53 protein-coding genes, 1 tRNA gene, 1 pseudogene and 2 riboswitches are annotated in these 57,671 nt (G+C 65.1%); of the genes and pseudogenes, 36 read left to right on the top strand and 19 right to left on the bottom strand.

Features of this window, described 5'->3' with window-relative positions:
• Nucleotides 1-211: 211 nt before the first annotated feature.
• From gcvH to AU175_RS06820, 3 genes are all read left to right on the top strand, one after another.
• Nucleotides 212-595 carry a glycine cleavage system protein GcvH gene (gcvH, locus tag AU175_RS06830; protein ID WP_066286938.1) on the top strand — a complete coding sequence of 128 codons (384 nt, stop codon included), beginning with the start codon at nt 212-214 and terminating at the stop codon, nt 593-595.
• A complete protein-coding gene (gene glyA, locus AU175_RS06825; RefSeq protein ID WP_066286936.1) occupies nt 592-1,920 on the top strand; it encodes a serine hydroxymethyltransferase in 1,329 nt (442 codons plus the stop codon). The genes gcvH and glyA overlap by 4 nt, the downstream gene beginning before the upstream one ends.
• Before the next feature lie 119 nt (nt 1,921-2,039).
• Complete coding sequence (locus AU175_RS06820; protein WP_066286934.1) at nt 2,040-3,437, top strand: L-serine ammonia-lyase; 1,398 nt, start codon at nt 2,040-2,042, stop codon at nt 3,435-3,437.
• A 21-nt stretch (nt 3,438-3,458) separates the two neighbouring features.
• Here AU175_RS06820 and AU175_RS06815 read toward each other — a convergent pair whose 3' ends face one another.
• On the bottom strand, nt 3,459-4,004 hold the full coding sequence (locus AU175_RS06815) for a TspO/MBR family protein (RefSeq protein WP_066286932.1): 546 nt from the start codon (nt 4,002-4,004) through the stop codon (nt 3,459-3,461).
• 96 nt (nt 4,005-4,100) lie between these two features.
• On the opposite strand from AU175_RS06815, the gene AU175_RS06810 reads away from it, so the two are divergent.
• The 3 genes from AU175_RS06810 (at nt 4,101) to AU175_RS06800 (ending at nt 8,182) form a co-directional block, all read left to right on the top strand.
• Complete coding sequence (locus AU175_RS06810) at nt 4,101-5,237, top strand: lipid II:glycine glycyltransferase FemX (protein WP_082979043.1); 1,137 nt, start codon at nt 4,101-4,103, stop codon at nt 5,235-5,237.
• An 80-nt stretch (nt 5,238-5,317) separates the two neighbouring features.
• A complete protein-coding gene (locus AU175_RS06805; RefSeq protein ID WP_066286930.1) occupies nt 5,318-6,661 on the top strand; it encodes a peptidoglycan bridge formation glycyltransferase FemA/FemB family protein in 1,344 nt (447 codons plus the stop codon).
• 33 nt (nt 6,662-6,694) lie between these two features.
• Nucleotides 6,695-8,182 carry a threonine/serine ThrE exporter family protein gene (locus AU175_RS06800; protein ID WP_066286928.1) on the top strand — a complete coding sequence of 496 codons (1,488 nt, stop codon included), beginning with the start codon at nt 6,695-6,697 and terminating at the stop codon, nt 8,180-8,182.
• A 130-nt stretch (nt 8,183-8,312) separates the two neighbouring features.
• Here the strand turns inward: AU175_RS06800 and AU175_RS06795 are convergent, their stop codons facing one another.
• Nucleotides 8,313-9,155, bottom strand: coding sequence for a siderophore-interacting protein (locus tag AU175_RS06795; protein ID WP_066286926.1), 843 nt, complete (start codon nt 9,153-9,155; stop codon nt 8,313-8,315).
• A 14-nt stretch (nt 9,156-9,169) separates the two neighbouring features.
• The gene (locus AU175_RS06790; RefSeq protein WP_066286925.1) at nt 9,170-9,940 is read right to left on the bottom strand and encodes a uracil-DNA glycosylase; all 771 of its coding nucleotides are present in this window, start codon (nt 9,938-9,940) and stop codon (nt 9,170-9,172) included.
• Nucleotides 9,941-10,064: 124 nt separating this feature from the next.
• Here AU175_RS06790 and AU175_RS06785 point away from each other — a divergent pair, with 124 nt between their 5' ends.
• The 5 genes from AU175_RS06785 to groL all read left to right on the top strand — a co-directional run bounded on the left by AU175_RS06785 (nt 10,065) and on the right by groL (nt 14,635).
• Complete coding sequence (locus AU175_RS06785; RefSeq protein ID WP_066286922.1) at nt 10,065-10,394, top strand: DUF3263 domain-containing protein; 330 nt, start codon at nt 10,065-10,067, stop codon at nt 10,392-10,394.
• 51 nt (nt 10,395-10,445) lie between these two features.
• On the top strand, nt 10,446-11,087 hold the full coding sequence (locus AU175_RS06780; protein ID WP_066286920.1) for a LytR C-terminal domain-containing protein: 642 nt from the start codon (nt 10,446-10,448) through the stop codon (nt 11,085-11,087).
• A gap of 157 nt (nt 11,088-11,244) precedes the next feature.
• Nucleotides 11,245-11,451 carry a cold-shock protein gene (locus tag AU175_RS06775; RefSeq protein ID WP_156642215.1) on the top strand — a complete coding sequence of 69 codons (207 nt, stop codon included), beginning with the start codon at nt 11,245-11,247 and terminating at the stop codon, nt 11,449-11,451.
• Nucleotides 11,452-11,456: 5 nt separating this feature from the next.
• Nucleotides 11,457-12,716 (top strand): ABC transporter substrate-binding protein, encoded by a 1,260-nt coding sequence (locus AU175_RS06770; RefSeq protein WP_156642214.1) that lies wholly within the window; start codon nt 11,457-11,459, stop codon nt 12,714-12,716.
• A gap of 290 nt (nt 12,717-13,006) precedes the next feature.
• Nucleotides 13,007-14,635, top strand: a complete 1,629-nt coding sequence (gene groL / locus AU175_RS06765) for a chaperonin GroEL (RefSeq protein ID WP_066286914.1) — start codon at nt 13,007-13,009, stop codon at nt 14,633-14,635.
• Between the two features lie 160 nt (nt 14,636-14,795).
• Here groL and AU175_RS22545 read toward each other — a convergent pair whose 3' ends face one another.
• Entirely contained in the window at nt 14,796-14,930 is a 135-nt protein-coding gene (locus tag AU175_RS22545) for a hypothetical protein (RefSeq protein WP_269449475.1), read from the bottom strand.
• 297 nt (nt 14,931-15,227) lie between these two features.
• On the opposite strand from AU175_RS22545, the gene AU175_RS06760 reads away from it, so the two are divergent.
• Nucleotides 15,228-16,244 (top strand): ribonuclease HI family protein, encoded by a 1,017-nt coding sequence (locus AU175_RS06760; protein ID WP_066286912.1) that lies wholly within the window; start codon nt 15,228-15,230, stop codon nt 16,242-16,244.
• Nucleotides 16,245-16,328: 84 nt separating this feature from the next.
• On the opposite strand, the gene AU175_RS06755 is transcribed toward AU175_RS06760, so the two are convergent.
• The 6 genes from AU175_RS06755 to AU175_RS06730 form a co-directional block, all read right to left on the bottom strand.
• Nucleotides 16,329-16,616: a WXG100 family type VII secretion target gene (locus AU175_RS06755; RefSeq protein ID WP_066286910.1), complete on the bottom strand. Its 288-nt coding sequence runs from the start codon at nt 16,614-16,616 to the stop codon at nt 16,329-16,331.
• A 107-nt stretch (nt 16,617-16,723) separates the two neighbouring features.
• Nucleotides 16,724-18,274: a sensor histidine kinase gene (locus AU175_RS06750; RefSeq protein WP_066286907.1), complete on the bottom strand. Its 1,551-nt coding sequence runs from the start codon at nt 18,272-18,274 to the stop codon at nt 16,724-16,726.
• A 2-nt stretch (nt 18,275-18,276) separates the two neighbouring features.
• Complete coding sequence (locus AU175_RS06745; RefSeq protein ID WP_066286906.1) at nt 18,277-18,987, bottom strand: response regulator transcription factor; 711 nt, start codon at nt 18,985-18,987, stop codon at nt 18,277-18,279.
• 86 nt (nt 18,988-19,073) lie between these two features.
• The gene (locus tag AU175_RS06740) at nt 19,074-20,720 is read right to left on the bottom strand and encodes a DNA repair helicase XPB (protein ID WP_066286905.1); all 1,647 of its coding nucleotides are present in this window, start codon (nt 20,718-20,720) and stop codon (nt 19,074-19,076) included.
• 13 nt (nt 20,721-20,733) lie between these two features.
• Complete coding sequence (locus AU175_RS06735) at nt 20,734-23,292, bottom strand: helicase-associated domain-containing protein (protein ID WP_066286903.1); 2,559 nt, start codon at nt 23,290-23,292, stop codon at nt 20,734-20,736.
• A gap of 10 nt (nt 23,293-23,302) precedes the next feature.
• The gene (locus AU175_RS06730; protein WP_066286901.1) at nt 23,303-23,536 is read right to left on the bottom strand and encodes a hypothetical protein; all 234 of its coding nucleotides are present in this window, start codon (nt 23,534-23,536) and stop codon (nt 23,303-23,305) included.
• Between the two features lie 195 nt (nt 23,537-23,731).
• On the opposite strand from AU175_RS06730, the gene AU175_RS06725 reads away from it, so the two are divergent.
• Nucleotides 23,732-24,115: a cold-shock protein gene (locus AU175_RS06725; protein ID WP_066286899.1), complete on the top strand. Its 384-nt coding sequence runs from the start codon at nt 23,732-23,734 to the stop codon at nt 24,113-24,115.
• An 8-nt stretch (nt 24,116-24,123) separates the two neighbouring features.
• Entirely contained in the window at nt 24,124-24,720 is a 597-nt protein-coding gene (locus AU175_RS06720) for a DUF3027 domain-containing protein (RefSeq protein ID WP_066286898.1), read from the top strand.
• Between the two features lie 152 nt (nt 24,721-24,872).
• Here the strand turns inward: AU175_RS06720 and serC are convergent, their stop codons facing one another.
• On the bottom strand, nt 24,873-26,003 hold the full coding sequence (gene serC / locus AU175_RS06715; protein ID WP_066286897.1) for a phosphoserine transaminase: 1,131 nt from the start codon (nt 26,001-26,003) through the stop codon (nt 24,873-24,875).
• Nucleotides 26,004-26,280: 277 nt separating this feature from the next.
• On the opposite strand from serC, the gene AU175_RS06710 reads away from it, so the two are divergent.
• From AU175_RS06710 to AU175_RS06665, 10 genes are all read left to right on the top strand, one after another.
• Complete coding sequence (locus tag AU175_RS06710; RefSeq protein WP_066286896.1) at nt 26,281-26,976, top strand: metal-dependent transcriptional regulator; 696 nt, start codon at nt 26,281-26,283, stop codon at nt 26,974-26,976.
• Between the two features lie 157 nt (nt 26,977-27,133).
• A riboswitch (cyclic di-AMP (ydaO/yuaA leader) is annotated at nt 27,134-27,350 on the top strand.
• 10 nt (nt 27,351-27,360) lie between these two features.
• Nucleotides 27,361-28,179 (top strand): M23 family metallopeptidase, encoded by an 819-nt coding sequence (locus tag AU175_RS06705; protein WP_082979042.1) that lies wholly within the window; start codon nt 27,361-27,363, stop codon nt 28,177-28,179.
• A gap of 136 nt (nt 28,180-28,315) precedes the next feature.
• Nucleotides 28,316-28,489, top strand: a riboswitch (cyclic di-AMP (ydaO/yuaA leader).
• Nucleotides 28,490-28,559: 70 nt separating this feature from the next.
• Nucleotides 28,560-29,222: a C40 family peptidase gene (locus tag AU175_RS06700; protein WP_066290688.1), complete on the top strand. Its 663-nt coding sequence runs from the start codon at nt 28,560-28,562 to the stop codon at nt 29,220-29,222.
• A 133-nt stretch (nt 29,223-29,355) separates the two neighbouring features.
• Nucleotides 29,356-30,111: an NlpC/P60 family protein gene (locus tag AU175_RS06695; RefSeq protein WP_066286891.1), complete on the top strand. Its 756-nt coding sequence runs from the start codon at nt 29,356-29,358 to the stop codon at nt 30,109-30,111.
• Nucleotides 30,112-30,346: 235 nt separating this feature from the next.
• Nucleotides 30,347-30,847 (top strand): HNH endonuclease, encoded by a 501-nt coding sequence (locus tag AU175_RS06690; RefSeq protein ID WP_066286886.1) that lies wholly within the window; start codon nt 30,347-30,349, stop codon nt 30,845-30,847.
• A gap of 47 nt (nt 30,848-30,894) precedes the next feature.
• Complete coding sequence (mobA, locus tag AU175_RS22320) at nt 30,895-31,500, top strand: molybdenum cofactor guanylyltransferase (RefSeq protein WP_066286885.1); 606 nt, start codon at nt 30,895-30,897, stop codon at nt 31,498-31,500.
• A 46-nt stretch (nt 31,501-31,546) separates the two neighbouring features.
• A complete protein-coding gene (locus AU175_RS22315; RefSeq protein WP_066286884.1) occupies nt 31,547-31,840 on the top strand; it encodes a DUF6457 domain-containing protein in 294 nt (97 codons plus the stop codon).
• Complete coding sequence (locus AU175_RS06675) at nt 31,837-33,219, top strand: molybdopterin molybdotransferase MoeA (RefSeq protein ID WP_066286881.1); 1,383 nt, start codon at nt 31,837-31,839, stop codon at nt 33,217-33,219. Before AU175_RS22315 ends, AU175_RS06675 begins: the two co-directional genes overlap by 4 nt.
• 126 nt (nt 33,220-33,345) lie before the next feature.
• The gene (gene fdhD / locus AU175_RS06670; protein WP_066286879.1) at nt 33,346-34,236 is read left to right on the top strand and encodes a formate dehydrogenase accessory sulfurtransferase FdhD; all 891 of its coding nucleotides are present in this window, start codon (nt 33,346-33,348) and stop codon (nt 34,234-34,236) included.
• A 112-nt stretch (nt 34,237-34,348) separates the two neighbouring features.
• The gene (locus AU175_RS06665; RefSeq protein WP_066286876.1) at nt 34,349-37,384 is read left to right on the top strand and encodes an alpha-mannosidase; all 3,036 of its coding nucleotides are present in this window, start codon (nt 34,349-34,351) and stop codon (nt 37,382-37,384) included.
• Between the two features lie 188 nt (nt 37,385-37,572).
• Here the strand turns inward: AU175_RS06665 and AU175_RS06660 are convergent, their stop codons facing one another.
• Both AU175_RS06660 and AU175_RS06655 read right to left on the bottom strand, forming a co-directional pair.
• Nucleotides 37,573-38,310 (bottom strand): hypothetical protein, encoded by a 738-nt coding sequence (locus AU175_RS06660; protein WP_066286873.1) that lies wholly within the window; start codon nt 38,308-38,310, stop codon nt 37,573-37,575.
• Nucleotides 38,307-39,041, bottom strand: coding sequence for a hypothetical protein (locus AU175_RS06655; protein ID WP_066286871.1), 735 nt, complete (start codon nt 39,039-39,041; stop codon nt 38,307-38,309). Before AU175_RS06655 ends, AU175_RS06660 begins: the two co-directional genes overlap by 4 nt.
• A 284-nt stretch (nt 39,042-39,325) precedes the next feature.
• Between AU175_RS06655 and AU175_RS06650 the strand changes: the two genes are divergently transcribed.
• On the top strand, nt 39,326-40,990 hold the full coding sequence (locus AU175_RS06650) for an ABC-F family ATP-binding cassette domain-containing protein (protein ID WP_066286869.1): 1,665 nt from the start codon (nt 39,326-39,328) through the stop codon (nt 40,988-40,990).
• Nucleotides 40,987-42,900 (top strand): ABC transporter ATP-binding protein, encoded by a 1,914-nt coding sequence (locus AU175_RS06645; protein ID WP_066286867.1) that lies wholly within the window; start codon nt 40,987-40,989, stop codon nt 42,898-42,900. Before AU175_RS06650 ends, AU175_RS06645 begins: the two co-directional genes overlap by 4 nt.
• A gap of 70 nt (nt 42,901-42,970) precedes the next feature.
• On the opposite strand, the gene AU175_RS06640 is transcribed toward AU175_RS06645, so the two are convergent.
• The 3 genes from AU175_RS06640 to AU175_RS06630 form a co-directional block, all read right to left on the bottom strand.
• Complete coding sequence (locus AU175_RS06640) at nt 42,971-43,399, bottom strand: NUDIX hydrolase (protein ID WP_066286865.1); 429 nt, start codon at nt 43,397-43,399, stop codon at nt 42,971-42,973.
• Nucleotides 43,396-43,887, bottom strand: a complete 492-nt coding sequence (locus AU175_RS06635; RefSeq protein ID WP_066286863.1) for a DUF6314 family protein — start codon at nt 43,885-43,887, stop codon at nt 43,396-43,398. Before AU175_RS06635 ends, AU175_RS06640 begins: the two co-directional genes overlap by 4 nt.
• Nucleotide 43,888: 1 nt before the next feature.
• A tRNA-Arg gene (locus tag AU175_RS06630) sits at nt 43,889-43,961 on the bottom strand.
• 84 nt (nt 43,962-44,045) lie between these two features.
• Between AU175_RS06630 and AU175_RS06625 the strand changes: the two genes are divergently transcribed.
• On the top strand, nt 44,046-44,816 hold the full coding sequence (locus AU175_RS06625) for a DUF998 domain-containing protein (protein ID WP_066286858.1): 771 nt from the start codon (nt 44,046-44,048) through the stop codon (nt 44,814-44,816).
• On the opposite strand, the gene AU175_RS06620 is transcribed toward AU175_RS06625, so the two are convergent.
• Nucleotides 44,794-45,441 carry a hypothetical protein gene (locus AU175_RS06620; RefSeq protein ID WP_066286857.1) on the bottom strand — a complete coding sequence of 216 codons (648 nt, stop codon included), beginning with the start codon at nt 45,439-45,441 and terminating at the stop codon, nt 44,794-44,796. The two genes, AU175_RS06625 and AU175_RS06620, sit on opposite strands and share 23 nt — an antisense overlap.
• 32 nt (nt 45,442-45,473) lie before the next feature.
• Between AU175_RS06620 and AU175_RS06615 the strand changes: the two genes are divergently transcribed.
• The 6 genes and pseudogenes from AU175_RS06615 (at nt 45,474) to sucD (ending at nt 53,422) form a co-directional block, all read left to right on the top strand.
• On the top strand, nt 45,474-46,304 hold the full coding sequence (locus AU175_RS06615) for an inositol monophosphatase family protein (protein WP_066286856.1): 831 nt from the start codon (nt 45,474-45,476) through the stop codon (nt 46,302-46,304).
• Between the two features lie 170 nt (nt 46,305-46,474).
• Nucleotides 46,475-48,967 carry a DNA helicase PcrA gene (gene pcrA / locus AU175_RS06610; protein ID WP_442855308.1) on the top strand — a complete coding sequence of 831 codons (2,493 nt, stop codon included), beginning with the start codon at nt 46,475-46,477 and terminating at the stop codon, nt 48,965-48,967.
• A gap of 120 nt (nt 48,968-49,087) precedes the next feature.
• Nucleotides 49,088-50,347 (top strand): annotated as a pseudogene (locus AU175_RS22605) (glycosyltransferase); the annotation flags it as partial.
• A gap of 60 nt (nt 50,348-50,407) precedes the next feature.
• Nucleotides 50,408-51,115, top strand: coding sequence for a hypothetical protein (locus AU175_RS22305; RefSeq protein WP_066290683.1), 708 nt, complete (start codon nt 50,408-50,410; stop codon nt 51,113-51,115).
• 223 nt (nt 51,116-51,338) lie between these two features.
• Complete coding sequence (sucC, locus tag AU175_RS06600; RefSeq protein WP_066286851.1) at nt 51,339-52,508, top strand: ADP-forming succinate--CoA ligase subunit beta; 1,170 nt, start codon at nt 51,339-51,341, stop codon at nt 52,506-52,508.
• Between the two features lie 11 nt (nt 52,509-52,519).
• Nucleotides 52,520-53,422, top strand: coding sequence for a succinate--CoA ligase subunit alpha (gene sucD, locus AU175_RS06595; RefSeq protein WP_066286849.1), 903 nt, complete (start codon nt 52,520-52,522; stop codon nt 53,420-53,422).
• A 142-nt stretch (nt 53,423-53,564) separates the two neighbouring features.
• Here sucD and AU175_RS06590 read toward each other — a convergent pair whose 3' ends face one another.
• Complete coding sequence (locus AU175_RS06590) at nt 53,565-54,047, bottom strand: SRPBCC family protein (protein ID WP_066286847.1); 483 nt, start codon at nt 54,045-54,047, stop codon at nt 53,565-53,567.
• Nucleotides 54,044-54,403, bottom strand: a complete 360-nt coding sequence (locus AU175_RS06585; protein WP_066286845.1) for an ArsR/SmtB family transcription factor — start codon at nt 54,401-54,403, stop codon at nt 54,044-54,046. Before AU175_RS06585 ends, AU175_RS06590 begins: the two co-directional genes overlap by 4 nt.
• A 290-nt stretch (nt 54,404-54,693) precedes the next feature.
• Here AU175_RS06585 and iolC point away from each other — a divergent pair, with 290 nt between their 5' ends.
• The 3 genes from iolC to AU175_RS06570 all read left to right on the top strand — a co-directional run.
• A complete protein-coding gene (iolC, locus tag AU175_RS06580; RefSeq protein WP_066286843.1) occupies nt 54,694-55,698 on the top strand; it encodes a 5-dehydro-2-deoxygluconokinase in 1,005 nt (334 codons plus the stop codon).
• Complete coding sequence (locus AU175_RS06575; RefSeq protein ID WP_066286841.1) at nt 55,695-56,660, top strand: Cgl0159 family (beta/alpha)8-fold protein; 966 nt, start codon at nt 55,695-55,697, stop codon at nt 56,658-56,660. The genes iolC and AU175_RS06575 overlap by 4 nt, the downstream gene beginning before the upstream one ends.
• 29 nt (nt 56,661-56,689) lie before the next feature.
• The coding region (locus AU175_RS06570) for a thiamine pyrophosphate-binding protein (RefSeq protein WP_442855307.1) at nt 56,690-57,671 on the top strand (982 nt) is incomplete at its 3' end.

Genomic DNA, 57,671 nt, shown 5'->3' with positions numbered 1-57,671 from the left:
GATTGAGCCAACGCTCTCTCACTTCCTGCAGTGATTGAGCCAACGCTCTCTCACTTCCTGCAGTGATTGAGCCAACGCTCTCTCACTTCCTGCAGTGATTGAGCCAACGCTCTCTCACTTCCTGCAGTGATTGAGCCAACGCTCTCTCACTTCCTGCAGTGATTGAGCCAACGCTCTCTCACTTTTCGCAAACAAAATTAAGGAAAAGCACATGGCAAAAGTTGCCCCTGAACTGCAGTACTCCGACGAGCACGAGTGGGTGGCCCGTGAGGATGGGAACCTTGTGTCCATCGGCATTTCCGCCGTGGCCACGGACGCCCTTGGCGACATTGTGTACGTGGACCTGCCCGAGGTCGGCTCGACCGTGACGGCCGGTGAGACCTGCGGCGAGGTGGAGTCCACCAAGTCCGTCTCCGACCTCTACTCCCCGGTGACGGGTGAAGTCACCGAGACCAACCCGGCCGTGGTCGAGGACCCAGCACTGATCAACAGCGATCCCTACGGCGCCGGCTGGCTGTTTAAGGTGGCCGCCGACTCCGATGGACCGCTGCTCTCCGCCCAGGACTACGCGTCCAAGAATGGCGGCGAGCTGTGAGCGCCGCAGCCGCAGGTACAAGCACAGCCTTCGAACAGGTCGTTTCGCACAGCCTCGACGCCCAGCTGTCCGAGCTCGATCCTGAGATCGCGGCCAGGATCGACGACGAACTGGGCCGCCAGCGCGATGGCCTGGAGATGATCGCTTCGGAGAACCACACCGCGGTGGCCGTGATGCAGGCGCAGGGCTCGGTCCTGACCAACAAATACGCCGAAGGTTACCCGGGCAAGCGCTATTACGGTGGCTGCGAGCACGTCGACGTGGTCGAGCAGCTGGCCATCGACCGTGTCAAGGCCCTGTTCGGCGCCGAGTTCGCGAACGTGCAACCGCACTCCGGTGCGCAGGCCAACGCTTCGGTGATGCACGCACTGATCAAGCCGGGCGACACCATCATGGGCCTGAACCTGGCCCACGGCGGCCACCTGACCCACGGCATGAAGATCAACTTTTCCGGCCGCCTGTACAACGTCATCCCGTACCAGGTCCGAGAAGAGGACCACCGGATCGACATGGCCGAGGTGGAACGCCTGGCAGAGGAGCACAAGCCGCAGCTGATCGTTGCCGGCTGGTCCGCGTACGCCCGGCAGCTGGACTTCGCCGAGTTCCGCCGGATCGCCGATTCCGTGGGCGCCTACCTGATGGTGGACATGGCGCACTTCGCCGGCCTGGTGGCCGCAGGGCTGCACCCGTCACCGGTGCCCCACGCCCACGTCACCACTTCCACCACGCACAAGACCCTCGCCGGTCCGCGCGGCGGCATCATCCTGACGAACGACGCCGCCATCGCCAAGAAGATCAACTCGGCTGTGTTCCCGGGCCAGCAGGGCGGGCCGCTGGAGCACGTCATCGCCGGCAAGGCTGTGGCCTTCAAGATCGCCGCGTCCGCGGAGTTCAAGGAACGCCAGGAACGCGTCCTGGCCGGTGCCCGGATCCTCGCTGACCGCCTGGTCCAGCCGGACGTCACCGCCAAGGGGATCAACGTGATTTCCGGCGGCACCGACGTGCACCTGGTCCTGGTGGACCTGCGCAATTGCGACCTGGACGGCCAGCAGGCCGAGGACCGGCTTGCGGGAATCGACATCACGGTCAACCGCAACGCCGTGCCCTTCGACCCGCGCCCGCCGATGGTCACTTCCGGGCTGCGCATCGGCACCCCGGCGCTGGCCACCCGCGGTTTCGGCGAGGCAGCCTTCCGCGAGGTCGCCGACATCATTGCCGAGGCCCTGATGGCCGACGCCGTCGCGGACCTGTCCGGCCTGCGTCACCGTGTGGAGGCCCTCGCCAAGGCCCACCCGCTTTACCCGTCAGTCGCCAACCTCGCCTGACCTCCGGAGTTTTTGTCCAGATAATGGGGGTTGGAGGACCTTTAAGTCCCTGTATCTGGACAAAAACTCCTGGGCGGGGCGTCTCTGCCGAAGCAAAATCACCTAGTTAGGAACCTTAAATGGCCGTTGGAGTCTTTGATCTTTTTTCCATCGGAATTGGACCGTCGAGCTCACATACCGTGGGGCCGATGCGGGCTGCCGCGGTGTTCGCTGAGGAGCTGAAGGCCTCCGGTGCGCTGGAGAAAGTGGCTGGCCTTCGGGTGGACCTGTATGGCTCGCTCGCGGCCACCGGGCACGGCCATGGGACCATGACCGCGATCCTGCTGGGATTGGAGGGGTTCCACCCCGAGCTGATCCTGCCTGACGAGGTGGAGGAGCGGCTCGCCGGGATCGCAGAGACGGGAACGCTGCAGCTGGCAGGTTCGATACCCCTGCCCTATGGGGTGACGGACATTATCCTGAGGCCGCTGACCATCCTCCCGCGGCACACCAACGGCCTGAAGTTCGCCGTCACCGATGCCGGCGGCGAAGTCCTTCACGAGGCCACATTCTTTTCCGTAGGCGGCGGCTTCATTGTCCGTGAGGGGGAGGAAGAGGCGGCACTCAAGGAACTGGACGAATCCAAGAAGGAACTGCCGCTGCCCTTCCGGACCGCGGCGGAACTGCTGGGGCGCTGCCAGTCCAAGGGCCTGTCCATCGGAGAGATCATGCTGGTCAACGAACGCGCATCCCGGCCGGAGGAGGAGATTCGCGAAGGCCTGCTGCATATCTACTCGGTGATGGAGAGCTGCGTGCAGGTCAGCCTCAAACGTGTTGGCCTGCTGCCCGGCGGGCTGAAGGTCCGCCGTCGTGCGCCGGACTGGCATGACCGGCTCCTGAAGGAGGACAAAGACCGGGACCCCAAGTACTGGCAGGAATGGGTGAACCTGATCGCCCTGGCCGTGAACGAGGAGAACGCGTCCGGCGGCAGGGTGGTCACTGCGCCCACCAACGGTGCGGCCGGCATCATCCCCGCGGTGTTGTACTACGCACTGCATTTCGCCCCCGGGATGGAGAACGCCACGCAGCAGGACCGCGACGACGTCGTGGTGAAGTTCCTGCTCACGGCCGGTGCCATCGGGGTGCTGTACAAGGAGCAGGCGTCCATCTCCGGTGCTGAGGTGGGCTGCCAGGGTGAGGTGGGCTCGGCGTCGTCCATGGCGGCGGCGGGCCTGGCCGAGGTGATGGGCGGGACGCCGGCACAGGTGGAGAATGCCGCGGAGATCGCGATGGAGCACAACTTGGGCCTGACGTGTGATCCTATCGGCGGGCTTGTCCAGGTGCCCTGCATCGAACGCAACGCCATCGCGGCGGCGAAGGCCATCAACGCCGCGAAGATGGCGCTGTGGGGTGACGGCTCGCACCGGGTGTCCCTGGACGAGGTGATCGTCACCATGCGTGAAACCGGCCGCGACATGAGCTCGAAATACAAGGAGACGGCGATGGGCGGCCTCGCTGTCAACGTCGTCGAATGCTGATTCCTGGGTGAACGGCGGACGTTAGTTGTTCAGCGCCGCCCAGAGGTTCAGGGATGAAGCGAACACAATCCAGGTGACGTAGGGCAGCAGGAGCAGTCCCGCTGCCTGGCTGATGGGTCCAAAACGGAGCACCGTAAACGTCACCGCCACGATCAGGGCGAGGATAATCGCGAAGGCAAGCCACAGCGCAAGTGTGCCAAGCACCGGGTAGAGGCCAAAGAACACCGGTGTCCACAGCAGGTTGAGGGCCAGCTGGATGCCGTAGGTGACCAGCGCCGGCCGTGACTCCGGGACGCGGCGTCGCCAGACGAGCCAGGCGGCGACGGCCATACTGATGTACAGCGCCGTCCAGACCGGGCCAAACACCTCATTGGACGGTGTCCATGGCGCCTTGTCAGCACTGACATACCAGCCGTTGACGTTGTTCGCCGTGGCAAACGCCCCCAGCCACGCCACCAGGGCGGAGGCTCCCAGGAAAACGGCAAATGCAACAATCTGCGCGCCGGTCCCGTAGGCCGCTGCGGCAATCCCGGACCGGTTGCTGGACTCTTCAGGGTGCGGCTCCATGCGACAACCCTTGCGAAGCGCGGACCCTGAGTCAAGGCGGCCCGGGGGATCACGCGGGAAAGCCCGGACCGGTTCAGGCTTTAGACTTGTGGCTACATGTCTGCCCGCAGCCACACCTACAAAACCGCGCACAAGACCAACAGACAGGACACGGCCCCCTTGGGAAAATTCACCGCCCGCTTTGCCACAGGCGAGGAAATTGAGAACTGGGACAAGCACGTCACTGCCAACCCGAACGGCGGCAACATGCTGCAGTCTGCGGCCTACGCCTCGGTAAAGAACGGCAACGGCTGGGACGTCCGCTTCCTGGTCCTGGAGTCCGGCGGGGCTGCCAGTTACAACCTGGTCCTGGAGAAGAAGTTCCCGGTGCTGGGCCGCCTCTGGTACCTCATCAAAGGACCCGACATCAGCGCTGCCGCGGACCTCAGGCCGGCGCTGGGAGCCTGCGCCGAATTTGTGAAGGCACGGAAGCTGAACGTCTTCGCAATCAAAGTGGAGCCGGATATCGTCAACTCCGCGGAGGCACAGGTTCAACTCACGGCCGCCGGCCTGGTGAAGGCCCCCAACATCCAGTCCAACGATTCCACGGCCCTGCTGGATATCTCCCCAACGGAGAACGAGGTGTTCCGCGCCATTTCCTCACGCGCCCGCAACGCCATCCGGCGTGCTGAGCGCGAAGGCTGTCAAGTGGTGCAGGGGGAGCCGGGCCCTGAGACGTACCGCGCCCTCTACGACCTGATGGCGGACACCGTCAAGGCCAAAGGTTCCATGCCGCTTCGCAGCTACGAGTACTACGTCCGGTTCTGGGACGAGTTCTGTAACCGCGGGCAGGGCAGCTTCTTTTTTGTCCACGAGGACGGCAAACCCAGCGTGGGGGCCTTTGTGATCAATTACGGTTCCAAAGCCACCTACAAGGACGGCGGTTCCATACAGAACCGGAAGCAGTACGGCGATTCGCACCTGGTCCAGTGGGCCGCGATCCGCAGGATGAAGGAGCTCGGCTGCACGGAGTATGACTTCTGCGGCACGCCGCCTGCGGCCAGGATCAAGGACAAGTCCCACAACCTTCACGGAATGGGCATGTTCAAAACCAGCTTCAGCAAGACGGTCACGGACTTTGTGGGCTGCTACGACTTCGTGCTGGCCCCGGTCCGGCACCGGCTCTGGGTCAGGGGCGCAGAACGTGTCTTCCGGCGCCTCGAAACCATGCGCACCGGCAACCAGTTCTACTGAGCCGCCACCACACACCCCGTCCACAACAGGTCAGCGCTGCCACCATCCGGCAGCACATCCACAGGTGAGGAACTTTTTTCGTGAATTCAACCAAGGCCGCGACCGAGCTCGAGTTCGCTGTCCTCAGCGACGCCGACTTCGAGGCCTTCTCCGTCACCCATCCGCAGAACAACTTCATCCAGTCCGCCGACTTCGCGCGCTTCCAGCGCGCCCGGGGGCAGGCAGTGGAGCTGTTCGGCGTCCGGCGCAACGGCGAACTCGTGGCCGCCGGCAAACTGAACTACACCACGAACCGCTGGGGCTACACGGTGTGCGAGTGTGCCAAGGGGCCGCTCATGGACTACACGGACGCCCCCCTGGTGCGCGACGTCGTCGAACTCCTCAAGGCAAGGGCAACGGACCGCAAGGCGGCTGAGCTGCGGATTTCCCCTAACCTTCCCTTTATTGCCCGCGACGAGGACGGCGCTGAACACCCTGAGATCACGGACAACCGCCCGCTGGTGGCCAGGCTCGCCGGGCTCGGATTCGCACACCAGGGCTCGGACATGAATTTCGCCAACGTGAACTGGATGTTCATCAAGACCCTTGAGGGCATCAACGACTCCGAAGAGCTCATCATGGGCACCAGCTACCGGACGCGGAAAGCCATCCGGAAGGCTGAGAAGAACGGCGTCTTCCTGGAACAGGCCACGCTGGAAACCCTGGACGAGTTCTATGGCGCCCTGAGCACGGCAGGCGATGAAAAGGGCTTCATCTACCGCGAACGCGAATACTACGAGCAACTGCTGCGGACCACCTCGTCCGAGTTCACCAAGCTCATGATGGCCAAGATCGACATCCCCGCATACCGCAAATCCATCACTGAACGCCTTGAGTCCGAGTCCGCGACAGCGGCCGAACTGCGCCGCGAGGTGGAAGAGACGGGCAGCAAAAAGAAAGCCAACCGCCTCAAGGTGGTTCAGGACCTCGTGGACAGCTACGAGCGCAGCCTCAAGGACATAGAACGGTTCCCCGATTCCGTGGGGGTGGCAACCGTTGCTGCCATCCATTTTGTCTGCTTCGGAGACGAGTTGGTCTGCGTCATCGGCGGCACCAAGCAGGACTACATCTACTTCAACGGTGCCACCTCCCTGTATTGGGGCATGATGCTCCACGCGCTGGAAAAGGGCTACAAACGCTATAACTTCTACGGCACCTTCGGGATCGAGGGGCAGGACGAGGAAGGCCACGGCGGTTATGCCTTCAAGAAGGGGTTCGGCGGTGAGGTGGTCCAGCTGCTGGGAGACTTCGTCATGCCCGTGCGGCCAGTGGTGTTCCAGACCAACCGTGTGGCCCGCGCAGCGGTCGCAGCCGCCCGCACCCTGCTGGGCAGGCTGCCGCTGAAACGCCAGGCTTCTGCTGGAGCAACCGATAACACTGCCTGAACACCATGATTCACCCCCGGGAGGAGGACCAGCGTGACTGATCGACCCGAGGATCCCCGGAAGAGGCCGCACACGGACGGTCTGCCCAGGACCGAGCCGCTCTCGCCTTCCCAGATCCGCCAGAACGTCGCCGCCAAAAGGATGCTGCGGCGCCTGGTCCAAAGCGAAACCCCGCCGACGGCGCCGCTGAGCATCGTGGACCGGCTGGCCGGGAGCCCCTACGCCAACCCGATGATCCAGGTGGGCGGCGTCGACACGTCCGCACGCAAAACCCTGGACTTCGCCCTGCACCTCGCGGAGACCATGTTCCGGTACGGCGCCGGTGCGCTCGAAGTGGAGACCAGCATCATCGCGGTGACGGCCGCACTGGGGCTCAAGAACATCGAAGTGGACATCACCAACCAGTCGGTGGGTATCAACTACGCACCCAAGGACCAGACCCCCATTGCCCTGCTGCGGGTGGTGCGGTCCTGGACCAACAACTACGCCGGGCTGGCCAAGGTCCACCAGCTGGTCACGGACATCGTGGCCGGGGGAGTGGGCCGGGATGAGGCCATCCGCCGCCTCGATGAGGCCATCACCAGCCCCAAGCCCTTCCCGCGTTGGATGGTGACCGTGGCCTTCGGCATTTTTGCAGCAGCCTTTGTTGGCGTCCTGGGTGGCGGTCCCGTCTCCTCAGCCATCGCCTTTGTGGTCAACATCGGCGTGAGCCTGCTGGCGCGCCAGCTGGGCCGCTGGCGCGTGCCCGACTTCTTTGCCACGGCGACATGTTCGTTTGTGGTGACCTTTGTGGCACTGCTCCTGTGGCAGTTCAACCTCACCTCGGCGCCGGCCATTGTGGTGGTGGGAGGCATCCTGCTGCTCCTGCCCACCGGTCGCCTGGTCTCCTCCGTGCAGGATGCGATCAACGGCTTCCCGGTGACAGCCGCCGGTCGGTTCCTGTCCACCCTGCTGACCTTCGGTGCCCTCGTGGCCGGCATCGCCGTCGCGTTCGTGGTGGGTTCCCGGACGGGAATGCCCGAGATCGACGTTACGGAAACTTTCAGCCCCGCCTACGACCTATGGGTGCTGGTGATCTTCATAGCCGTCGCCGTGATGGCCATCGCCGTAACGGAACAAACCACGTGGAAGTTGCTCCTCCCCACTGCCGCCGTGGGGGTGGCCGGGTACCTGGTGCTGCTGGGATCCAGCTCGCTGGGTATCGGCGACAGGTTCTCCCCGGCGCTGTCTGCCGTCGTGATCGGCCTGCTGGCGCGGGTAGTGGCCCTGAAGATGGGTGCACCGCAGCTGGTGGTCGCCGTTCCGGCAACGCTGATCCTGCTGCCGGGCCTGACCATCTTCCGCTCGATGTATGTGCTGACCATCGAGGAGTCGGAGATCCTCCTGGGCGCTGGGGGCATGCTCAACGCGGGTGCGATCGTCCTGGGCGCCGCCGGCGGGATCGTCCTGGGCGATACCATCGCGAGGCCGCTGACCCGCAGCCTGGCAAGCAACGAGCGCAGGCGCGCCCGGAGGCGGTAACCCTCCCAAGTGGGTAGCAGTAAGTGTCGTTATGATCGCCCAGAACGACACCTGCTGCTACCTGGATTTGCCCGGTCGGATTTGCCCGGTCGGATTTGCCCGGTCAGATTTGCCCGGCCAGATTTGCCGGTCAGATTTGCCCTACGGGCAGCTTCTTCTCGGCTTGGAAGTCGTCCTCGACCCTCCCCGCGGCCCAATAACCGGACAGCGACACGTTCTTGCGGTCGAGGCCCTTCTGGACAAAAAACACGTCGCGCAGGCCCTTCATGTAGCCGCGCTCGCCGTGGGCAAAGACGTCGATCTTGCCGGCGGCAGGCCAGTCGGCGTTCGCGACGGCCGACACCAGCAGATCGCCGGTGCCCGCGGGAACGCCGTTGCGCCGGAGCCAGGTGAGCTCCACGCCGGCCGGGGCTGCGACAGGCTGGATGTCGGCGTCGCTGTCCACCTCGAGGAAGGCGACGCCCTTCGCCTCCGGCGGCAGCGACTCCAGCGAGGCGGCGATGGCTGGCAGGGCTGCCTCATCGCCGGCAAAAAGGTACCAGTCGGCGTCGGGCGCGGGGTTGTAGGCGCCGCCTGGACCGGTGAAGGTCAGCGGGTCGCCGGGCTGGGCCGATGCAGCCCACGGGCCGGCCAGTCCCTCATCTCCGTGGATCACGAAATCGATGGCCAGTTCCCGTGCCACGGGGTCCACCCACCGGACGGTGTAGGTCCGTGTGAAGGGCCACTGCTCCCGGGGCATTGTCTCCCGGATGGTCCACAGGTCCAGCGGCCGGGCGTAATCGACACCGGACTGGGGAAACACGATCTTCACGTAGCGGTCAACAAAGTCATTGTTGACGTAATCGGCGAAGCCGTCGCCGCCGGCAACGATCCTGACCATGTGCGGCGACAGCTGTTCGCGGCGGATCACGGCGAGATTGACCTGTGGGCGGGTCTTCTTGGTGGCGCTGGTGGCGGCGGGAACTGTGCTCATAAGGCAAGCCTAAGCTAAGGCGTTGGGGGAAGTTCCCAGGTTACGCCAGGGCTTCCCTGCTCCTCGAGAAGCGCGTTGGCCTGACTGAAAGGCCGGGAGCCAAAGAAACCGCGCGACGCCGACAGCGGGCTTGGGTGCGCGCTGGACACCACCGCGGCGCCCGGCAAGAGGGGGCGGACGGCTTCTGCGTCCTTGCCCCACAACACGGCCACCAGCGGAAACCTGCTGCCGTCCGGCTTCCGCCGCCCGGCCACGGCGGTGACTGCCGCCGTCGTAATTTTCTCCCAGCCCTTCCCACGGTGGGAACCCGCGGCGCCCGCCCGCACGCTCATAACGCGGTTCAGGAGCAGCACCCCCTGTTCAGCCCAGGCGGTCAGGTCCCCGTGCACGCGTGCGGGGACTCCCAGGTCGGCTTCGAGTTCCTTGTAGATGTTGGCAAGGCTGCGTGGGATGGGCCGGGTCCGCGGAGCCACCGCGAAGGACAGGCCGACGGCGTGCCCCGGCGTTGGATACGGGTCCTGCCCGACAATCAGTACTTTGACGTCCGCCAGCGGCCGGCGGAACGCGCGGAGGACGTTCGACGGCGACGGCAGCACCTGGTGCCCGGCCGCGACCTCGTCGGCCAGGAACCGCAGGACGGCCCGCAGATCCTCTTCCACCCGGGCCAGTGCGGCAGCCCAGTCAGCGGCCATCAGCTGGCCGAGCGGCAGGTTGGCCATGTCGGCAAAGCCGACAGCCTCCGCCTCTTCCGGCTCCAGCTCAAACAGGGGCTCCGAATCAAACACGCACCCATTGTCCCAGCACTCGCGTTGATCCTTTGCCCGCGTAACGCGGCGTAAATGACAACACTGTTATTCGTCCGTAGCATGGGGGTGAGACTTTTACCCTTATCCAGCGAAGGAGTGTGCCGTGGCGGAACCAGCTCGGGAACACTTGCCGGAGCCCGAAGAGCGTGGCTCGCTGCTGGCTGACTTTTCGCCCCGCGACTCGCCGCTGAGCGAGCGTGAGCAGCAGATGCTCGCCCTGGAGCGGCAGTGGTGGAAGTATGCCGGGGCCAAGGAACAGGCCATCAGGGAGCTCTTCGAGCTGTCCGCTACCCACTACTACCAGCTTCTCAATGCGCTGATCGACACCGAGGATGCGCTCGCGCACGACCCGATGCTCGTTAAGCGATTGCGTAGACTACGTACGTCGCGACAGCGGGCCCGTACTGCACGCCGTCTGGGTTCGGACGCGTAACCACGCTCGTGCTGAGCCATCAGCAGCAATCAACAAGGATGTCTCTCCATCATGACCAAATATGCTCGGGATGAATTCGACAGGGTTCCGGAGACCGTTTCCCGCCAGGGTGTCCACCGTGCAGCGTCGGCGCCGTCCAGGCCCCGCCTGTGGCCCCTCCTGGCCGTGGGTGCTGTTGCCCTCGCCGTCGGCCTGGTTTCCTTCCTGATCCTTCCGCAGCTGGGATTCACCCAGGCCGGCAGCCAGGCCTCCGCCAGCCTTGAGTCGCCAGCCCAGTCGAACGCGGCCGCGGATCCTTCCCCCAGCGCTGAACCGTCCGCCAGCGCGGAGCCTTCCGTGAGTGTGGAGCCCTCCGCCAGTGCCGAACCCTCCCAGGACCTTGAAGCTGAACCGAGCGAATCACCCGCCACTGCCGCGGTGAACAAATCCCAGGGCCTGGCGGTCTACAACGCGGCAGGGACACCTGGCCTGGCGGGCAGGGTCAGTTCAATAGTCCAGGCGGACGGCTGGACGCTGGGACAGGTCGGAAACTGGGGCGGCGCACCCCAGCAGACGTCAGTGATCTTCTACGCAGGCGTGGCCCAGCAGGCCAACGCCGAGGCCCTCTCTGAACTCCTGAACATTCCGACGATGGTCAACAGCGCCGAATTCCAGGTGCCGCTGGTTGTGGTGCTGGGGCCAGGTTTCCAATAAGCATCCGGGTTACACCTGAATAACTATTGAAGGCGGATGCGGCCCTGCGCCTCGGCTCGCCCGGGGACCATTGGCTAGAGTGATTTCAGGCTTCGGTTCGTAACAAGCGGCACACAGTGGCGTGGGCCTTACGGACGCTACTGAAAGAGTGGGCATCATGGCACTGGGAACCGTTAAGTGGTTCAACGCTGAAAAGGGCTACGGGTTCATTACCGTGGACGGCTCGGGTGACGACGTCTTTGTTCATTGGTCCGCCATTCTCGGCGAGGGTTACCGCGCACTCGACGAGGGACAGCGGGTGGAGCTGGAAATCGGCGAAGGCGAGAAGGGCCCGCAGGCAGAAAGCGTCCGGCCGGCCGAGTGAAGTCCGTGAGTTTCCGCCCTGCATTTGTCCGCGTACCCGCAACGGCGGCTCTCCTGCTTGCGCTCGCCGGCTGCGGCGGGGCAGCGGGAAATGCCCGGCTGGACTCGGTTGAAGCCTCCGGCGACGGAACACTCCGCGTGGGCCTGATCCTGGACAGCACCGGAGCGCAGGAATTCCTCAGCGACTCACAACTTGCCGCGGCCCAACTTGCCGTGCGGGAAATCAACACGACCGGCGGCCACAAGGGCAAGGCCGTTGAGCTGCTGCCCCGGTCTGCCGGCGATTCCGAAGCGCAGGCCACGGCGTTGGTCGCGGCCAAGGCGGACGTTGTGATCGGACCCACGGATTCGAGCCACGCTGCCTCAGCCATCGACGTCCTCTCCGCCGCAAGGATTCCGCTCATCTCGCCGGCGAATTCTGCGGCCGGGCTGAGCAACTACAAAAGCGGTGGCTATTACTTCCGGACCGCAGCGGCCGACGTCGCACAGGCTTCTGTGCTCGTGAAACTCGCCAAAGACAAGGGCGCGAAGAACCTGGCGATCGTTCACCAGGACAGCAGCTACGGCAAGGATGTCTCCGCGGCCGTGGCTACTGCGGCCGCCGGCGCCGGCCTCGACACCACCAGTACGTCAGCTTTCGAGCCCGGCGAAGCGCAACAAGCCGCCACTTCGGCCTCGAAGGGAGCGCCGGACGCCGTGGTGCTTATTGCCAGGGAAGGCGCCCAAGGGGCCATAGCCGAGCTGAATAACGCTGGACTGTCCGGCGGCAAAATCATCCTCAGTGACGGCGCGTTTGGCCAGTTTGGTTCCGGACTGGGGTCCAAGGCCCTCGACGGCGCACGGGCAGTGGTGCCCGGCGTCTTCCCTTCCGCGGACTTCCAGGCCCGCCTGCTTGCGGTCGATTCGCAGCTGAAGGACCTCTCCTTCGCTGCCGAGACGTTCGACGCCGTGACGCTTGCTGTCCTGGCGGCCGCGGCAGCGGACGACGACGGCGGACGGTCAATAGCTGCAAACCTGATTGCCGTCTCGGGCGGCACGGCCCCAGGCTCGGAGGCTAAGCGGGCTGCCGTCCCCTGCAGCACTTATAAGGATTGTGTGTCATCCCTCAGGACCGGATCCACCGCTAATTACGACGGGCAGTCCGGTCCGATCAACTTCGACGCAAACGGTGACGTCACCTCTGCGAACTTCATGGTGTTCACCTACGGAGAAGACAACATGGCCAAGCTCAGCGGGCGTGAATCCTCGGGGCGGGCCGCGGGCTGATCGCCGGGAGCGAACTCAGGCCCGCAGCGGCGTATTCCGGGACTATTCGCTTGCACTCTCACCCATGGAGTGCTAATTATTGACTTAGCACTCTTACGTACCGACTGCTAAAGCGACGCCCGGCCCAGGCCGGTCCCGTGGCCCAGGCGCCGGTCGAGGAGCGAAAGAAATACTTGCTGGAGTGAGATCCGGAACCTTAGGCGTACAGAGGCCGAGGGTGAAGGATCGTCCGTCGCGGGCACTGCAGTGGGTTCATTCTTAACGTCTGTCCCGAAAGGACTACTGCCGTTATGGCCAAGATCATTGCATTTGATGAAGAGGCACGCCGCGGCCTTGAGCGGGGCCTGAACATCCTCGCCGACGCCGTTAAGGTCACCCTCGGCCCGCGTGGACGCAACGTCGTCCTCGAAAAGAAGTGGGGCGCCCCCACGATCACCAACGATGGTGTTTCCATCGCCAAGGAGATCGAGCTGGACGATCCTTACGAGAAGATCGGCGCCGAGCTGGTCAAGGAAGTTGCCAAGAAGACGGATGACGTCGCCGGCGACGGAACCACCACAGCCACCGTGCTGGCCCAGGCACTGGTCAAGGAAGGCCTGCGCAACGTCGCGGCCGGCGCCGACCCGCTGTCCCTCAAGCGCGGCATCGAGAAGGCTGTAGAAGCCGTCACGGTGGAGCTGCTTGCTTCGGCCAAGGAAATCGAAACCAAGGAAGAGATCGCCGCCACGGCCTCCATCTCCGCCGGCGACGACGAAATTGGCGCCCTCATTGCCGAGGCCCTGGACAAGGTTGGCAAGGAAGGTGTTATCACCGTAGAGGAGTCCAACACCTTCGGCCTGGAGCTGGAACTCACCGAAGGCATGCGCTTCGACAAGGGTTACATCTCCGCGTACTTCGTCACCGACACCGATCGCCAGGAAACGGTTCTTGAGGACCCGTACATCCTGATCGTCAACTCCAAGATCTCCAACGTCAAGGAACTGGTTGCTGTCCTGGAAAAGGTCATGCAGTCCAACAAGCCGCTGCTGATCATCGCCGAGGACATCGAGGGCGAGGCCCTGGCCACCCTGATCGTCAACAAGATCCGTGGCACCTTCAAGTCCGTCGCCGTCAAGGCTCCGGGCTTCGGAGACCGCCGCAAGGCGCAGCTGGCCGACATCGCCGTGCTGACCGGCGGCCAGGTCATCGCCGAGGAAGTGGGCCTCAAGCTGGAGACCGCTGGCCTGGAACTCCTGGGACGCGCCCGCAAGGTTGTTGTCACCAAGGACGAAACCACCATCGTTGAAGGTGCCGGCGACGCCGACCAGATCGCTGGCCGCGTTTCCCAGATCCGTGCCGAGATCGAAAACTCCGATTCCGACTACGACCGCGAGAAGCTGCAGGAACGTCTGGCCAAGCTGGCCGGCGGCGTTGCAGTCATCAAGGCCGGCGCCGCAACCGAGGTTGAGCTCAAGGAACGCAAGCACCGCATTGAGGACGCTGTCCGCAACGCAAAGGCTGCAGTTGAAGAAGGCATCGTCGCCGGTGGTGGCGTTGCGCTGATCCAGGCCGGTGCCAAGGCGTTCGCGAACCTGACCCTCACGGGTGACGAAGCAACGGGCGCCAACATCGTCCGCGTTGCCATCGACGCCCCGCTGAAGCAGATCGCCTTCAACGCAGGCCTCGAGCCGGGCGTTGTTGTCGACAAGGTCCGCGGCCTGCCCGCAGGCCATGGCCTGAACGCGGCAACCGGCGAATACGTCGACCTGCTCGCTGCCGGCATCAACGACCCCGTCAAGGTGACCCGCTCTGCACTGCAGAACGCGGCCTCCATCGCCGGTCTGTTCCTCACCACCGAGGCTGTAGTGGCCGACAAGCCGGAGAAGAACGCTCCGGCCATGGGTGGCGGCGACGACATGGGCGGTATGGGCGGCTTCTAGCCCCACCTGCCGGAACCTGTTCCGCAAACCATAATGCGGCCCCCTTCACTGGAGGGGGCCGCATTTTTGTGCGCTGGCTTTTCGGGCGAGTTTTTGTCCAGATAAGGGGACTTTCCCGGGTGGGAAGTCACCTTATCTGGACAAAAACTCAAAGGGGGGCCTATTTGCGGGCCGTTGCCAGCATTCCTTCGACTTCCTTCTTGAAGGCCTCGGCGGCTGCCTGGGGAGTCAACCGGTCGTCCAAGACCTCGTCGGTGAATCGCTTGATGACGCTCTGGACGCTGCCTGCACCCACGGGCGGAACGGGAGGGGCATCTTGATGGCAGGCGCGATGTCCTTCAGGAAGGCCACTACGGTAATGTCCGCGGGCTTAAGGCTGGACGCGATGCTCTCGACGATCTCAGAGTTGCCGGGCACTCCGCGGTCTGTCATAAGGATGGCGCCCGCCGCCGGGCTGTTGGCCAAGTAGTTGATAAAGGTTGCGGCCGCCTCCGGATGCTTGGACCGCGAGGACGCGGACCAGGTTTTTGGTAGGCGGTTTCCCGGAGACGGGCCGGATTAGTTGTCGGCGCCCGTCTGGCAGGATGGTTCCGTGACGATTACTGCAGCGGCCGACGGTTCGGCCTTAGGAAATCCCGGCCCGGCCGGCTGGGCCTGGTACGTGAACGATGACTGCTGGCGGGCCGGGGGGTGGCCTCATGGCACCAATAACCAGGGCGAGCTGATGGCCGTGCTGGACCTGTTCCGTGCCACAGCGCATGTTCCCGGTGAAGACCTGAGGGTCCTGTGCGACAGCCAGTACGTGATCAACTCGATCACCAAATGGATGCCCGGCTGGAAGCGCAAGGGATGGCGGAAGGCGGATGGCAAGCCTGTCCTGAATGTGGAACTGCTGAAGGAACTGGACAGGGAACTCTCCGGCCGGAAATACACGTTCGAATGGGTCAAGGGGCACGCAGGCCATGACCTCAACGAGGCCGCCGATGAACGCGCCAGGGCCGCCGCTACTGCTTACCAGCAGGGCGTTGCTGCCCGCTCAGGTCCGGGGTTCCCCGGCGCCCCGGGCCATCCTGGAGCCGCTGCGCCGGCTTCTGCCCCTGCGCCCGTGGCTGCCCAACCCTCCAGCGCAGCAAGAGCCGCTGACGCGGCTCCTGGGTCCCGGATCTATGGTGCAGCTGAAGGCTTCGGCGGACCTGACCTTTTCAGCGGCCCGGATCTGTTCAGCGTGCTGGAGGAGAACCCCCTTGCCGGGCCCGGTGCTGCGGAAAAGTCGCCGGAGGAGATCGTGGAGGCCCTCGAACGTGAACTCGTGGGCCCGGAGGTTCGTGGCGACATCGGCCGCACCGGAGTCCTGCTGCACCCCGACTTTATGGAGATCGGGAGCTCGGGGAGGGTCTGGACCCGCGACGCCATGATGATGGCGTTGGAGGAGGATCCCGGTGAGCGGACCGAACTGGAAATCCTTGGCGCGGACCGCATCGGCACCAGTGCGGTCCTGCTGACGTACCGGAGCTACGCGCGCTCTGGCACGATTCTGCGCAGCTCGTTGTGGGTCCTCGATAACGGCCGGTGGCGGCTCCGGTTCCACCAGGGCACCCCCGAAGCCTGAAAGCAGGCATCAAGCCGGCCCGAAGCGGAATCTGTGCGCACCACACGGTGCAGGAGTTGTGGCCTCCGCCTGTGAGCGGCATCGTCAGCTGAAACGCTGGGTGTTGCCCTGTTCGGCCTGGGCGTAGGTGGCCGCGGCCGACGCCAGGGCAAGGTTGATTGATGCGAGAGAGGCTTCCACCTTGCCCTGGGTGAGGGTCCATTCGGTTATCAGCGCCTGGAAGTTGGTGGCCGCCGAACCCCGCCACGTGGACTGGAGTTCGTCCAGGCCGCGCTTCATGGTCTGGACATCGGCGCTGATTCGGTCCACGGTCGCCTTGACGTTGGCTGACTTAAGCTGGAGGAGTTCGGTGTCGACGGAAATGATGCTCATGGCTGCTGCCTCTCGGGGTGGTGGACAGCCGGGCTGTCCGGTCCGGTGGCTCCGGACCACTGCTTTGAGCCTACGGAGCGGGGCGTCGGAAGGGCCACGGTGAGTTGCTATATGTGGATAACGCGGCCGTCGTTGGCGCTTCCGCCGTCTCGTCGGTCCTGTACGTCGTCTGCTGGCATTTCGCGGATCCTGCCTCCGCCAGTATGGCTACCGCGCTGCCCACCATTCTGTCCTTCGGCTTCCTCGTCCCGCACGGGCAGGCTGACCACGAGGGTTGCCCCGCCGCCGTCGGTGGCCTGGACCCTGACGCTGCCGCCGTGTGATCCCACGATGGCCGCCACGATGGCCAGGCCAAGACCGCTGCCGCCCGTTTCGCGGGTCCGCGAAGTATCCGCGCGGTAGAAGCGCTCGAAGACCTTGGAGGCGTCGTCGTCGGAAATGCCGGGACCGTGGTCCCGGACTTCGATCACGGAGGCGGACCCGCCGTCGGACGTTCTGACGCCCACGGCCAGTTCGATCGGGCTGCCCTCCGGCGTGTAACGCAGGGCGTTGCCCACCAGGTTGCCCACCACCTGGCGGAGCTTTGCTTCGTCGCCGAGGACGGGGGCGGGAGCCGCGCTGCCGCCGTCGAGGCCGGTCAGAGAGATGGTGCGGGTGCGGTCGCTGGCCTGCGTATCCACCACGGCATCATGGGCGATCAGCTGGAGGTCAACGGGCTTCTGCTGGAGGGGCCTTTGTTCGTCAAGCCGCGCCAGGAGCAGCAGGTCCTCCACCATGGAGCCCATCCGTTTGGCTTCGCTTTCGATCCGGCCCATCGCCGTAGCCACATCCTCATCGGTGGCGAGGGCGCCGTGGCGGTAGAGCTCGGAGAAGCCCCTGATGGTAACCAGCGGCGTACGGAGTTCGTGGGAGGCGTCGGCAGCGAAGCGGCGCATCCTGCCCTCGGAGGCTGTCCTGGCCGCAAACGCCGTTTCGATGTGAGCCAGCATGGCGTTCAGGGAACTGGCAAGCCGGCCGACCTCGGTGCCGGGGTTCTCCACTTCCACGCGCCGGGACAGGTCGCCGGCGGCGATCGCGGCAGCGGTCTTCTCCACCCGGGCGAGCGGCCGGAAGGACCGTGAAACCGTCCAGCTGGCAATCAGCGACGCCAACAGGAGGGTCAGCAGGCCCACTCCGGAAACCACCAAGGTGGCGTGCTTGAGGACGTCATCCACGTCCTGCAGCGGCAGGCCGACCACCACCACCGCACTGCGGCCGTTATTCAGGACGGTCACTGCCACCACCCGCCAGTTTTCACCGTCGGTGCCCCTTACCTGATAGGGGCGGCCGCCCTGGGCCAGCGCTTCCTCGACAGAAATGGAGCTGATATCCGGCCTGTTATCGGCGTCGCCGCCGAAGGGAATGGGCTCCTGGCCTGGAGTGAAGAGGATGAGGGAATAGTCGGTGGGGACCGTGGGTGCCTGCAGTTGGGTGAAGGAGCGCTGCTTGCTGGCGAGTTCGACGGCCGCATTGAGTTTGTCATCCACCTGGCCCTGGAGATAACTGTGGAGCAGCGTCAGCGTGCCCGCGCCTGTCACCGTCAGCGCAACAATCAGCAGCGCCATGATGATGGCGACGAGCTGGGACCTCAGCGAGGCCGACTTCCACCGCTCCAGCAAGGTCAGCGCTTCTCTGCCGTCCGGAGCACGTAGCCCACACCGCGTTTCGTCTGGATCAGGGCAGGTGCCTCGGGATCGATGTCCACCTTGCGGCGGAGGTAGGAGATGTAGGACTCGACAATGGAGGCGTCACCATTGAAGTCGTACTCCCACACGTGGTCCAGGATCTGGGACTTCGAGAGCACCCGGTTAGGGTTGAGCATCAGGTACCGGAGGAGCTTGAATTCCGTGGGGGAGAGCTCGACCACGGTGCCGCCGCGGCGGACTTCGTGGGCGTCGTCGTCGAGCTCCAGGTCATCCACCCGGATGACGGCGTCGTCGTCGAGCAGGGGCTGTGTGCGGCGGAGGACGGCACGGATCCGGGCCACCACCTCGTCCAGGCTGAAGGGCTTGGTAACGTAGTCGTCGCCGCCCACGGTGAGGCCGGTGACCTTGTCTTCGGTGTCGTCCTTGGCGGTCAGGAACAGCACCGGGAAGTGTTTGCCTGAGGCGCGAAGACGCCGGGTGACGGTGAAGCCGTCCATGTCCGGAAGCATCACGTCCAGCACGGCGAGGTCCGGCGAGTGGAGCTCGGCCGCCGCCAGGGCATCGCGCCCGTTGCCTGCCGAAACGACCTCGAAGCCTGCGAACCGCAGGGACGTGGACAGCAGTTCGCGGATGTTGGGTTCGTCATCAACAACAAGTAGCTTCGCCTCTGGGCCGTTCTTATTCATACTCCCATGATGCTCCCAGAGTCTGGGAGTTTTCTGGATGGATGGTGGGTGTTCCGTGAGGTATTCCCACGCGCCCAACAGGGCTGCTAGCCCGCCTGCTCAACGTCTTTGGCGTCCAAAATCCGGTAGGCGTAGCCCTGTTCGGCCAGGAAGCGCTGCCGTTTGGCCGCGAAATCCTGGTCCAGGGTGTCCCGTGCCACCAGCGAGTAGAAGCGGGCAGCCCGTCCGTCTTTTTTGGGGCGCAGCAGACGGCCGAGTCGCTGGGCCTCCTCCTGGCGTGAGCCGAAGGACCCGGAGACCTGGATGGCCACGGAGGCTTCCGGCAGGTCGATGGAGAAGTTGGCAACCTTGGACACCACGAGTGTCTGCACTTCGCCGGCCCTGAAGGCATCGAAAAGCTTCTGCCGTTCCTTCACGGACGTTTCGCCCTTGATGACGGGCGCGTCGAGGCGCTCGCCGATTTCGTCCAGCTGGTCGATGTACTGCCCGATTACCAGCAACTGCTCGCCGAGGTGCTGGGCCACGAGCTGTTCCACGATCCGCGTTTTGGTCTCTGACGTGGAACACAGCCGGTATTTGTCAGCATCCTCGGCCATCGCATAGGCGACTCGTTCGTCACGGGGGAGATCAACCCGGACTTCCACGCAGTCCGCAGGGGCGATGTAGCCCTGCGATTCGATGTCCTTCCACGGAGCGTCATACCGTTTGGGCCCGATCAGGCTGAAGACTTCCCCTTCGCGGCCGTCCTCCCGGACGAGGGTGGCGGTAAGCCCGAGCCGGCGGCGTGCCTGCAGGTCTGCCGTCATCCGGAAGATCGGGGCGGGCAGCAGGTGCACTTCGTCGTAGATGATCAGGCCCCAGTCGTTTCCGTCCACAAGTTCCAAGTGAGGGTAGAGGCCGCCGCGTTTCGTGGTGAGGACCTGGTAGGTGGCGATGGTCACCGGCCGGACCTCCTTGACGGCGCCGGAGTACTCGCCGATTTCGTCCTCGGTCAGGGACGTGCGCTTGAGCAGCTCGTCCTTCCACTGCCGGGCTGCCACTGTGTTGGTCACCAGAATTAGCGTTGTGGTGGAACTGACGGCCATGGCCGCCGCGCCCACCAGCGTCTTGCCCGCGCCGCAGGGGAGCACCACTACGCCGCTGCCGCCGGCCCAGAAGTTTTCCGTGGCGAGCTGCTGGTAGGGACGGAGCTTCCAGCCGTCCTCGTTCAGCGCGATCAGGTGCGGCGTCCCGTCCACATAGCCGGCGAGGTCCTCCGCCGGCCAGCCGATTTTCAGGAGCAGCTGCTTGAGCTGGCCCCGCTGTGAGGAGTGGACCACGATGGTTTCGCCGTCGATCCGGGGGCCAAGCAAGGGCTGGATTTTCTTCGCCCGGATGACTTCTTCCAGCACGGGGTAATCGTCGGTGCGCATAACCAGGCCGTGCTGCGGGTCCTTCTCCAGCCGCAGCCGCCCGTACCGGGACATGGTCTCTTCGACATCGATCAGGAGGGAATGCGGCACCGGGAAGCGCGAGTACTTCAGCAGCGTGTCCAGGACCTTTTCCGCGTCCAGCCCCGCGGCGCGCGCGTTCCACAGGCCCAGCGGGGTCAGCCGGTAGCTGTGCATGTGCTCCGGGGCGCGTTCCAGCTCGGCGAAGGGGGCGATGGCATGGCGGGCCTCGGTGGCCAGTTCATGGTCCACCTCGAGCAGTATGGTCTTGTCGCTCTGGACGATCAGCGGTCCGTCATTCACGAGGTGGCGTCCTTCACTGCCGCAGTTCTTCTGCGGCCTCTATATCAATGATCCGGTGGATGGAAACTACGCGTTCGGTCTCCCGTGCCGGATCGAAGACCCTGACCCGTCCGCCACTTACCGATAAGGGAACAACTGTCTCCAGGTTGGCATTCCCGCCACCGTCCACCACGTTCATGCTGACGGTCTGCTTGAGCCGGATGGCCCGCTGCAGGGTCTCAAGCCCCAGCTGGGTTGCGGTTTCCCCCGATCCGGACCCGGACGCGGACGACGGCGGGGTCCCGGCCCCCGATCCCGGGCCGGCCTCCGATCCGGGCGGGGCCCCGTGGCCATCCTGGCCGACGGGGGAAGAGGGTTTAAGGTGGCGCAGGACAGCCAGCTGGGCATCCATTTCGGCTTCGGCGGGCGCGGTCCGCGGCGCCGTGTACACCGGCCGGGTGCTGACCGGAACCGGTGTGCTGCGGCGCAACCGGACCAGGGACGGCTCGGATTCCTCCACGGACGGGGAGAGGCCCAGGCTGCGCAGGACCTGTGCCGTTTCACGCGGCGGCGCCGTGGAAATCAGGACCGTCGGCGCGATCCTCACGAGGCCAAGCCCGGAGGCCTTTGATTCGGAAGCGAGCTCCAGTACGGCGGTCTCATCGTCGCACTGGACGAAGCTCGCTGCCATGCCAACCCGCAGCCGGCCGTGGCGCGAGGCGGTGTCCTCCACGAGGTATTCCAGCGGCTGCGGCACAGCGGTGGCGGAGTGCTCCCGCAGGAAGCCCAGCAGGCTCGCAGCGTCCTGGCCTGCCTCCAGCGCGCGCCGCACCGACGCGGGGGAGAACCGGTAGATCGTTGCCGGGCCCTGCCCTTCGGCGTCAGCCATGAGCAGCAGTTTTTCACTGAGTTCGGGACTGAGGTAGCCAGGGGCCACGGCTGTGAGGTCGGCCTGGAGCAGGACGTGGTTCAACGCTGCCGGGAGATGCTCACCGAGGATGCCCAGCGCTTCATCGGGGTTGTCCTCGGCGATCGCGCTTCCCAGCTGGCTGAGCGCCCCTGAGCCGGTCAGGCCGAGCAGGTCCGCCTCCGCCAGGACACCCCGGATCAGCGAACTGAACCTGCGCGCCATCCGGGGCTGCTCCCACTCAGCCCGTTGCAGCACGGCGGCGGCGTCCAGGACCGGGGCGTGGGCGTCGGGCGCCGTGGCCTCGTTGGTCAGTTGGTTCAGGATTTCCAGGATCCGCTTCCTGACAACGGGTGCGTCGGGCCGTTGGGCCTCGGCCGAGAGCGCATTAACGGTGGTCCCGGCTGCGCCGCGATGGACAGCCGCGGGCATGCCCGGCTGCCCACTGATGGGCTGGCCCACCAGCGACGGGACGCGTTCGCTCGCCAGCCACGCATTGACCAGCCACAGCCATTGCTCCTGCCTGGGCAGGAGCAGCCATTCCAGCTCCGGAGGCTGGACCCAGGCTGAGGAATCGACATCGAGGCGGATCAGGCCGGAGAGGGCACACAGTTCCACCAGCAGGCCTGCGCGATGCTGCTCAATCCGCAGCGCTTCCGCCAGCCGCCTCATCTCCCGCACGCCCACGCCGCCGGTGCGCAACGTGGCCAGCGGCTGTTCCCTGACCACGTGGAGGAGCTCACCCACAAGCCGAAGGGTCTCCGCAATGGCCCCCAAAGCGGCGTTCCTGCGGAGCGCGGCGGTGGTGTGGCCGAGCTCGGGAACGGGCGGGGAAAGAGTGAAGTCATTGATAATCGCGCCGCCCCGGAGGGAGACACCCACGCTGTGCGGCAGCTCGACATGGGCTGCGTCCAAAGGGACCAGCAGGCCGCGGGCCAGCAGCCAGTCAACGGGCCCGACGTCGGCGGCTTCGTTGGCCACGGAGGCTTTCCGTTGCGCCTGGGGGACGGCACCCATGGCCCAGTTCCCGAACCGGGCGAGCAACGCCGTCGTACGTTCCGGAGCGTCGGCCAGGATCTGCTGCAGCGCTTCCGGCGAGGACGTCCAGTGCTGCAGCGCCAGCGCTGCCTCCATGGGTGTGGTCGCGTCCTGGACGGGCACGCCGCTGCGGTGCAGCTCGCCCACGATTTGGACCACCCGCTGTGCGAACGCCGGCTGCAGGCGCACCAGTTCGGTGTAGCTGCGTCCCAGCCCTGCGGGATAGATGCCCACCACGTCCCGCAGGGATCCGACCGGAAGGTAGAAGCGCTGACGGTGCCCCGTGGGGGCTGTTCCGTGCGGGGGATCCGACCGGTGCACGAGCGCGAGGTCCTGCAGGGACGCCAGAATCCGGTCTACGGCAGCCACCGACGCGCCGGGAATGAACTTTCGCAGGCTGGCCGCGCAGGCGCTGTGGGCAGTATCGGTATTGGTGCACAGATGAAGGGTTTCCAGGACCTGCATCTGCGGCTTGTTCAGACGCTCCAATGCGCGCTGGACGCTCACCCTGGCGCTGGCACGCGCCGCGAGGGCGGAAAAGTCCGGAACGGCGGGCGAAATGAGGTCCGGCCGCGCGGCGAACAGCACACGCAACGACTGGTCGCTGCGTGCCTCCAGTTCTTTGCTCAGCGCGCGGATAAGGGACATCAGTCCAACGTTACCGCCCGCCGGACTTTCCTGCCCGGCGCCGTCCCGCCACACTGTCCAGGATCAGGAAGAGCATCAGCAGGAATGCCAGCGGCAGGCCGTACAGGGCGGTGGAGGTGACCCACACGGGGGCAGCCGAGCCGGCAAAGGCCAGCGCCATCACAGCGCCCACCGCCATGAGCGAGAGCAGGGCGACCGCTGCCGCGCAGATCATCAGTGGACGCCGGTAATGCGAGGGTGTCATGGACGTAACGCTAACAGTCCTCTCGGCAGGCGGCAGTGTGAAGCCCGGGAAAGCAGGAATCGGGCGCCCGGCAGGATAACCTTGAAGCAAAAGGCCCACTCGGCCCGGGCAGTCATACCCTGAACCCGCATATCAATGCGGATGCGGTGACTGCCGGCCGTGTCTCAAGACGTCAGAACGAAGAAGGTTGATTACGTGCCCACCGGCAAGGTCAAGTGGTATGACAAGGAAAAAGGTTTCGGATTCCTCGCGGGCGAGGACGGCCAGGAAGTGTTCCTGCCCAAATCATCGCTGCCTGAGGGCGTTACCGAGCTGAAGGCAGGCACGCGTGTGGAGTTCGGCGTTGCCGACGGCCGCAAGGGCGCACAGGCCCTGGGCCTGCGGGTCCTGGACAAGACACCGTCCATCGCCAAAGCCAAGCGGCCCAGCGCCAGGGACCTGGCGCCCCTGGTGCAGGACCTGGTCAGCGTTCTGGACAACCTCTCCGGAACGCTGTCCGCCGGCAAGTACCCGGAAGGCAACAAGGGCAAGGCCATCGCGGCAGCCCTGCGTAAGGTTGCCGACGAGCTGGATGTTTAGGCCTGCTGATGAACCCGGAAGCTGAACAGCCGGAGCAAACGGAAGTGGAGCAGACAGGTGACGTGATTGAGCAGTCTGCTGCCGCGGTGACCGGCGCCCCCGCGACGACCGAAACCAAGCGGCGCGCGGGTGTGCCCGCCTGGCGCACCGGCAAACCGGACGCGTTCCTTGCCGCTGCCATTGACGTGGCACGCACCGCCGTTGAAGGCATTACCGCGCCGTCCACCATTGGCCCCCACGTCGCTGCAAAGAGTGAAGGCGACCGGCTGGTGACGCACCTTTTCGAGTCGCGCCTGCCCGGTTACCAGGGGTGGCAGTGGTTTGCCGTCCTGACGCGCAACTCACGATCCAAGACCGTAACGGTCAGCGAACTTGGCCTGCTGCCCTCCGAGGATTCGATCCTGGCCCCCGAATGGGTGCCGTGGGCAGAACGCGTGCGCCCCGAGGATGCCCAGGATGCGGAGGACGCCGGAGTCAAGGCACCTTACGTCCAGGACGATCCGGATACCGAAGAGCCCGCCACCGATGCGCAGGCAGCCGAGGAATTGGACCTTGACGACCCTGACGCTGAAGAGCCTGACACTGAAGAGCCTGACGCCGAATAATCCGGCGAGTAACAGCAGACGGCGGCGTCCGGGCCTCGGCCCCGACGCCGCCGTCGAGCGTTAAGTACCCACTACCCCCATCGATTGCTCCAACAACGCCCTTTAGGGGCAGCAAAAGGGCGCCTACGGAGCAATCGATGAGTGGTGGGGCCCTACTTGCGGAGTTCGCCCACCACAAAGTCGATGCTGGCCAGCAGTGCCGAGACGTCCGCCGGTTCGATCGCAACGAAGGTGGCGATCCTGAGCTGGTTGCGGCCCAGTTTGCGGTACGGCTCGGTGTCCAGGATGCCGTTGGCGCGCAGCACCTTGGCAACAACGGTGGCGTCAACGGTGTCGTCGAAATCGATCGTGGCGATGACGTTTGAGCGTTCTTCTGGCTTGGCCACAAACGGCGTTGCAAAGTCGGAGGCGTCGGCCCAGCTGTAGACCCGGCCTGCCGAGTCGGCGGTCCGCTTGCTGGCGAAGTCCAGGCCGCCGCTGGCGTTCAGCCACTGCACCTGGGCGTCCAGGGTCACTAGGGTGGAGAGGGACGGCGTGTTGTAGGTCTGGTTGAGGCGGGAGTTGTCGATCGCTGTCTGCAAGTCCAGGAAGTCCGGGATCCAGCGGCCGCTCGCCTTGATCCGGGCTGCACGCTCCAGCGCGGCAGGGGAGAAGAGGCCCAGCCAGAGGCCGCCGTCAGACGCAAAGTTCTTCTGCGGAGCGAAGTAGTAGACATCTGCCTCGGCAACATCAACATCCAGGCCACCCGCCGCCGACGTTGCGTCCACCAGGACGAGGGCTCCGTCGTCGGCACCGGACACACGCTTCACGGGCGCTGCCACGCCGGTGGAGGTCTCGTTCTGCGGCCAGGCGTAGGCGTCGACTCCAGCTTCGGCCTGGGCAACCGGGTGGGTCCCCGGCTCGGACTTGATGATGGAAGAAGCGTCCAGGAAGGGGGCCTTGTTAGTGGCCGACGCGAACTTGGACCCGAACTCGCCAAAGGACAGGTGCTGCGCCTTCTTCTCTACGAGGCCAAAGCTGGCAATGTCCCAGAACGCGGTGGAACCGCCCACGCCCAGGATCACCTCATATCCTTCGGGCGCCCGGAAGAACTGGCTCAGGCCCTCGCGGACCGAACCGACAAGGTTCTTGACCGGAGCCTGGCGGTGGGACGTGCCCAGGATCGACTTCGATGCCGCTGAGAGCGCTTCAATCTGTTCCGGCCTGACCTTGGAAGGTCCTGCGCCGAACCGTCCGTCCCGGGGAAGGAGATCGGCGGGAATAGTGATGCTGTTTTCGCTCACAGGGGCTCCAATTTCGGCGTGGACGTGACTGGCGTCCGGGACGTGGGGTGGCCGGCAGTCGACAATGAATGCAACGAGGACCTCCCTTATTCTGCCTGAACCGCGGATTCGGCGGGAACCGGCACCGTCATAGTCCAGTCATTGAGACGGGCGTGCGGCAGGCTGGTAATTATCCGGACAAACTCAAAATAGGCTAAGCTTTTCCACGGACTACGTCGCTGTTGGGGCGCGATACGGTGGGACAACGCAAGGTACTGCGCTCGAGGAGCTGAGCTGGATGACGGATCTGATCGATACTACGGAGATGTATCTTCGGACCATTTTGGAGCTTGAGGAAGAGAACATTGTTGCTCTTCGCGCACGCATTGCTGAACGGCTTCGGCACTCCGGGCCCACGGTGTCCCAAACCATCGGCCGGATGGAACGTGACGGCCTGGTGGTGGTTTCCGGAGACCGTCACTTGGAGCTGACGGAGATCGGCCGGAAACGGGCCACGGAGGTCATGCGCAAGCACCGCCTCGCTGAGCGTCTTCTTGCCGATGTCATCGGCCTGGATTGGGCCTACGTCCATGACGAAGCGTGCCGCTGGGAGCACGTGATGAGTGAACGCGTCGAGCGGCGCATCTTTGAGATGCTGAACCACCCCACCGAATCCCCCTACGGGAATCCCATTCCCGGCCTGGCGGCCCTGGGTGGCCAGGCATCGTCGTCGTTCACCGATGATGTGATTAATCTCCTGGAAGCCATGAAAGGCTACGGCGAGGGATCGAAGGTGGTTGTCAGCAGGCTGGCAGAGCCTATCCAGGTGGAGCCGGAGCTGCTGACCCAGTTGGACGAGGGCGGGATCCGGCCGGGTGCCGCGATCTCGCTGGAGCGCGTCGGGGACTACATATCAGTGCGTGTGCCGGGGATCGAGGGAGCGTTGGAGCTCCCCCCGGAAGTCGCCGCGCACGTATTTGTTTCCGTCAGCTGAGGCAGGCCTGGAGGTCCTTTAGCCGGGGCGGGGTTACCCCATTGATTGGGCTTTAAGCAAAGATAACGGAATTGTTACTGTCCGGCTTAATCGCCTATAGTTAACCCCAAGCGTCGATACAAAAGCGTTACCTGATCTGGAGCCGAGCTCTGCCAGCAGATTGGGTATGCGAGTCACCAACTGGCAGAGGCGGGGGAACCACAACCGGCAGTCGCAAGGCTGCCTTGGGGTGAAGTCCGTCAGCAGCAAGCCTCTTCCAGCGAAGGATCCTCACGGGATATCTCTGCGCCGAAGCTTGCTTACGGCGGACCGGGTCTTTGAACTCTCTGACCCGAATCCGACAGCTAACTTCGCAGGCTTTCCAGAGAGGAACCGTTCTTGACCATGCAGAATTCCAGGGGCCGCCGCCGTGCGGCCGGCCCCGCAGCGGCGCCTCGCGTCGCTGCAGCCGTGGCCGCGGACAGGCCCCGGGATCCACAGCGTGATGCGCGCCGCCGGCGGGGACCCTTCCGGCAAATCACCGAATTTGCAGCCGCCAGTGGTGTTGGCCAGAAGGCCGGCATTGCCCTCGCAGCCACGGGCCTGGTACTCACTGTCACGGTGCCGGCCACCAGCCCCGTCTTGGCTACGCCTGATGTCGGCCAGGAGTCGGCGGCCGTTTCCGCAGCAGCGCAGCCCGAAATTTCCGCCGAAGCGGCCGCAAGAATCGATTTCAGCCGGTCCTCCGTTGTCACCCAGGGCGATCCCGACGGCAAGCTCAAGCAGCTCCTGAGTGCCCAGTCGGCCGGCTCGATCACCAGGGCTGCGTCCGCCGGGAGCCTCGGGGCCCCACTTGCAAGCCTCGCTACCGCGTCCCCGTTCGGCTACCGCGTGAGCCCAATCACGGGCGGCTCCGGAGACTTTCACCGCGGCCAGGACTACGTGGCCCAGTGCGGCACTTCTGTCCTGGCGGCCGCCAGCGGCACCGTCACGTTCGCCGGATGGCACCAGTACGGTGGAGGCAACCGCGTGGTGGTTGATCACGGCAATGGCCTTGAAACCACGTACAACCACCTGTCGTCCTTCAACGTCAAAGAAGGCCAGACGGTCAGCCGCGGCGAAGTGGTGGCGCTCAGCGGCACCACAGGCGCCTCCACCGGCTGCCACCTCCACTTCGAGGTCCAGGTCAACGGTGAAGTCGTTGACCCTACCGGCTGGCTCTAGTCAAACGATGGAAAACTCTCACATTCTCGTGACATGCCGTGACCTGAATGTGACATTCAATCCGAACTGCTGTACCGTCTAACTTGCGTCAACTTTTCCGAAGTTGACGTTCTTGAGTGGATTGCCTAGCTCTGCCACCGCTCAAGGTCCGTTCGCATCACATCGTCTGGCAGGGGCGGGGGAACCAATTTTGGCCTTCGAAGTTTGGAGGCCTTGGGGTTAAGTCACAAAGCTTCCCAGGAAGCGATGTGGCCGGGTGCACTCCCATCCGAATCCGACAGCTCACCTCGTAGGCATTGGGAGAGGCTACCTTCGTGTCTTCACGCCATAATTCTGCGCGCCACCGCGCGCAAACGGTCCGCACCAACCCGCTGGGCCCCGTGTCCAAAGCTGTCAGTGCGAATGCCGGGACCGTAGGTCGCCAGGCTGCTGTCATTGCAGCCGCAACGGGCATGATCCTGAGCATGGGGCTTCCGGCCAACGCTGCGGACACCACCGCTGGCGTATCCGCCTCCACCGAGTCCGGTTCAGCGCAGACTGCCCTTGCCGTCACGGCTGCCCCCACCGCCACTGTCTCCTTCGAGCGCCCCGTGGTCAAAACCACGCCGGCGCCGAGGGTCGAAACGGTCCGGGCTCAGTCCACTGACACGGAGAGCGACTCAGACGCGACGGCCACAGTAGCCAGCAAGCTGACGGACGCAGCATCGTCGGCAGCAGCATCCGGCCTGGCAGCTATCGCCTACACCGGCATTGGCAACCCCTACGTCTGGGGTGGCACCACTCCCAGCGGCTGGGACTGCTCTGGATTCACCCAGTGGGTCTATGCCCAGGCCGGCATCAGCATTCCGCGTGTCAATGCCTGGACGGCAATGACGCCCACCTCAACACCGTCTCCCGGTGACCTTGTTATGCAGAATGGCGGAGCCCACGTAGGCATTTACGTTGGCAACGGCATGATGATCAGCGCCCTGAACCCCTCACAGGGAACCCTGCTGCACTCGGTGGCCTCCACCGGCACCTCCTCGTTCTTCACCATGAAGTAGAAGAACCGTTCTTCTCCAGAACACTTTTCGCTAAATCCCCGTTCGGGGTGTGCCGGCGTACCCCCAAGATGCCGGCACGCCCAAAGTCTTTGGCCTGCCTGTGCGGTCCTGAGGAATACGAAAGAGAGAAATAATGACTACTCGTGCAACTGTTGCACGGCACCGCGCGGAGGTCACCAAGACCAACTCGCTGGCTGTCATTGCCAAGGCCGTCGGCGACAACGCCGGTGGCGTGGGCCGCCAGGCCGCGGTTATCGCCGCTGCGTCCGGCCTGGTCCTGACCAGTGGTATCGCGGCGAACGCTGCAGACACCAACGTCCAGCGTGAATCCGCCTCCGCTTCGAACCTTGAGGTTGAGGCGTCCGCTCCGGCCATCATTTCGGCTGCTTCCACCATTGCCATCTCCTACGAGAAGCCTGCTGTGACCACCACGCCGGCTCCCGTGGTTGTTGCACCCGAGCCCGAGGTTGAGGCTCCGGCAGCGCCGGCCGCCCAGCCTGTTGCAACCGTCAAGGTAGCTGCGGCAGCCCCCGCAGCCCCGAAGGCGCCCGTTGCTGCCAGCAGCAAGGGGCAGGCCATCCTGTCCGCTGCCTACGCCCAGCTTGGTGTGATGCAGGACTGCACCATGCTGGTTACGAACTCCCTGGCCGCCGTGGGCATCAACTTCCACGACTGGCCCGCAGGCTACCTGTCCCTGGGACAGACCGTGAGCGCCGCAGAGGCTCAGCCCGGCGACTTGATCTACTACGCCGATGGCGGCGCGGGCGTCGCCCACGTAGCTGTCTACGCCGGCAACGGCCAGGCTGTACACGGTGGCTACAACGGGAACCAGACCGTAGTTTTCAGCGCCAACGTTGGCTCCGGCCCGGTTTTCATCCGCGTCAACTGATTTCCCAGCAGCGCTTTGGAGGACCCCCGCCCTTTGGCGGGGGTCCTTCGCGTTAACGGCATTGCCGGACGTTATACCGTGCAGCAGGCCATGGACACGTGCATATTCCAGAACAACGGATTAGTTGATCCCGGGTTTCTTTGTTTACTCTTGTGGTGTCGATCCATAGCCCGGACATGCCGAGGGCAGCCGGCCCTCGCGCCCCTGACGGGTGCGGCCGTGAAGAGGTACGTGCATGCGCACTCTCGTTCTGAATGCTGGATATGAACCGCTGGCGGTAATCACCTTCCGCCGGGCGCTGGTCCTTGTGCTCACAGGGAAGGCAAGCGTTGTCGCGGAAGGCGAGGACCCTGTAGTGGGGCCGCAGGAGATTCTGGGCCGCCCGTCCGTCATCCTCCTGAACCGCTACATCCGTCCCCGATACAACCAGACCACTGCCGTGAGCCGCAGGGGAGTGCTGCGCCGGGACGGACACAGGTGCGCATACTGCGGAAAAGCTGCGCACACCATTGACCACGTCCAGCCCAAGTCCCGTGGCGGCGCAGATTCCTGGGAGAATCTGGTCGCCGCATGCCTGCGCTGCAACAACGTCAAAGGCGACCACACGCCGGGCGAGATGGGCTGGAAACTTCGGTTCACACCCGAACCACCCCATGGCACGATCTGGCAGATCAAGGAGCTGGAGAAACCCACCCCTGCCTGGGACCCGTTCCTGCTGCCTGAACGGGCTGCCTAAGCCGAGCGCATGAAGGAACACGGTCCCAGCCCGGCTAGGCTGGGACTGTGGATTCTGTTGCCTTCGAATATGACGCGGTCATCCTGGCGGGCGGCCGCTCGTCGCGGCTGGGCGGGGTGCCTAAGCAGGCGCTGATCTACGACGGCGCCTCCCTCCTGCAGCGGTCCCTTGAAGCAGTGGCGGGCGCACGATCGGTGGTAGTGGTGGGCCCGGATCCGGGACCCCTGCCTGCGGGGGTCATCACCTGCCGGGAGGATCCGCCTTTTTCCGGTCCGGCGTCGGCCATCGGCGCGGGGCTGGCGGCGCTCGGCCCTGCGGGGCTGCGTCCGCCCTTCACCCTGTTGCTGGCCTGTGACATGCCCAGGGTAGGCCCGGCGATTGATGCCCTTCGGCGGGCTCTCGGTCAGGGCGACGGCGTCATGGCTGTCTCGGCGGACGGACACCGCCAACCCCTGGCGGGCTTTTACAGCACTCCGGCGCTGCAGCGTTCAGTTCAGAACCTCATCTCTCGCGGTGCCTTAATGAACGGCTCCGTGTCCGCTCTCCTTGCTAGGCTGGATGTGCAGCTTGTCACCGTCCCGGCGGGTTCCACGGATGACGTGGATACCTGGGATGATGCCGCCGCGCTTGGAGTGGCCGGCCAGGAACCATGACCAGGTTCCGGACCTGCGTGGCCGCAGTTGATTTGGGAGGCATACAGTGAAAAGCCAGGATGAGACGCTGGAGGAATGGTGCAGGGCGCTCCTTCAGGCCTACGAACTTGAGGACGTTCAGGTGGACGTTAACGCCATCCTCTCGCTCGCGGGGGTGGCGGCGCATTCTGTAGTCCGGCCGGCCGCGCCACTGACCACCTTTATCGCAGGATTCGCTGCGGGGCTGGCCTCAGGCTCGGGGCAGGCAACGGACACCGCTTCCATGTCAGCGGCCATGGACGTGGCGCGATCCCTGGCCGTGGACTACGATTCTGCATCCGCCGGGACTCCTGCCGAATGACCGCCGCCCCCGGCGGGACATCAAACCAGGACGCGCAGGACGAACCCACCAGGCATCTGGCCCACACGTGGGAGGAGGCCCGCCAGGCTGCGTTCGACTGTGCTGCGCCGATACCGGCGGGGCGCGTCCCCTTACAGCAGGCCCTGGGCCGGACGCTTGCCGAGGACATCACCGCACTCCAGGACATGCCCCACTACGCGTCGTCTGCGATGGACGGCTGGGCTGTCAACGGCAGCGGTCCCTGGATTCTGGCCGAGGCGGGCCAGCGTCTGGCGCCGCACCAGGCCAGCCCCATAGTGACCGGTGGCCTGATTCCGGCCGGCGCGAAAGCCGTGCTCCGCAGCGAAAGTGCGGTGCTGGGCACTGACGAGGACGGGCTTCCGGTCCTGATGGTCGGAGGCGGCGCCCGGCCCGGGGAACCGAAGAACGGCCAGCACATCAGGAAAGCAGGCGAGGAAGCGGCCGCGGGGGACGTCCTGGTCAAGTCAGGCGCCACCCTCAACCCGGCCCACATCGCCGTGGCCGCCCTTGCCGGCCACGATGATCTGCTGGTGCAGGGCAAGCCGGTGGTCAAACTGCTGCTGACCGGATCCGAAGTAGTGACTCAGGGTGTGCCGGCTCCCGGACAGGTACGTGACACGTTCGGACCGCAGCTCGCCGCCGTCGTGGAAATGCTGGGCGGAATTCCGGCGGGGCAGGAAAGGATCGGCGACTCCTACGAGGAATGGCTCTCCGCCCTGGAGGACGTTGCCGAGCCCGGAGGTGCGGTCCCGGCCGTCCTGCCTGCCGACGTCGTCATCACCACCGGCGGTACAGGCCGCTCCGGCACCGACCACCTTCGCCAGGCCGTCGCTGAGCTGGGTGGGCGGCTGGTCATTGACGGGATCGCCATGCGTCCTGGCCATCCCGCTGTCCTCGCGGAGTTGCCGGACGGACGGTTTGTCCTTGGATTGCCGGGAAATCCGCTGGCCGCCATGATGGCACTGTCTACCGTGGGTGCGCCGTTGCTCGCCGCACTGGGGCACGGCTCCATGCCGGCTGTGCAGGAGGTCCCGTGCGGAACCACCATCGAGCCTGATCCCGGCCGGACGCGGCTGGTGCCGTTCCGGCTGCTTTATGGCATGGCCTCGCCTGCACAGCACACCGGCCCAGGCATGATGCGGGGGCTGGCATCGGCCCACGGGGTGATGGTGGTGCCTCCCCACGGAGTCCAGCTCGGTGAAGCGGTACCCGCGTTCCCCCTGCCCTGGGGGCCGCCGCTCGCCGTTCCCGAAGCCCCGGGAACCAAGCCCAAGACACCGGCACGCCCAACCCGTAAGGCCGGTTCCAGGTCTGCGGAACCGGCAGGCCCCGTGGACTGGAGCGCGCTCCTGGGCTGACTGCGGGAACGGCTGGCTTAGCGACCGTGCGCTTGCAATGATGGAGTCATGAAAAGGCATCCTGGCCGGGACCGGCAGCTACGGGAAACAATGCGGGGCTTCCGCCGGCAGGACGGGGAGTAGGACATGGGGCGCGTTACGCAACGCCGCAAGGTCCACCGGTACGTGCTGGACGGGTCGCCGCAGGCCCTTGAGTTCCCCGTGCGGCACCGGGAGGACACCCTCGCAGTGGAGGAACCCCTTGAAATCCGGCTGGGCCCGCTCTCCTTTTCGGTGACAATGCGCACTCCCGGCGACGACTTCGACCTCGTGGCCGGGTTCCTGGTGTCGGAGGGGATTATCTGGACTCCCGAACAGCTGGTGTCGCTGCGGTTCTGTGCCGGGGAGGACGAAAACGGGGTGCAGACCTTCAACGTCGTGGAGGCCCAACTGCGCCCCGACGTCGACGTTCCGACTCTCGGCCGGAACGTCTTCACCTCCAGCTCGTGCGGGATCTGCGGCACGGATTCGATTGACGCTGTCCGGAAGTCATCGCACTACAGTCCTGCTGCGGACCCGGTCTCGGTACCTGCGGCCATTCTCGCATCGCTGCCGGGCCGCCTTCGGGAGGCGCAGGCCGTCTTCGACGTGACCGGGGGAGTCCACGCCGCCGGACTGTTCAGGATAGAGGACGACGGCGGGGTGCAGCTTCTGTGCCTCCGCGAGGACGTGGGCCGGCACAACGCCGTGGACAAGGTAGTGGGCTGGGCACTGAGGGAGCGCATGCTTCCCTTGTCCGGGCTGGTGCTGCAGGTCTCCGGCCGTGCGTCCTTTGAGCTGGTGCAGAAGGCGGCGTTAGCCGGGATCCCTGTGCTGGCTGCGGTAAGCGCTCCGTCCAGCCTGGCGGTGGAGCTTGCCGAGGCGAGTGGAGTGACGCTGGCGGGATTCAGCCGGGGAACAAGCCTGAACGTTTATGCCGGCCAGCACAGGATCACGGTCCCTGCCCCGGCTGAGGATCCGGTGGAGCTTCGAGGATAAAACTGGCAGGGAACCGAGCCCGCAGAGGCTTGGTTATTACGCTACTAAGCAGTAGATTTTATCCATCGAATGGACACTTTGATCCAGTTTCAAGCGTTAAAGAGGGCTTACATTGCATGACGACCGCCGGATCACGGAAGTCCGCCTGGACCGTTTCGTACGTGAACGGATCATCCCCGCTGTCTATACACGCAGCGTTCCCCTGACACTCAGCAGCTGGGATGTCCCGGACGAACCTGTGACCGTGATGGAAGCGCTCCGCCACGACTTTGTGCCGCAGGAGCCCGGTGCCGCGTGGGGCAAGCCCTGGGGGACCAAATGGCTGCGGCTGCAGGGCGACGTCCCGGAGTCGTGGGGGACGGACCCGGACACCACGGTGGAAATCGTGGTGGATCTTGGCTTCACCACCGAAATCCCCGGCTTCCAGTGTGAGGGGATCGCGTGGCGCCCGGACGGCACCATCATCAAGGCCATTTCGCCGCGTAACCAGTACATCCCGCTGAAGCTGCTAGGTAGCGGCATGGCCGTGGACTTTTATGTGGAGGCGGCAGCCAACCCCGACGTCGCACAGGGCTGGACGTTCGCCGCCACCCCGTACGGAGACAAGGCCACTGCCGGCACGGCGCCCCAGTACCGGCTGGGAAACATCTCCATCGCCGAACTCAACCAGACGGTGTGGGAGCTCCAACAGGATATCTGGACCCTTGCCGGGCTGATGCATGAGCTTCCCACGGAGCAGCGGCGGCGCCACGAAATCCTCCGCGCGCTTGAGCGGATGATGGACGCCATGGAGCCGGACAACGTCGCAGGCACTGCCTCCGCCGGGCGCCAGGTGCTGGCAGAGGTGCTGTCCAGGCCTGCCTACGCCTCCGCGCACCAGCTGGTGGCCACCGGCCACGCCCACATCGACTCCGCGTGGCTGTGGCCGGTGCGCGAAACCATCCGCAAGTGCGCCAGGACATTCTCGAACGTTGTGGCCCTGATGGATGAGGACCCCGGCTTTGTGTTTTCCTGCTCCTCGGCCCAGCAGCTGGCCTGGATGAAGGAGTTCTACCCCGAACTGTTCGGACGCATCCGGGAGAAGGTCAAAGCGGGCCAGTTCGTGCCGGTGGGCGGCATGTGGGTGGAATCGGATACCAACATGCCCGGCGGAGAAGCCATGGCCCGGCAGTTCATCGAAGGCAAGAGCTTCATCCTTGATGAGTTCGGCATCGAATGCCGCGAGGCGTGGCTGCCGGATTCCTTCGGCTACTCTGCCGCCCTGCCGCAGATCGTCAAGGCGGCAGGCAGCCGCTGGTTCCTCACGCAAAAGATCTCCTGGAACCAGATCAACCGGATGCCGCACCACACCTTCAACTGGGAGGGGATCGACGGCACGCGGCTCTTCACGCATTTCCCGCCCGTGGATACCTATAACTCCGAGCTCAGCGGGCGGGAACTGGCGCACGCGGAACGCAATTACCGCGACCATGGGCGCGGCAGCACCTCGCTGGTCCCGTTCGGCTACGGCGACGGCGGCGGCGGACCCACCCGCGAGATGCTGGCTGCGGCGCACCGCGCCAGCGACCTGGAAGGGTCGCCCAAGGTCCGGGTTGGCTCCGCCGAAAGTTTCTTTACCCAGGCCGAGGAGGAGTACACGGCTCTGCCCGTATGGGTGGGTGAGATGTACCTGGAACTCCACCGCGGCACCTATACCAGCCAGGCCCAGACCAAGCGTGGCAACCGCCGCAGTGAACACCTCCTCCGCGAGGCGGAACTCTGGTGTGCTTCCGCAACCGTCCGCACGGGTGGATCCTTCGTGTACCCCGCAGCGGAGCTCAAGCGGCTGTGGCGCCTGGTGCTGCTCCAGCAGTTCCACGACATCCTGCCCGGCAGTTCCATCGCCTGGGTCCACCAGGACGCCGAGCGGAACTACTCCGCCATCAGCGCAGGCCTCGAAGCGCTCATCGCCCAGGCAGCGGCTGCCTTGCTCGGCGAGGGCCAGCGCGAGTTCCTGCTCAACGCTGCGCCCCACGCCCGCGACGGCGTCCCGGCACTCGGTGCCGCGGAACGCGTGGCTGCCGGCGAGCCCGTAAGGACAGCAGCGGCGGACGACGGCGGATACGTGCTGGACAACGGCGTCATCCGTGCTGTCCTGGATTCCAACGGGCTCATTGCGTCCCTTACGGATTACGCCAGTGGACGGGAAGCGATCGCGCCCGGTCAGCGCGGCAACCTGCTGGAGCTCCACCGGGACACACCCAATGAATGGGACGCGTGGGACATCGACGAGTTCTACCGCCGCAACGTCACTGCCTCGGATGAGGCGCACGCGCTGCGGCTGGAATCGGAGGGCCAATCCGCCGTCGTGGTGGTGGAACGCGTCGCTGGGTCTTCCCCCGTGACGCAGCGGATCACGCTGGCCCCGGGGAGCGATTCGCTGGCGATCACCACGGCCGTCGCCTGGCAGGAGAGTGAGAAGCTCCTCAAACTGGGGTTTGCGCTGGACGTCCGGGCGGACCGTTCGGCCTCCGAGACGCAGTTCGGCCACGTTTTCCGCCCGACACACGTCAACACCTCGTGGGAAGCCGCCAAGTTCGAGATCTGCGCCCACCGGTGGATCCATGTGGCCGAACCCGGCTATGGCGTGGCCTTGTCCAATTCATCCACCTATGGGCATGACGTCACCAGGAACATCCGTGAGGGCGACGGCGGAACCACCACAATTGTCCGGCTCTCGCTCCTCCGTGCCCCCAAGTTCCCGGACCCTGCCGCGGACCGCGGACACCATGAACTGACGGTGACCATCCGTCCCGGTGCCGGCATCGCTGAGGCCGTGGAGGAGGGGTACCGGACCAACCTTGCGCCGAGGGTCGTGCGGGGCGCCAATCCGGTGGAGCCGCTGTTTACTGTGCCCAACCCCGCGCTGGTCATCGAGGCAGTGAAGCTTGCAGAGGACGGCTCCGGAGACGTCGTCGTCCGGCTCTACGAGTCCCTCGGCCAGCGTTCAACCGGGCTGCTGAGTGCAAACTTCGCGGTCAGGGATGTGTACGCCACGGACCTGCTGGAACGGCCCGCGGAAGCGCCCGGTGTAACGCCGTCAGGGCACGGCAGGGTCACGCTGGCCCTGCGCCCCTTCCAATTGGTGACGCTGAGGTTCGCACGCTGAGCGGAAAGGCCTTTAAATAGGCTGAGTGGGGGCGGTCCCCAACGACCGCCACCACTCATCCCCCCAATGCGAGTGAAGGACCCTGAGGCGAAACGTCTAAGAATTTCCCCGTTCGTAAACGCCCGGCGCCTCGCCTTCACACATTCATGATTGTTTCATATTCTAATGAAATTGTGAATCCATCTTTGTTACTTTTCAGTAGAAGGCCTTGAAGTCGATGCACTGCCGCCGTAGCGGACCCTGGCCGCCCAGATGAGCGCCAGGCCCACAATGAAGCACAGCACCGCCGTGTAATTGATGATGAACTCGGCGGGTCCCCAGCTGGGGGGAATCACGGGGAAGAACAGCGTCACAGCGATGGCTACCGCACCAACCGCCAGCAGGCATGCCGCGGTACGGATCGGCAAGGGCAGCGAACTTCGCACCGCACGCACCATGGCCGGCAACAGCACGAGGGACACATAGGCGGGATACGCCCTCCCGGCGGCACCGTAGTACTCCACCAGCAAGGCATCCGTGCCGCCCCGGGCCGAGACTCGAGCCATCCCCGCGGACGAGCCTTCTGAGTCAATCATGAGGAACAGTGCAATGAGGGACAGCGAGATCACGGCGAGGACTGTCATCCCGATCCGGCCCGTCAGCAGCCGGTAGCCACCGGTGGCACCGAAACCACGTGTGACACGGATGCCCACGCAGAGGATGGCGGCGAAGATGACAAAGCGCAGGATGAGGTTCGCGAAGTTGAATCCGCCCAGCGCCTGGTCAATGGCTACATAGGGAGCTTCGATGCTGAGGAGGATGGCGAGGGTCATCAGCGCAAAGATCCAGAACAGAGTCAGGTTCTCGCCACGCAGGGCGCTGGGAATCCGGGCCCCGGCAACGAGGCCGCACACGGCCAGGGTGGACCACTGAAGGATTTCGATCATCCCAGGTTCTCCCAGATCTTGTCGGTTTGTTCTTGGTCGTGTTCCTGGCGTTTCAGGGTTTTGCCCAGCGCCTGCAGCCGGTCGCCCGCCAAGGCGGTCAGCTCGCCGTCGTGCAAGCTGTCCAAGGCAGCCTGGCGGGCATCGGGCGGCCAGCCAGCCTCCGCCTCGGTGATCAATCCCGTGGCGACCAGCCCGCCGGCAGCACCGACTCCCGCGGCAAGCGACGTGGCAACGGCCAGTTCCGGGGACAGGCGGTTCGCCGTCAGCTGTGCCGAATAGTTTTGCGGTGCGACTCCGGTGGCGGCCGAAACGCGGTGCCGCAGCTCGCCGTCGTCGATCGCCTCAACCCAGTTCTTGACGGAGGTGGCGTGCGGTGCCGGGCTCAGCGCCGGCGGTTCGGCTGAAGAGCGGCCGGCCGGATCAACAGTGGAGCGCGCCAGCACGGCCCGCAGGAGGTCCGGCGTGGAGATCTGGCTGACCAGTTCACATCGGGTGGGCGGGACAGGAGCCGCCAGTTCGCGGTAGGCATCGAAGCTGGCGAGTGCCGACACCGGGTTGACGCCGTAGGCGCGGCTGATACTCACCACCGTGGCAACAGCAACTTTCCCGCGGACCAGCTGCTGGGCCAGGGTGGTCCGCTTGATCCCGGAGATCCGGCAGACGTCTGCCGTGCTGGCGTTGGGCGCGATGCCTTGCAGCCAGCGCTGGAACGCCTTGGCGGGGAGGGTCATGAAGGGCTCTCTGCAGAACGGATGGTGGCTCGATTTTACCGCGCCGCACCCAATGGAATTTTACGCGGAGTACGGATTCGACTATGCTTGATGGTCGAGCCCGTTGGTCCGTACACCCCCCAAGTCCGGACCGGCGGGGTCTTTTATGCCCTTCCGCGTGCGGGGCGGAATCACCCGGTTTCCCGCGACTTTCCGCGGTTTTCTGCGGAGTCCCGGAGCCTCATCCCGGGCCACCGCCCCTAAGACGGGGTTTCGCGGTCCGGCAGCATCGAGAGGATCGACCCATGACTGCAACCCTGGTTGCCAAAGACCTTTCCGGAGGCCACGACCACCGGACGCTCTTCTCCAAGCTTTCGCTTACGGTGGCTCCTGGCGACGTTGTAGGAGTGGTGGGAGCCAATGGTGCCGGCAAATCCACGCTGCTGCGACTGCTGGCAGGGGTGGACCAGCCACAGGGTGGGTCCGTCAGCCTCGCCCCGGCAGACGCCTTCGTGGGATGGCTTCCGCAGGAGCACGAACGGGTGCCGGGTGAGACCGTTGCCGCCTACATCGCACGCCGTACCGGCTGTGCCCAGGCCACGGCGGAGATGGAATCCACTGCCGAAGCCCTGGGCTCCGGCGCCCCGGGGGCGGACGATGCCTATTCCTTCGCCTTTGACCGGTGGATGGCCTCCGGGGCAGCGGACCTCGATGAGCGCATCCCGCCCGTTCTGGCAGACCTTGGGCTGGAAACCGGCACTGACGCTCTCATGACGGGTCTCTCCGGCGGCCAGGCCGCCCGGGTGGCTCTTGCCGCCCTGCTGCTCAGCCGTTTCGACATTGTGCTGCTGGACGAGCCCACCAACGACCTTGACCTCGCCGGCCTGGCCAAACTCGAGGCGTTTGTGCAGGGCCTCCGCGGCGGTGTGGTGCTGGTGTCCCACGACCGTGAGTTCCTGGCCCGCTGTGTCACCACCATCGTGGAGCTGGACCTGGCCCAGAATTCGGTTGCTGTCTACGACGGCGGCTACGAGGCTTTCCTGGAGGAACGCGCCGTGGCACGGCGGCACGCCCGGGAACGGTTCGAGGAGTTTGCCTCCACTAAAGCGGACCTTGTCTCCCGCGCCCGGACGCAGCGTGAATGGAGCTCCCAGGGCGTGCGGAACGCCATGAAGAAAAGCCCGGACAATGACAAGATCCGCCGCGCCGCGAGCACAGAGTCCTCGGAGAAGCAGGCGCAGAAGGTCCGGCAGATGGAGTCCCGGATTGCCCGGCTTGATGTGGTGGAGGAACCGCGGAAGGAATGGCAGCTGCAGTTCACCATTGGCCAGGCGCCCCGCTCCAGCGCCGTAGTGGCAACACTGCGGGGCGCTGTGGTGAACCAGGGAAGCTTTACGCTGGGCCCGGTCAACCTCCAGCTCAATGCGGGGGAGCGGATCGGCATCACCGGTCCCAACGGTGCGGGCAAGTCAACGCTGCTTCGGCTGCTCCTGGGCGTGCAGGCCCCGGACTCCGGCCACGCTGCCATGGGCGCATCGGTGGCCGTCGGGGAAATCGACCAGGCCCGCGGACTGCTGGCCGGGCACCTCCTGCTGGCTGACGCCGTCGAGGCCGTCCTTCCGGAACTGACGGCGGCGGAGGTCCGAACCCTGCTGGCCAAATTCGGGCTCAAGGCGGACCACACGGCCCGCCCGGTGGACTCCCTTTCACCCGGAGAGCGCACTAGGGCGGCCCTGGCGCTGCTCCAGGCCCGCGGGGTGAACCTGCTGGTCCTCGATGAGCCGACCAACCACCTGGACCTGCCCGCCATCGAGCAGCTGGAAGAGGCGCTGGGAAGTTATGAGGGCGCTTTGCTGTTAGTAACCCATGACCGGAGGCTGCTCGAGAACGTTCAGCTGGACGTCCGGTGGAATGTGGACAACGGAATGGTGACTGAAGTGATGACCGGCGCAACGGAGCAACACCCATGAGCATGGAGGGGGTGGCCTGGAACTCCCTGCACAAGATCACCAGGGCCAAGAGCGGCTCCAAACCGTTCTCCAAAGCCACTCTAAAACGGGTACTGGGCTTCGCCCGCCCGCACCGTGGCAAACTGATCGCCTTCGTGGCGCTCTCCATCGTGATGGCGTTCCTCGCCGTGGCAACCCCCGTCCTCGCAGGCCAGGTAGTGGACGCCATCGTGGCCAAGGCCGGCGCCGGGGAGGTCATCAGGCTTGCCGTGCTGATCGCCTTGGTGGCTGTGGCCGAAGCCGGCCTGGGACTTGTGAGCCGCTGGCTTTCGTCCACGATCGGCGAAGGCGTGATTGTGGACCTCCGAACCAGGGTCTTTGACCACGTCCAGAAGATGCCCATCGCCTTCTTTACCCGCACCCGTACCGGGGCCCTGGTCAGCCGCCTGAACAACGACGTCATCGGAGCCCAGTCCGCCTTCGCCGGGACCCTCTCCGGCGTGGTCAGCAACGTAGTGGCCCTGGTCCTGACGCTGATCGTGATGCTGGGCACGTCCTGGCAAGTCACCCTGCTTGCGATGGTCCTGTTGCCGATTTTCCTGATCCCCGCGCGCCGGATGGGTTCCCGGCTCGCGGACCTGCGCCGCGAGGCCGCCGAACATAACGCTGCCATGGGCACCCAAATGACCGAACGCTTCTCAGCTCCAGGCGCCACACTGGTCAAACTGTTCGGCCGGCCGGATGAGGAATCCCGGGAGTTCGCGGTCCGGGCCGGACGGGTCCGCGACATCGGCGTCCGCACGGCCATGCTGCAGTTCACGTTCGTCACGGCGCTAACGCTGGTGTCCGCCCTTGCCTTGGCCCTGGTCTACGGCCTGGGCGGCTGGTATGCCATCACCGGGCAACTTGCTGCGGGCGACGTCGTGGTGCTGGCGCTCCTGCTGACCCGCCTTTACGCCCCCCTCACCGCCCTCTCCAACGCGCGCGTGGAAATCATGAGTGCCCTCGTCAGCTTCGAACGGGTCTTCGAGATCCTGGACCTGAAGCCGCTGATCCAGCAGAAACCCGACGCTGTCGAGGTGCCGCCCGGCCCCGTGTCCGTGGAGTTCGACGACGTCAGGTTCGCGTACCCCTCGGCGGACAAGGTGTCACTGGCCTCGCTGGAGGAGGTATCCACCCTGGACACCCGCGGCGGTGAAGAGGTGCTGCACGGCATCAGTTTCCGCGTCGAACCCGGGCAAACGGTAGCGCTGGTGGGGTCCTCCGGCGCGGGAAAGTCCACCATTGCGCAGCTGCTTTCGCGGTTGTACGACGTCGACTCCGGCGCCGTGCGGCTGGGCGGCACCAGGCCGGGCTCGGGGCTGGACGTCCGGGACGCGACGTTCGACTCGCTGCGCGACACGCTGGGCATGGTCACCCAGGACGGTCACCTTTTCCACGAGAGCATTGCCTCCAACCTCCGGCTCGCCAGGCCGGACGCCACCGAGGCGGACATGTGGGACGCCATCAGGCAGGCCCGCTTGGAGACCATGATCCGGTCCCTGCCCGACGGCCTGGACACCGTGGTGGGGGAGCGGGGCTACCGGCTCTCCGGTGGAGAACGCCAACGGCTCACCATTGCCCGGCTGCTGATCTCGCAACCCAGGGTGGTGATCCTGGATGAGGCGACCGCCGCGCTCGACTCCACCAACGAAGCCGCAGTCCAGGCGGCTTTGGGCGCTGCACTCGAGGGGCGTACCGCCGTCGTGATTGCCCACCGGCTGTCCACCATCCGGGCCGCGGACGTCATCCTGGTGGTGGAGGACGGGCAGATCGTGGAACGCGGGACGCATACGGAGCTGCTTGCGGCCGAGGGCCGCTATGCGGAGCTGTACCGCACGCAGTTCGCCGAGGCCACCGCCGTGGCTGTGGAAGCCGTTCCGGAGTTCTAGCGGCTCAACCATTCCCCAACTAAGTAGCAGCAGGTGTCGTTTTAGCCGTCAAAACGACACCTGCTGCGACCTACTTGGGGCCGGGGCGGAGCGCGGCGAGTTCCGGCAGGATGTGGTCCGTCAGCAGCGGCGCGAGGTCCGCGGGAAGTGCCGCGCCCCGAGCCAGCGCAGCCAGGTCCAGCCAGCGGATCTCGGCGATCTCAGCCGAAGGGTGGGCCGTCCAGGTCCCCGGCGCCGTAAACACCGTCGCCTCGATGTCCGTGGCGGCCTCGTTGGCGGCATCCGCGATCCACACGCCCATCAGCTGCAGGTCCTCCGGATCCACGACGATCCCCACTTCCTCCTGGAGCTCCCGCGCCGCGGCGTGGACGGCGCTTTCGCCCGCTTTGGGCTTGCCTCCGGGGTGCATAAACATGCTGGTGCCGCGTTTGCGGACGGTCAGGAGCCGCCCTGCCGCGTCGAAGACACAGACGGCGGAGACAACAATGCGGGCTTTCACGGCTTCGAGCCTAGCCGCCTCAGGGCCGAGGTCAGCAGCAGGTCCTTGCTTGGCCCGCTGACGTCCCAGGTGTAGCTGAAGCGGTCAGACCCCTCATAGATGTACTTCACCCGGTAGGTGTCGGGATCGCACCAGTGTCTGTCCAGGTTGGCCTCCGGGCTGAAGCTCATCCGGTGGAAGGGCCGCCCATCGGCAAAAAACACGTCCAGCACATCGGGCCGGCTGGCGCATTTGAGGAGGTATTCGCGGGAGGCGGGGCCTGTGAAGGTGGGCCAGTTCATGGTTCCTTCCTCGTGGAAGGCCAGGCCGCCGTCGTCCGTGGGAGAAAAATGGACGACGCCGGAAAAGGTTCCGTGGGCGCCTGCCGCCCGGTCCAGGAGCTGCCGTTCTACGGCCCAGTGCCCGGCCTGCGACGGGCCGAGCAGATAGGCGCCGAGTTCGAATGCCGGCCCGGCCTGCGCGGCAGCCTGGGGTTCAGGAAGGTTCAAGTGCCCTCGATTGGAATCGAACCAACGACACCGGCTTTAGGAGAGCCGTGCTCTATCCACTGAGCTACGAGGGCGCGTATCCGTTTGTTCCGGCAGGGCCGGTCCGTCCGGACACGGATATAAGCATACAAGGTGGGAGGCCGTACTACGCTCTTGGCATGAGATCAGGCCCGACGTCCGCTCCAGCGGCCGCCTACATTCCGGACACGGCCTCCACCCGGCAGTACATCGGCGCCTGGTCTGTCCTGAGCGTGTTGCAGTATTTTGCCGCGGAAGCTGCGGTGATTGGCGCGTGGGCCGGACCGCAGCCCTACGACCGTCGGACCGGCTACATCAGCGACCTGGGCGCGGTTAACTGCGGGATCTACGACGGCCGGGACGTGTGTTCGCCGCTGTATTGGCTGATGAATACCTCGTTCGTGGTCCAGGGGCTGGGCATGTTCCTCGGGGCGCTGCTGCTGAGTTCAGGCCTGTTGTGCGTTGCAGCCCGGGCTGGTGTCAGGGTCCCTGTGGGCGGCCGCAGGAAACCACGGCTGGCGGCCATAGGGATGCGGGTGCTTACCGGAACGGCTGGTACAGGCACTGTCATCGTCGGGCTGGTTCCGGAGGATGTCGGGTCCGCCTGGCATTTTGCCGGCGCACTCATGTACTTCATCGCCGGGGCCGTGGCGTTGCTGGTGCTGGGCATCCTGTGGCTGGACCAGACGCCGCTGGGATGGTTCATCCTGGTGTGCGGCGTGGTGTCGGCCGCCGCGCTGGTTACTGGCGGACTGACAAGGATGGACGTTCCGGAGCCGGGCACGCTCGAAAGGCTGATGGGATATCCCGTTACCGTGGGAATAGCCACCGCCGGTCTGGTGATCGCGCAGCGGGTCCACCGGCACCGCCAGGAGCGGCGCGGCCTTGCTACTGCTGGGGCGCGGGCCTAGCGGATCCGGCAGCGGGCCTCTTCCCCATGAACACCGCCGCCGCCCCTGCCAGCAGGCTGAGGACTAACAGGACCCACCCCGCAACGGTGAGTGCAGACGCCAAGGCGACCTGGCCGGCGTCGGGCGTTCCCGCTGCCAGCGCAGCATCGATGGCGACGTTGCCCCACAGCCGGACCACCACGAACAGCAGCGGCACGGCCCAGAGGACCCAGCGGAGGGACTTCCTGGCCACGTTGGTCCCGATCAGCAGCAGCCAGGTGAAGCCGAAAATGAGCGGGAACAGCGTACCGGCGGTCTTGTGGACGTAGTTGAGCTGGCCGCGGGCGTCGTCGTCCATGGCAGCGTTTAGCTCGCCGACGTAGGCGGCATCAAAGCCGCCCACCAGGGAATCCGGCATCGCCAGCCCGCCGGAGAGCTGCCGCAGCTGGTCAAGGGTGAGCAGGTGGACGTACCAGAACAGGAACAGGCTGGCCACCACGCCTGCGATGACGATCAGGTTGCCGTTGTTCCGGGCCTTCTGCGGTGAGCGGTGAGTGGTGGGATTGATGACCGGCGGGAGATGGTGCTGCGGGACAGCCGCCTTGGAGCCGTGCTTCTTGATCCGCTGTGCAGGTGTCTTGGCCATGGCACCATTATCCCGCCCCATAAACTGGGGGCATGACCACAGGCCGGCACAGCGCTGTTGAACTTGACCCCTCACTGGACGACTACCAGCTGGCGTCCGCGCTGGTCCGGGAGGCAGGGCAGCTGGCCCTGCTGATGCGGATGGCCGGCCTGCAGTCGCAGCAGAAGACCTCAGTCTCCGATGTCGTGACCGCCGCGGACCATGCGGCGGAGGCCTATGTCCTGGAACAGCTCCGGCGCTGCCGGCCCGAGGACGGCATCCTGGGCGAAGAAGGCGCGTCGGTCCCGGGGACCAGCGGCCGGACCTGGGTCATCGACCCTGTGGACGGCACGTACAACTTCCTGCATGGCTCCACGTACTGGTGCTCAGCGATCGCGCTCAAGGACTCGTCGGACGTGCTGCTCGGGGCGATTTTCCAGCCTGAAGAGGACAAGCTCTGGCTGGGCGGCAGCACGCGCCACGCAACGCTCAACGGCGAGAGCCTGGGGGTTTTCCGCGACAACAACGGATCCCGCAACGGCACGCCCGTGGGGGAACTCGGCGCGGCAACGTACATCCACCCCACCTGGCTGATGGATCCAATGTGCGCCATGCCCTGGCACGCCGCTGCCACCTCCGCCGCGGCACTGCGGATGCTCGGCTCCGGGTCCTGCGACCTGGGGCGGGTGGCCGACGGCCAGCTGGGATGCTGGTTCCAGCACAGCTGCCCCGAGTGGGACTGGCTCCCCGGGAAGGCAATCGTGCGCGCCGCCGGCGGCGCCACGGACACCGTCCGGATCAACGGCCTGGAATGGTTCATGGCCGGAGGCACGACGGCGGTGCGCGAGCTGCGTGCAGCCCTTGAGTCCGGCTCGGTGGCCTGAGTCGCGGTTCGAGGAGTTTATGTCCACTTACGGCGAGTTTAAGTGGCTGAAAGTCGCCGTAAGTGGACAAAAACTCCTATGACTTTGGGGGATGAGCCAGGGGAATGGAGTAATCCACAGGCCGGAACAGAGTGTCGGCCCCACCGCCTAGACTTGTAGGCACCATGGATATGTTGTTTGACCCGTACTCTGACGGACCGTTCAAGGCCGCCCCGGCGGCCGCCGCCCGCACCAAGTCACGCCCCGAAGGCGTGGCCCAGGCCGCCGAAATGGGCGGGGGCGGCGGTGGCGGGCACGCGGAAACCCGCCAGCCGGCCCACCACCGGCCGGACGCCGCGGAGCTGCTGCAAGGACTCAACCCGCAGCAGGAAGAGGCCGTCAAGCATGCAGGCACCGCCCTGCTGATCGTGGCCGGTGCAGGTTCGGGCAAAACCCGCGTGCTCAGCAACCGGATCGCCTACCTCATCGCCACACGCCGGGCGCACCACGGCGAGATCCTGGCCATCACGTTCACCAACAAGGCGGCCGCGGAAATGCGGGAGCGCATCGAAGCGCTGGTGGGCGGCCGTGCAAGAATCATGTGGATCTCCACGTTCCACTCCTCCTGCGTGCGGATCCTCCGCCAGGAAGCTGCCAACATCGGGCTGAAGTCCAACTTCTCCATTTACGATTCCGCGGATTCGCTGCGGCTGGTCACGCAGGTGTCCAAAAGCCTGGACCTGGACCCCAAAAAGTTCGCGCCCAAGGCCATCCAGCACAAGATTTCGGCGCTGAAGAACGAACTCATCGACGCCGATTCCTATGCCTCGTCTGCCAATTACAACGATCCCTTCGAGTCCGCCGTGGCAGACGTTTTCAAGGGCTACACCCAACGGCTGCGGCAGGCCAACGCCATGGACTTTGACGACCTCATCGCAGAGACCGTCTACATGTTCCGGGCCTTCCCCGCGCTCGCAGACTCCTACCGGCGGCGGTTCCGGCACGTCCTCGTGGACGAATACCAGGACACCAACCACGCCCAGTACGCGCTGGTGCGGGAAATCGTCGGCGAAGGGCCCGGCGCGTCCGAGCTGACGGTGGTGGGCGACTCCGACCAGTCCATTTACGCTTTCCGCGGTGCCGACATCCGCAACATTGTGGAGTTCGAACACGACTACCCGGAGGCGCGCACGATCAAACTGGAGCAGAACTACCGCTCCACGCAGAACATCCTCAGCGCCGCCAACTCCGTCATTTCACGCAACCCCAACCGTCCGGAAAAGCGGCTGTGGACCGCCGAGGGCGAGGGCCATAAGATCATCGGTTACGTGGGCGAAAACGAACACGACGAAGCGCAGTTCATCGCCAAAGAAATTGATCGGCTGCAGGACGAGGACAACCTCCGCCCCGGCGACGTCGCAATTTTCTACCGCACCAACGCCCAGTCCCGCTCCATCGAGGACGTGCTGGTGCGCGTGGGGCTGCCGTACAAGGTGGTGGGCGGCACGCGATTCTACGAGCGCAAGGAGATCAAGGATGCGCTCGCGTACCTTCGGGTACTGGTCAACCCGGATGACGACGTCAACCTGCGCCGGGTGCTGAACGAACCGAAGCGCGGAATCGGCGACCGCGCCGAGGGCGCTGTGGCTGCGCTCGCACAGCGGGAACGCATGTCCTTCATGGCTGCAGCACGCCGGGCCGAGGAAGCTCCGGGCATGGCAACCCGGTCCGTCAACGCGGTGCTGGGCTTCGTGAAACTCCTCGACGACCTCGCGGAAGTAGCGGCCGGTTCCGGTGCTGCCGCTGCCCTTGAAGCCGTATTGGAGCAGACCGGCTACCTGGCCGGCCTGCGTTCGAGTACTGATCCGCAGGACGAGTCCCGCGTGGAAAACCTGGCGGAACTGGTTGCCGTCGTCCGTGAATACGAACAGGAGAACCCCGAAGGATCGCTGGGTGCCTTCCTGGAACAGGTGTCGCTGGTGGCGGACGCCGACCAGATCCCGGACGCCCCGGGTGCTGACATTGACGCTGCCGTGGCGGAAGCGAAGCGGCTTGGAGTTGTCACCCTGATGACCCTCCACACCGCCAAGGGGCTCGAATTTCCCGTCGTATTCCTGACCGGCATGGAGCACGGCTTGTTTCCGCACCAGCGTTCCGCCACCGACCCCAAGGAACTCGCAGAGGAGCGCCGGCTTGCCTACGTGGGCCTCACCCGCGCACGCAAGCGGCTGTACGTCACGCGGTCCGAGGTCCGCAGCATGTGGGGCCAGAGTCAGTACAACCCGGCCAGTCAGTTCCTTGAGGAAATCCCCGCCGAACTGGTGGAGTGGAAACGCGAAGGCACCAGCCGTCAGTCGAGCGGCGGCTGGGGCGGCGGATCCATCGGGTCCAACAGGTACAGCGGATCCTTTTGGGGTGCGGGCACGGCCCGCGGCGCGGCGGCTGACTCGTCAGCCGGCTTCAACGCTGACGTTCCCGCCGCCATCGCCAAGAACCGGGTGCAGCCGCAGAAGGAAATCGTTGCCGTCGGGGTGGGGGACAAGGTCAATCACACGAGCTTCGGCAATGGCACGGTGCTGGCCTTGGAGGGGGCTGGAGACAAGACCGTGGCGAAGGTTAAATTCGATGTGGGGGAGAAGCGGCTCCTGCTGCGGTACGCGCCGCTGACCAAGCTCGACGCCTAGGCACGACGCGTCAGTTGCCAGGGTCACGCCGCACGGGCGGGACCCTTGCATAGCTTTTGCCGCAGGAATAGGGTTCAGGAAGCTTTCCTCGCGGGATCAGCGCAACCGGAGCGGGTTCACATGAACATCCTTTTCGCCAGCCAGGCCGTTGACGGCCATTTCAACCCCATGACAGGCGTGGCGATGCGTCTGAAGGCCCGCGGCCACGACGTCCGCTGGTACACGGGCCCGGTGTTCGCGCCGAAGCTCCAGAGCCTCGGCATTCCGCACTTCCCCTTCCGCCGGGCCATTGAGCACCGGGCGGACAACCTGAACGAGCTGTACCCGGAACGGGCCAAGCTCAAAGGCCCGCTGGCCATCGGCTTCGACGGGGAGAAGATCTTTGCCAGCAACCTCAGCAATTTCTTCGAGGACATCCGGGAGTTGCACGCGGACTTTCCTTTCGACGTTGCGGTGGTGGATAGCTCCATGTTCATCCAGCGGCTTATCTCACATCTGTTGGGAAAGCCCCTGGTGAGTTTCGTGGTGGTTCCGAACATGGAAAGTGATCCGTTGGTGCCGCCGCTGTTTTTCGGGTTCAGGCCACCCCGGAATCCGGTGGAACGGACGATCCAGACTGCAGCGGGCCTCCTTTCCGACAAAGTCATAATGAGGCCCGCCAACCAGAGCTACCGGCGCCAGCACGAGGCCTATGGCCAGGTGGTGCCCCGCCGCGGGAGATTGACGGACGAACCCTACCGTTGTTCGGATGCCATCATCCAGACCGGCCCGGAGTCACTTGATTTCCCCCGACGGCGCGTTAACCCCAGGGTCCACTACGTCGGAGCCCTTCTGCCGCACCGGACCCCCGGCCAGGTTGTTCCAGGAACCGAGGGCGGCGGCGGGTTTCCGCGGTCCTACCCGGCCACACTCGTTGTGACCCAGGGGACGGTGGACAACGCTGACCAGAACAAGCTGATTATCCCCGCGCTCGAGGCACTGAAGGACATGGACGCCCTGGTCATCGTTGCTACCGGAGGACGCGGCACGGAAGCGCTCAAAGCCCGCTACCAACAGCCCAACGTGGTCGTGCGGGACTACGTGGATTTCGCGACAGTCTTTGACTTCACCGACGTCTTCATCACCAACGGCGGGTTCGGAGGCGTGCAGCTCAGCCTGTCCAAGGGTGTCCCGTTGGTGGTGTCGGGCATCAATGAGGGCAAGAGCGACGTTAATGCCCGGGTGGAACATGCCGGTGTCGGCATAAATCTCCGATCCGATTCACCCACGCCCGGAGACATTGCCACGGCCGTCGAAAAAGTTCTGAAGGAACCCGCCTGGAAGGACCGCGCCCGAAAGATGCGTGAGCAGTTCGTCTCGACAGACCCAGCCGAGGCTGCCGCCATCGTTGTGGAGGGTGTGGGGAAGCCGTCCGGCGGGGGACGCCACCCGACGGGCATAATGGAGGCCATGCGACGGACTGTATTGGGGATCCTGGCCGCCCTCTTCCTGCTGCCGGCCACGGCGTGCACCATCACCACAGAGGATCCCGGCTACGTGGCTCCGCCCCCGCTGCCCGCGCTGCAGCAGCTGGAGCAGGCAGCACTCGTTGACCCTGCCCCATTCAGGGCTGGCGAAGACATCCTGTCCTTCGTTACGGAGGACCGCGACATCGTGTGTTCACTGACATCGGCGCGCGGGGAACACGTCAACCTCCCCTATGAGCAGAACAACTTCAGCGACGGCGCGAACAACAAACTGGCTACGGTCCCTGTGGCGCACTGCGAACTCGCGAAGTATCCCAAGCCCGCTGCGGCCGACGTGAAAGACGACTGCGCCGGCACGGGCCTTGGGTATCTCGGCGGGACTGCCCTGCTGACACCCGAGTCCGCCACCTACGGAGGGTGCCGTTCCGGCGTCACACAAATGGAGGCGGCCTACGGGCCGAAGGGGAACAAAACCGGTCCCATCACCCAACTGCCAGTGCTCGCCAAGGGCCAGAACCTGGAGCGGAACGGGCTGCGGTGTTCTGCCTATAACGGTGGCGTGGCATGCGGAAACGTCTCGGCCGGCGTCGGGTTCTTTGTTGCCAGGGAAAGCTACGAACTTATTTCCGAAGGGTCGAAAGCCTCCTCCCCGGCCCGGCCAGGGGCCCCAAAAACCCCGTAATCTAGGGCTTTTTCTACGTTCCATAGAATAGTGTCGTTACTCACATAAGCGGTAGTCTGGGACGGGCCGGTCCCCACAAAGGACTAGAGTTCCCCATGGAGCATCACGCCGCGTGGCTTGTTTCCAACAGGCCTGGCGGTGAGTGCAATTCCGCAGCCCGGTCATCGTCTTCGACGGTGTCCGACTGTACAGAAACTACTTCGACGTAGAAGGACACTAAACCGTGGACCTGTTTGAATACCAGGCGCGCGATATGTTCGAGGCGCACGGTGTACCCGTGCTTGCCGGCATCGTGGCGTACACCCCAGAAGAAGCAAAGGCAGCTGCCGAGAAGATCGGCGGCGTAACTGTCGTCAAGGCCCAGGTTAAGGCCGGTGGCCGCGGTAAGGCCGGCGGCGTCAAGGTTGCCAAGACCTCCGATGAGGCACTTGAGCACTCCACCAACATCCTGGGCATGGACATCAAGGGCCACACCGTCAACAAGGTGATGATTGCCCAGGGCGCCGACATCGCCGAGGAGTACTACTTCTCCGTCCTGCTGGACCGGGCCAACCGCAACTACCTGGCCATGTGCTCGGTTGAAGGCGGCATGGACATCGAACAGCTCGCCGTCGAACGCCCTGAGGCGCTCGCCAAGATCGCCATTGACCCCGCAGTCGGCATCGACCAGGCCAAAGCTGACGAAATCGTTGCAGCCGCAGGCTTCGCTGAGGAACTGCGTGGCAAAGTCGCCGCCGTGATCCTCAAGCTCTGGGACGTCTTCAAGAAGGAAGACGCCACCCTGGTTGAGGTCAACCCGCTGGTCAAGACCGGCGCAGGCGAGATCGTAGCCCTCGACGGCAAGGTCTCGCTGGACGAGAACGCCGGCTTCCGCCACGCCAAGCACGCCCTCCTTGAGGACAAGGACGAAACCGACCCGCTGGAGGCCAAGGCCAAGGCTCAGGATCTGAACTACGTCAAGCTGGACGGCTCCGTGGGCATCATCGGCAACGGTGCAGGCCTGGTCATGTCCACCCTTGACGTTGTTGCCTACGCCGGTGAAAGCCACGGCAACGTCAAGCCCGCCAACTTCCTGGACATCGGCGGTGGAGCTTCCGCAGAGGTTATGGCTGCGGGCCTTGACGTCATCCTCGGTGACGAGCAGGTCAAGTCTGTGTTCGTGAACGTCTTCGGTGGCATCACCGCGTGTGACGCCGTTGCCAAGGGCATCGTTGGTGCGCTGGCCGAGCTGGGCCACTCCGCGAACAAGCCGCTGGTAGTCCGCCTCGACGGCAACAACGTTGAGGAAGGCCGCCGCATCCTGGCCGAGGCCAACCACCCGCTGGTTACCCTGGCCGCCACCATGGACGAGGGCGCCGACAAGGCCGCCGAGCTCGCCAACGCAGCTAAGTAAAGGGACGCACCATGTCTATCTATCTGAACAAGGACTCAAAGGTCATCGTCCAGGGCATCACCGGCGGCGAAGGCACCAAGCACACCGCCCTGATGCTGAAGGCCGGCACCAACATTGTTGGCGGCGTCAACGCCCGCAAGGCCGGAACCACCGTCCTGCACGGCGAAACCGAAATCACCGTTTTTGGCACCGTCAAGGAAGCCATGGCCGAAACCGGCGCTGACGTCTCCATCGTCTTCGTGCCGCCGGCCTTCACCAAGAACGCTGTTGTTGAAGCCATCGAGGCAGGCATCGGCCTGGTAGTTGTCATCACTGAGGGCGTGCCGGTCCAGGATTCCGCCGAGTTCTGGGCACTGGCCCAGTCCAAGGTTGACGCCGACGGCAACCAGGTCACGCGCATCATCGGCCCGAACTGCCCCGGCATCATCACCCCCGGTGAAGCGCTGGTTGGCATCACCCCGGCCAACATCACGGGCAAGGGCCCCATCGGCCTGGTCTCCAAGTCAGGCACCCTGACCTACCAGATGATGTACGAACTGCGGGACCTCGGCTTCTCCACTGCCATCGGCATTGGCGGGGACCCCGTCATCGGCACCACGCACATCGACGCCCTGGCGGCGTTCGAGGCTGACCCCGAGACCAAGGCGATCGTCATGATCGGCGAAATCGGCGGCGACGCTGAAGAACGTGCTGCTGACTTCATCAAGGCCAACGTCACCAAGCCGGTTGTTGGCTACGTGGCCGGCTTCACCGCTCCCGAGGGCAAGACCATGGGCCACGCAGGCGCCATCGTCTCCGGTTCCGCCGGAACCGCCCAGGCCAAGAAGGAAGCGCTCGAGGCTGCAGGCGTGAAGGTCGGCAAGACGCCGTCCGAGACCGCCACGCTGCTGCGCGAAGTCTACGCAGCGCTCTAGGCCAGCTCCACAAAGCAGCGCGGGGTCACCCGCCGTCCTTCGGGACGGCGGGTGACCCCGCGTTTTGTGGTTTAAAGTACGACGGCGGGTGGTCGCCTTTTCCGCCGACGGTGACCGTCCGACGTCGTACTTTGTGTGCCTTTTAGACCTTGGCGCTGCTGAGCAGCTCATCCAGCCGCTCATAGCCCTCGGTCATGCCACGCTCCATGCCGGACTGTGCCATGCCGTCCCGTGCGTCCTGCGTGGGGTAGACGGAGTGGCCGCGGATGCGGCTCCGTCCATTGCCTAGGTCCTCGAACGTGAGGAACTCGATGCTGACAACATCCGGGTACCCGCCGAACTCAAAGGTCTGGATTGCGAACTCGTTGTCGCGGACGGTGTGGAAGACGCCGCTGAATTCGTAGGCCACGCCATCGGGCCCCGTGTGCAGGTAGCTGTAGCCGCCGCCAGTGCGGAAATCGTAGTGGTTGATGACCATCTTGAGTCCCCGCGGGCCGAGCCACTGGACGATCAGGTCCGGGTCCTTGTGCGCACGGAAGACGTCCGCGACCGGGAAGTCAAACTCCCGCTCGTAGTCGATGAAGGGGAGCCCTTCGGGGATGCTGAGTTTCAGGTCGTTGCTCATGATGGGTCCTTTGCCTGGGTGCCGCTTGGGGCGGCACTGGATTGGAGCACGGCATCGAGGCTGCGGAACTGCCCCTCGCGGACCAACCGGTACTGGTCGATCCATGCGGTGAGCGTCTCCAGCCGTGCGGGATTCAGGTGGACGGGCCGGCGTTGCGCGTCGCGGGTCCTGGTGACCAGCTCTGCCTGCTCGAGGACCTGGATGTGCTTCGAGACCGCCTGCTTGGTGATCGCGAAGGGTTCCGCAAGTTCGTTGACGGTGGCCGGACCCCGGCTGAGCCGGGCGATGATGAGGCGGCGCACGGGATCAGCCAGTGCCATAAAGGCTGCATCAAGGAGCGCATCGTCGCTGTCCATTCGTCCGCCACCTCCTTCCGCATGCCTTCCGCCCTAATCAATCAAATGCTTTATCAACCTTTTGGTTGTTTAATATTATTCCGCTGCAGATTTGGAGTCAAGGGCTGTGGTCTGAGGCGGCTCGCGAGCATGATGTCAGTATGTCAAGACAAACTTTGACACGGCGTTATTTCTAGGGCAGAGTAGTGGATGTGGCCGCGCTCACTGGGAATCGCCTACCGCCGTTAGCAGGCCGCACGCTGCAGAAGCGCTCCGGATGCCCGGCAACACCAGAAAGGTCTGCGATTACCGTGACCCACGAACTGCTCACGATCGGGCGCATCAGCGTTGATATCTACCCGAACGACATCGGGGTGGACCTGGAGGATGTGACGTCCTTCGGCAAATACTTGGGCGGTTCGCCGTCGAACGTAGCCGTCGCTGCTGCCCGGCATGGCCGCCGGACCGGTGTGATCACCCGCACCGGGGACGACCCCTTCGGCAACTACCTGCACCGGGAACTTCGCAAGTTCAACGTGGATGACAGCTTCGTCTCTGCAGTGAAGGAGTGGCCTACGGCCGTCACGTTTTGTGCGATCAAGCCTGCTACGGACGAGTTCCCGCTGTATTTCTACGGACGTTTCCCCACTGCCCCGGACCTGCAGATCCAGGCCGAGGAGCTTGACTTCGATGCAATTCGGGATGCCCGGATTTTCTGGTCCACCGTGACCGGCCTGTGCCAGGAACCCAGCCGAGGCGCGCATCTTGCGGCCCACGAAGCCAGGCCCCGCACGGCGTTGAAGGATGGCCAGTTCACCATCCTGGACCTGGATTACCGGCCCATGTTCTGGGCTTCCGAAGAGGAAGCCCGGGCCCAGGTGGCCAGGATCCTGCCGCATGTCACCGTGGCCATTGGCAATGACAAGGAATGTGCCGTGGCTGTGGGGGAGGGGACACCTGATGAGCAGGCGGACCGGCTCCTGGCCTCCGGCGTGGAGATCGCCGTCGTCAAGCTCGGCCCGGAGGGTGTGATGGCGAAGACCCGCACCGAGCGGGTGGTGTCGGCCCCGGTTCCGGTGGAGACCGTCAACGGCCTGGGCGCCGGGGATTCGTTCGGTGGTGCTTTCTGCCACGGGCTGCTGTCCGGCTGGCCGCTGGCCGAGGTCCTGGATTACGCCAACGCTGCGGGCGCGATTGTCGCCTCCCGCTTGTCCTGCGCGGATGCGATGCCGACGCCGGATGAGGTCATTTCGCTGCTCGCGGACCGCGGCCGCCTGGTTCCAGGTTCCTCTGTCGCTCAAGGAGCAGCGCTGTGATCCTGACGCCTCTGGCCTCGAATAATGGCCTGGATGATGACCCGCGCCGTTACGCGCACTTGAGCACCATTCGCCTTGAGGATCCGGACGCCGTGGCCCGGGCAGCGAAGGCCCGGCGCCCCCACCCCGGCCTGAAGTACGGCCGGCAGAACTTCATTGTGGCTGCCGACCACCCGGCCAGGGGCGCCCTCGCAGTTGGTTCGGATCCTGTGGCGATGGCTGACCGGCGGCAGCTGTTGGACCGGTTGCAGATTGCCTTGGCGAACCCGGATGTGGACGGCGTGCTGGCCTCGCCGGACATCATGGATGACCTGCTCCTGCTCGGCGCACTCGACGGGAAGCTGGTGTTTGGCTCGATGAACCGCGGCGGGCTCGCCGGGCTGGTCAACGAAATCGATGACCGTTTTACCGGCCATACCGCCGCCGCCCTCCAGGCGCTGGGTGCCGACGGCGGGAAGATGCTGACCCGGATCTGCCTGGGCGACCCGGACACGGTGTCGATGCTGGAAGCGACGGCGAAGGCCATTGATTCCTTGGCCGAGCGGCGGCTGATCGCTATGGTGGAGCCGTTCCTTTCGGTCCGTGAGAACGGCAGGGTCCGCAACGACCTGTCCACGGACGCCGTGATTAAGTCCGTTGCGATTGCCGAGGGCCTGGGTTCCACCAGCGCGTACACGTGGATGAAGCTTCCGGTGGTGGCGGAGATGGAGCGCGTGATGGCGGCGACCACCATGCCCACGGTTCTGCTGGGCGGGGACCCGGACGGGAGCCAGGACGAGGTTTTTGCCAGCTGGGAAGCCGCGCTGGCGCTGCCGGGTGTGCAGGGCCTCACGGTGGGCCGGACGCTCCTGTATCCGGCGGACGGCGACGTTGCCGGCGCCGTCGCCACCGCAGCTTCCCTCCTGACACACGCCGCATCAGCCCACACGGCATCAGCCCACACCGCAGAAGCATCGGAGTAACAATGGGAACCACAACTGGAACACGCAGGATGACGGTCGCCCAGGCCGTCGTTGAATACCTTTCCAGGCAGTACACCGTGGACACGGTGGGCGGTGTGGAGTACCGGGAGCGCCTGATCCCGGGCACGTTCGGGATTTTCGGGCACGGCAACGTCGCCGGCGTGGGCCAGGCTCTGAAGCAGTATCAGCAGCTGGACCCGGCGATCATGCCGTACTACCAGGGCCGCAACGAGCAGGCGCAGGTCCACCAGGCCGTGGGTTACGCCCGGCACACCCGCCGCCGCCAGACGTTCGCGGTCAGCACCTCCATTGGGCCGGGTTCCTCGAACCTGCTGACCGGTGCGGCGCTGGCGACCACCAACCGGCTTCCGGTGCTGTTGCTGCCGTCGGATACGTTCGCCACCCGTGCCGCGGACCCGGTGCTGCAGCAGTTGGAGCAGCCGTACGCGTACGACCTCACGGTCAATGACGCGTTCCGGCCGTTGTCGAAGTTTTTTGACCGGGTGAACCGGCCCGAGCAGCTGTTTTCGGCGTTCCACCACGGCCTGCGCGTCCTGACCGACCCGGCGGAGACCGGGGCGGTGACCATTTCGCTGCCGCAGGATGTCCAGGCCGAGGCCTTCGACGTGCCCGAGGAGTTCCTGGCCGAGCGGGAGTGGCGGATCCGCCGCCCGGACGCCGAGGACGAGGACATCGCCCGCGCCGCTGCAGCTATCAGGGCGGCGAAGCGGCCGCTGGTTATTGCCGGCGGCGGTGTCCTCTACGCCTACGCCAACGACGAACTCGCCAGGTTCGCGGAGCTGACAGGGATTCCGGTGGGGAACACCCAGGCAGGGGTCGGCGTCCTGCCCTGGGACCACGCCCAGTCCCTCGGCGCGATTGGCTCCACGGGCACGACGGCGGCGAACGCCATCGCTGCCGAGGCTGACCTGGTCATCGGCATCGGCACCAGGTACGAGGACTTCACCACCGCGTCCCGGACCGCGTTCCAGAACCCGGACGTCCGCTTCG

The organism is Arthrobacter sp. B6 (assembly GCF_001663775.1).
Classification (GTDB): Bacteria; Actinomycetota; Actinomycetes; order Actinomycetales; family Micrococcaceae; genus Arthrobacter.
The sequence above is the reverse complement of the archived record's forward strand: the minus strand, read 5'-3'. Positions and strand labels throughout refer to the sequence as shown.

Bases quoted from the DNA above. Each gene is read 5' to 3' on its own strand.
- groL (WP_066286914.1), top strand. From the start codon at position 13,007: ATGGCCAAGATCATTGCATTTGATGAAGAGGCACGCCGCGGCCTTGAG.
- AU175_RS06820 (WP_066286934.1), top strand. From the start codon at position 2,040: ATGGCCGTTGGAGTCTTTGATCTTTTTTCCATCGGAATTGGACCGTCG.
- AU175_RS06660 (WP_066286873.1), bottom strand. From the start codon at position 38,310: ATGATCGAAATCCTTCAGTGGTCCACCCTGGCCGTGTGCGGCCTCGTT.
- fdhD (WP_066286879.1), top strand. From the start codon at position 33,346: ATGGGGCGCGTTACGCAACGCCGCAAGGTCCACCGGTACGTGCTGGAC.
- AU175_RS06755 (WP_066286910.1), bottom strand. From the start codon at position 16,616: ATGAGCATCATTTCCGTCGACACCGAACTCCTCCAGCTTAAGTCAGCC.
- AU175_RS06730 (WP_066286901.1), bottom strand. From the start codon at position 23,536: ATGACACCCTCGCATTACCGGCGTCCACTGATGATCTGCGCGGCAGCG.
- AU175_RS06735 (WP_066286903.1), bottom strand. From the start codon at position 23,292: ATGTCCCTTATCCGCGCGCTGAGCAAAGAACTGGAGGCACGCAGCGAC.
- AU175_RS06625 (WP_066286858.1), top strand. From the start codon at position 44,046: ATGAGATCAGGCCCGACGTCCGCTCCAGCGGCCGCCTACATTCCGGAC.
- AU175_RS06780 (WP_066286920.1), top strand. From the start codon at position 10,446: ATGACCAAATATGCTCGGGATGAATTCGACAGGGTTCCGGAGACCGTT.
- AU175_RS22305 (WP_066290683.1), top strand. From the start codon at position 50,408: ATGGAGGCCATGCGACGGACTGTATTGGGGATCCTGGCCGCCCTCTTC.
- AU175_RS06650 (WP_066286869.1), top strand. From the start codon at position 39,326: ATGACTGCAACCCTGGTTGCCAAAGACCTTTCCGGAGGCCACGACCAC.
- AU175_RS06675 (WP_066286881.1), top strand. From the start codon at position 31,837: ATGACCGCCGCCCCCGGCGGGACATCAAACCAGGACGCGCAGGACGAA.
- AU175_RS06705 (WP_082979042.1), top strand. From the start codon at position 27,361: ATGCAGAATTCCAGGGGCCGCCGCCGTGCGGCCGGCCCCGCAGCGGCG.
- AU175_RS06795 (WP_066286926.1), bottom strand. From the start codon at position 9,155: ATGAGCACAGTTCCCGCCGCCACCAGCGCCACCAAGAAGACCCGCCCA.
- AU175_RS06690 (WP_066286886.1), top strand. From the start codon at position 30,347: ATGCGCACTCTCGTTCTGAATGCTGGATATGAACCGCTGGCGGTAATC.
- AU175_RS06695 (WP_066286891.1), top strand. From the start codon at position 29,356: ATGACTACTCGTGCAACTGTTGCACGGCACCGCGCGGAGGTCACCAAG.
- AU175_RS06775 (WP_156642215.1), top strand. From the start codon at position 11,245: ATGGCACTGGGAACCGTTAAGTGGTTCAACGCTGAAAAGGGCTACGGG.
- AU175_RS06585 (WP_066286845.1), bottom strand. From the start codon at position 54,403: ATGGACAGCGACGATGCGCTCCTTGATGCAGCCTTTATGGCACTGGCT.
- AU175_RS06590 (WP_066286847.1), bottom strand. From the start codon at position 54,047: ATGAGCAACGACCTGAAACTCAGCATCCCCGAAGGGCTCCCCTTCATC.
- AU175_RS06655 (WP_066286871.1), bottom strand. From the start codon at position 39,041: ATGACCCTCCCCGCCAAGGCGTTCCAGCGCTGGCTGCAAGGCATCGCG.
- AU175_RS06710 (WP_066286896.1), top strand. From the start codon at position 26,281: ATGACGGATCTGATCGATACTACGGAGATGTATCTTCGGACCATTTTG.
- AU175_RS06720 (WP_066286898.1), top strand. From the start codon at position 24,124: ATGAACCCGGAAGCTGAACAGCCGGAGCAAACGGAAGTGGAGCAGACA.
- AU175_RS06810 (WP_082979043.1), top strand. From the start codon at position 4,101: ATGTCTGCCCGCAGCCACACCTACAAAACCGCGCACAAGACCAACAGA.
- AU175_RS06745 (WP_066286906.1), bottom strand. From the start codon at position 18,987: ATGAATAAGAACGGCCCAGAGGCGAAGCTACTTGTTGTTGATGACGAA.
- sucD (WP_066286849.1), top strand. From the start codon at position 52,520: ATGTCTATCTATCTGAACAAGGACTCAAAGGTCATCGTCCAGGGCATC.
- AU175_RS06815 (WP_066286932.1), bottom strand. From the start codon at position 4,004: ATGGAGCCGCACCCTGAAGAGTCCAGCAACCGGTCCGGGATTGCCGCA.
- pcrA (WP_442855308.1), top strand. From the start codon at position 46,475: ATGTTGTTTGACCCGTACTCTGACGGACCGTTCAAGGCCGCCCCGGCG.
- gcvH (WP_066286938.1), top strand. From the start codon at position 212: ATGGCAAAAGTTGCCCCTGAACTGCAGTACTCCGACGAGCACGAGTGG.
- AU175_RS06615 (WP_066286856.1), top strand. From the start codon at position 45,474: ATGACCACAGGCCGGCACAGCGCTGTTGAACTTGACCCCTCACTGGAC.
- AU175_RS06645 (WP_066286867.1), top strand. From the start codon at position 40,987: ATGAGCATGGAGGGGGTGGCCTGGAACTCCCTGCACAAGATCACCAGG.
- AU175_RS06620 (WP_066286857.1), bottom strand. From the start codon at position 45,441: ATGGCCAAGACACCTGCACAGCGGATCAAGAAGCACGGCTCCAAGGCG.